The sequence below is a fragment of the Dichelobacter nodosus genome (assembly GCF_001263335.1).
GTDB classification, from domain to species: domain Bacteria; phylum Pseudomonadota; class Gammaproteobacteria; order Cardiobacteriales; family Cardiobacteriaceae; genus Dichelobacter; species Dichelobacter nodosus.
Genome location: NZ_LGVW01000024.1, coordinates 1 through 56966, shown reverse-complemented (window position 1 = coordinate 56966; position 56966 = coordinate 1). Strand labels below are relative to the sequence as shown.

Sequence of the window (56966 nt, the reverse complement as noted above, 5' to 3'; positions counted from 1 at the left end):
TCATCATAAAGAAGATGAAGATGGCGACATACGAAACTTAATCCGCCATCTCCGTCAGCAAAAATTAGTTTGAATTTACCAAAGCACAATTTCCCCGTCGCTTTGGCTCATTAAAACTTTATCCGCCCGTCTTTGCGCAAAAATGCCGCATTCCACCACGCCGGCAATCGTGTTAATACGCGCTTCCATCCGTTCGGCAGCCGTTAAATCTAAATAATGCACATCTAAAATCCAATGACCATTATCCGTCACCACGCCCTGCCGCCAGCGCGGTTCGGCGCCTAATTTCACAATTTCCCGCGCAACGTAACTTCTCGCCATCGGAATCACTTCAACGGCAACTGGAAAACGTCCTAATTGCGCCACTTTTTTTGATTCATCAATGATGCAAATAAATTCTTTTGCCGCCGACGCGATGATTTTTTCCCGTGTCAACGCCGCGCCGCCGCCTTTTATCATGATTTTGTCATCATTAATTTCATCGGCGCCGTCCACATAAATATCCGGCGGATCGCAGGCATTTAAATCGCGCACCCGAAATCCCGCCGCTTCCAATGCTTTGCTGGACGTTTCCGAAGCGGCAACAATATCGCGAAATTGTCTTTTTGCCTGTTTTAACGCCTCAATAAAACACAACACCGTTGAACCGCTGCCCACGCCCAACGTAATATTTTCAGGCACATGTTCTAATACGGCAGCAGCGACTTTTTCCTTGAGAAGCTGTTGATTCATTTATTTGCTCAATGCTAAAAAAATGTCATTTTAAACCATTGCTGGCAAAAATTTTTAAAAGCGTATAATGGTGAGCGTTTTGCACGAGATAAAGGTAAAAAAACGATGATTTCAGAATTACCACTGGCTTTTGGACTTCTGATGGCGGTTGTCGGCATTATTTTTTATACAGCCGGTATCGATCACCCTTTTTGGAAAAAATTTTATGCGATTATGCCGGCAATTGTGTTGTGCTGCTTTATTCCCGCGGGACTCAATACTGCCGGCGTTTTTGCCGATGGCGTCGGCAGCCAAATTTATCGTTTTGCCGCGACCTATTTATTGCCTGCCGCCTTGTTTTTAATGACATTATCCATGGATATTCCCAAATTATTGGGATTAGGTTGGAAAGTGCTTGCAATGTTTTTTGCAGCAAGCACTGCCATTATTCTCTCCGGTCCAATTTCATTATGGATTTATAAATGTGTAGCGCCCGAGCAATTTTTAGATGACCATTTATGGCGCAGTTTTTCTGCAGTAGCAGCGAGCTGGATCGGCGGTGCCGCCAATCAAGCCGCAATGAAAGAACTTTTTCAGATTGAAGACGGATTATTCGGCACCATGATTTTGGTCGATACCGTCAACGCCTCTCTTTGGTTGCTTGTGATTTTCATGCTTGCCAAACATGCCGAAAAAATTGATCGCTGGTTAAAAGCAGATACGCAAGCCATTGATCGCGTAATTAAAGCCGTTGAAAGTTATGAGCGAGAACACGCGCGCATTACCACTTTGCGCGATTTTATGATGATGTTCGGATTAACTTATGCCGTCAGCGGTATCGGTTTATTTTTAGGAAAATATCTTGCCCGATTTTTCGCTCACTACAATTGGGCAGGCACGTACAGTTTAGATAATCAATTTTTTTGGATGGTGATTTCGGTAACCGTCATCGGTTTCATTTTATCGTTAACCCCAATGCGCAAACTCGATAACGTGGGTTCGGCAAAAATCGGCACCGCTTTCATTTTTATTTTAATTGCCACTATCGGCATGCAAATTAATTTACGCGGACTAATGCAATACTGGCAATTATTATTAGTGGGATTACTGTGGATGTGTTTGCATATTATTTTTATTTTTATCGTGGCAAAAATCATCAAAGCGCCGTTATTTTATTTATGCGTTGCCTCAAATGCTAACACCGGCGGCGCATCTTCTGCGCCCATCGTTGCTACCGCTTTTCACCCTGCTTTAGCGCCAGTAGGCGTTTTATTAGGGATTTTGGGTTACGTTATCGGCACTGTTGGCGGTTATGTTTCTACATTATTGATGCGTTGGGCAGTTGGTTAATTCAAAAATAAACAACACGAAAAAGGCTGCCGTGGCAGCCTTTATTTTTCCGGATCAAAAGGATTGGCTTTATCGCGGTAAGAAATACGAATCGGCGTGCCGTGCAAATGAAAATATTGCCGAAAAAATCGACTCAAATATTGCGTATACGAAGCAGGAACGTTATCCGTGCGCGCGCCGTGAATAATCACATGCGGGGGATTTTTTCCGCCTTGATGCGCATATTGCAACTTAATTGCGCGTCCATTAACCAACGGCGGCTGATGGCGATGATAAGCCAGTTCCAAAGCTTGCGTCCATTGATTGGTTGAAATCTCCATCATCACGCTGCGATAAACCGTTTTAACCGCCGGCAATAACGCGCGGATATTGCTACCGTGCAACGCGGAAATATAAAATATTTCTGCATAATCAACGAAATTTAATTTACGTTCTAACTGTGCTTGTATTTTTTCCCGCGTTTCACCGTCTAAATGATCCCATTTATTAACAGCAATCACGAGCCCGCGCCCGCGTTTGATAATCTCGCCGAGCAAATGCGCATCTTGATCAGTAATGCCTGCTTGCGCATCGAGCACCAAAATCACCACATTGGCTTGTTCAATTGCTTCCAGCGCTTTAACGATGGAAAATTTTTCGATTTTATCGTCAACGCGCGCTTTGCGCCGAATGCCGGCAGTATCGATCAAAGTAAAAGCATCGCCTTCATTATCAACGTAAGGAATACGAATCGCATCGCGCGTTGTGCCAGCAACGGGGCTCGCAACCAAACGCTCTTCTCCCAATAAACGATTCAATAAAGTAGATTTTCCCGCATTTGGGCGCCCGAGCACTGCCAAATGGATAGATTCTTGCGCGGCGGTTTCATTTGCGTTTTCAATCGGCGCTGGCGGCAATAATGAAACAATCAAATCTTCTAATTGCTTAATGCCGCGGCGCTGTTCGGCAGCAATCGTTAGCACGGGTTGCATGCCCAAACGATAAAAATCTGCAACGGCAACATCAGGATCAACGCCATCAATTTTATTAACCGCCAACACGATTGGTTTCGTCACGCGGCGCAATTCCGCGGCAATTTGTTCATCATCAAGCGTTAAACCATCACGCGCATCTAAAACAAAAACAATCACATCAGCTTCTTCCATCGCTGTGCGCGCTTGTTCATCAACGCGAAAATCAATTTCTGCCGTTTCCGTATTCAACATTCCGCCCGTATCAATCAACATGCACGGAACACCGGCTAAAGTCGTGCGCGCATAAATGCGGTCGCGCGTCAGTCCCGCTTTATTGCTGACGATGGCTTGTCTGGAACGGGTTAAGGTATTAAATAAAGTAGATTTACCAACATTGGGTCGCCCAACTAAAGCAACCGTTGCGAGATGATCGATCAAAAGAACTCCCTATTGCGGTCGAAAAGCGACCAACTGTCCATTTTGCAACTGCCAAATCAGCAGTTGATCCAATACTAAAGGCGGCGCAAAACTGCCCACTTTTCCAATTTTTTTCTGCCCAATAAGCGCGCCGGAATCTGCATCGAGCCATATTAAATGACCTTCAAAATCCAGCGCTGCCACTCGTTTGGGAATCGCCAGCGGCGGAGAAAGTTTGCGTCCGCGCAAATGCTCATTTTTCCATATCATGGAACCATCGCCTTGCCGTAGTGCAACGATGCTGCCGTGCGGTGTCGTTACATAAATATCACTGGGGCTAATGGCAAAATCCTGATTACTATGCACCGTTTTGTTTTCCCACAACACGGCGCCGGTTTCCAAATTGAGCGCGTACATTTTATTTTGATAAACGCTACCAAATAAAATGTGGCGATTGGCTTTTGGTAGCGCATTTTGATCAAGTAAATTACCGATACGATGCCCCGAAAGTCCCATCGCGACACGATTTTGCGCTAACGGTAAACCGGTTTTAGCATCTAACACCGTGAAATAACCCAAATCGTTAACCATCATCACAACGCCGCCGCCCGCTAATACTGAAGCATCACCGCGCATTTGTATCATCGGCGTTTGCGTACTGTAACGCCATAAAATATCGCCATCTTCTGGCGACAGCGCCGTAACCGTGCTATCCGTTGTCACCGCTAGCAACAATCCATCGCTCACAACAGGACGCACCAGCGTCATCGCGCCCAATGGTTTTCGCCACAACATTTGCCCATCGCTTTGCGATAAAGCAATGATGTCGCCGTTTTCCGCGCCTACAAAAACCGCACCGCCCGCTGCCGTAACGCCGCTACTGATGCGATTTTTTAAAGCAACATGAAAAACTACTTCGCCGTTTTCCGCGCGCAATCGATAAAAATGCCCGTCGGCGCTGATGGCAAAAATATCATCGCCAACATGATCGGGCACTAAAACATACTGTTCTTTTGCACCACCGGCGCCCAATGATTTTTGCCAAACAATATCCGTAGTAACAGAAGATGCGATTTCCGGAAGCGGCACCGGTTTCGGTTCATTGGAATGACCATAAAACCAACTTGAACAGCCGCTCAAACAACAAAAACAAAAAAGCGGCAGCCAAAATCTCATGAATTTTTCTCCGTTGTCGGCGCTGTTAACGCCATTTTTGCTTTTAAAGCATTAATCCGCCGCTGCGTTAACGGCAACGGTTGCAGTTTCATGCTTTCTTCATAAGCTTTTAAAGCAGGTTCCAATTGATCACGCAATAAATAGATATCACCTTGAATTTGCGGAACAATTTTTGCATAAGCGCTGTTTTTTAACAAATCAAGCGTTGATAAGGCAGCATCGTAATCTTTTTGCTGCAATTGCACTTGAACCAGCGCCCACTGCGCATTTTGCGCCAATAAATCATCGCTGGAGGATTGCGCTTGTTGCAATAACGGATAGGCTTTATCAAATTGCTTGTTTTCTACATACAAACGCGCCAGCAAAACATTGGCTAAATCGCGTTGCACGCTTCTATTCTGGCTCATCGCGGCATAATGTTTTTCGGCAACAGTTAATTGTTTTTTATCAACCGCTTCCGTTAATTGCGACAATAAAAAAGATTGCTCTTGCCGTTGGCTGCGTTGATGAACTTTCCACCAATCCATGCCGCCAACCATTGCCAAACCAATGACAATGCCGGTTACGATCACTACACCGTGCCGCCGCAACCATTCTTTAACCAATTCCCCGGTTTCTTCTTCGCTGCGATCATTGATCGGAATATTTAATAAATGATTGATTATTGACATTTTTTATCCTTTTGCGCGGTTAAATAAGCGACTAGTTCATCAAAACCAAAACAATGCTGCGCACCGCTTTGAAGATCTTTGCAATTTACTTGCTGATTTTCGCGTTCTTGTTCGCCAAAAACGAGCACAAAATCCGCCCCCGATTTATCCGCTTTTTTAAACTGATTTTTCAAACTTTGGTAATCGTTATGCAACACGATGGCATCATCTGGAAACTGCTGCCTCAGCTTCGCCGCCCACTGCATTGCCATTGCTTGCTCGGCAAAACTGGCAATAACCATATAAATCAACGGACGGCGCGCCTGCCATATCGCATTTTGTTCCAACAACAATAAAATCCGATCGACGCCAAAAGCGAATCCTGCGGCAGGCGTTGCCGCACCGCCTAGTTGTTCAACCAAACCATCATAACGCCCTCCCGCGCACACCGCGCTTTGCGCGCCCAAAGCGTCTGTTGTCCATTCAAAAACGGTATGGCAATAATAATCCAAACCGCGCACCAAACGCGGATTTAAACGCCACGGAATATCCAGCGCATTTAATAAAGTTGTCACCTGTTCAAAATGTTGCTGGCTTTCGCTGCCTAAATAATCGAGTAACGCCGGCGCCGCGTCCAAACAGGCTTGAACTTGCGGATCTTTGCTGTCTAAAATCCGCAACGGATTCGTTTCCAAACGCCGCTGCGAATCTTCATCTAATTCCTGCCGATGATTTTGCAAATAAGCCACTAAATCTTTTTGAAAAAGCTGCCGTTCTTCTGGCAAACCAATGGTATTGAGTTCCAAACGAACAAGAGAAATTAATCCCAATTCTTGAAACAATTCATAAGCAAGTTGAATTAATTCAACATCTTGCGCGGCACTTTTTACGCCAAACGATTCCACGCTCACCTGACTGAATTGGCGATAACGCCCTTTTTGTGGACGTTCATAACGAAACATCGCCCCTTCAACATATAAACGTTGCACTTGTTGCGCGCGCCCTTGTTCAATAATCGCGCGCACGGCGCCTGCCGTTGCTTCTGGGCGCAAAGTAACGCTTTCTTCGCTGCGGTCTAAAAAAGTGTACATTTCCTTAGTCACAACATCAGTTTCCGAACCGATCGTGCGTTGAAAAAGCGCCGTTTTTTCTAACAAAGGCAAATCCGCTGGCAAATAACCAAATTGATGCAATTTGTGATGGATTTTATCCATCAATTGTTCGCGTAAATCAGATTCCGGCGGCAAAATATCGCGCATGCCGCGAATGGATTGAATATTGTGTTCACTCATTGCGCCGTTCCGATGCGAAAACGCCGTTGATTACCTTCAACGCGATATTTCTGCCAATCTGCCGGCTGCCCCGCAATCATTAAATTAGCTGATTGCGGACGCCCCAAAGAAACGGTATAAGTTTGTCCATCGCTCAATTCAATGGATTCACCAGATTTAAATGTTTTTGAATACAAAATTTTGCGATTGCTGTCGCGAACTTCAACCCAATTTTCGCCCGTTATTTCAATACGAATGGTTTTCGACGCGTCGGCAGTTGCCGTTGGTTGAGCTGTTGATGCATTTTCCGGCGCTAAAGCGTTATTTTGCTCTGGCGCGGACGACTCCGCGGGCGACTCTGTCGTTGTTGTTTCCGGCGTTGTGGGATTAATTAAAGCCGTATTTTCTTCGGGTTGCGGCGCCGGTGTTTCTAAAGAAGTGAGTTCCGGCAATTCTGGCGGCGGTAATGCCGTATTTGCTGCCGTTTCCGGCGGTTCTGTGCCAATTTGCACGACTAAATTTTCACCAGTAGCCGGCGCTGTTTTCGCATTCGGCGCAAAAGTCGCTTTAAATTGCGTAATCAACCATGAATTGGGATTCATAATTTGCACCGCTAAAGCCGCGGCAACTATTAAAATCGGTAAAATCGTCAACCACGCCGCAATATTGTTGCGTTTAAAAGAGCGCGTTTGCGATGCCGCATTAGCGCTACTGATACGCGGCTGGCTGGTATCCGGATAAAGACGGTTAAAAAGTTGCACGATTTCATCAGCATTTAAGCCCAACGCCCGCGCATAACTGTTTAAATAACCGCGCGTAAAGACAAAAGCGCCAATATTTTTGAAATCATTGGCTTCTAACAATTGAATAATCGTAGGATTTAAATTAGTTTGATCCGCCGCTTCCGTAATCGACCATTGTTTTTCTTCACGCGCCGCGCGCAATGCATCGCCAATAGTGTCATCGATTGAGGTTTTATTATCGTTAATGTCCGTCATCTTATATTCCTAAAGATTTTGCTTGAGGTGTATCGCCATAATTACCGCGCATGATACGCATCATTTCTTCTTCTAACACCCGATCATTTGTGCCCCGTGCTGCCAAAATAGCTAATCGAACGCTTTCAGGACTATAGCCAATATAGGTATGCATGACTTTTAAATAACCTAAAGCGGTGGCGTAATCATGTTGCGCAACGGCTAATTCGGATAAAGGCAACAATGCGCCGGCAGCTTTATTATCAAAAACTAATGCTTGACGATATTGCGCTTGTGCCGCGGCATCTTGTTGACGCTTCCGCTCGCAATCACCGGCGGCAATATAAGACAACGGCACGAATTCACGCCCTTTGCGCCGCATTTTGTCGTATAAATTTTGCCGATCGGCGTCGCGGTCAAATTTACATAAAAATGTCGCGTAATTCATAAAGCCCAAAGGATAATCAGGGTGCGAGGCGATTAATTTTTGATAAACCTGATTGCCCGCGGCAATATCGCGTTTTTCTTCATACAGCACTGCCAAAACGTTCCACGCTTCCGGCGGCTCGGAATCAATTTCAATGGCGCGCTTTAATTTGGGTTCGGCTAAATCATAACGTCCCAAACTGACGTAATGAGCGCCTAATTGCAAATAATCTTGATAAGCCTTATTAAAATCTGGTTTTACCGGTTCAACATTTGGCGTTGATTGCGTCGTCGACACGCAGCCCGATACAATCAAACACACAACGGCAACGCCGCCTAAAAAATGATTGTTTTTCATTAAAAAATCCTTGCTGATTCATGCTTTGCCATAATTAAATGATTGCGATGGGAAATCGTTTGCCGATCGGTTACATCGCAGCGGTTCATATTCATGCTTTAAATCCTTGAAACTGCCGCTCGCGTCGAATTCGATCGTTGACGCGCCCCACTAATTGTCCACACGCCGCATCGATATCGTCGCCTCGGGTTTTGCGAATGGTGGCAATATAACCGGCTTTTTGTAAAAACTGTTGAAAACGCACAATATCTTCCCAAGATGAACATTGGAAAGGACTATTGGGAAACTCATTAAAAGGAATTAAATTAATTTTTCCGGGCACATTACGCAATAAATCCGCTAATTGTTGGGCGTGCTCGAGCGTATCGTTAACGCCTTTTAGCATCACATATTCCCACGTAATGCCGCCGTGTTGCTTATTATTTTCTGCATACAAAGCACACGCCTCAATCAGCGCTTTTAAACCATAACGCTGATTAATCGGCACAATTTTATTGCGCAATTCATCATTTGGCGCGTGCAATGAAACGGCTAAACTCAAATCGGTGACCTCACGCAATTTATGGATCGCCGGCACCACGCCCGACGTGCTCAACGTTACGCGCCGTTTTGATAGACCAAATCCCCAATCGCTCATAAAAATTTCGGTGGCAGGCAAAACCTGATTAAAATTAATCAGCGGCTCGCCCATTCCCATTAAAACAACGTTCGTTATTAAACGACTATTACCGTTGCGTTCACAATGAACCAGTTCTTTAGCCAGCCAAACCTGCACCACAATCTCGCCGGTGGTTAAATTACGATTAAATCCCGCCCGCGCCGTAGAACAAAAAGGACACGCCAACGCGCAACCTGCTTGCGAAGAAATGCATAAAGTACCGCGATCATCTTCAGGAATAAAAACCGCTTCAATGCTATTTGTGCACGCATACTGAAATACCCATTTTCGCGTTCCATCGCGCGCGGTTTTATCGGCAATCACTTGCGGCAAAATCACGCATGCTTTTTCCGAAAGCATCGCGCGCAGTTTTTTGCTTAAATCCGTCATGCGTTCAAAATCATAAACGCGTTCGTGATAAAGCCATTTTAAAACTTGTTTCGCGCGAAACGGTTGCTCTCCCTGCGCCACAAACCAATCCGCCAAAGCTTTGGGGGTATAGTCAAAAAGATTTATTTTTTCAGTCATGTCTATTTTCATAAACTACATTATCGATAAAAACCACGCTGGAAACCGCGCCGCCTCCCTTCATCTCGTCATGATTGATTCTTTCAATATCACCAGTTATCACAATAGACACCAAACGCCCAGAAAAAAACGGCAATCATGTTAGCATAACCACATGGTCATCAAAACGTTTTTGCGCCGCTGCCAAACGCTCTGGCGTCCCCACATCTAACCAATCGCCTGCAAAATAAACGCCGCTGATCGTTGTTTTTGCTATCGTTTGCCGTAAAAGCGGCGCCAGTGGTAAAAATTGCGCAGACAATCCCGAAAATAACGCCGCTTGCATGATGGAAATACCAGCAAACGTATAACGCGCGCCCAATGAAACGCGTCCTTCGTTTAAATCAAAATCGCCGGTTTCTTTCCATTCTGGCGTTTCCACTAACACTAAATGCGCCAAAGTATTGGGATAATGAGCAATTAATACTTGATAATCAAGCGCACACCACACATCGGCATTGACCACCAAAAATGGCTCCTCGCCCAACAAAGGCAACGCATTAATAATGCCGCCTGCCGTTTCCAAACCGCGCGCGCCCTCTTCCGAATAAACAATATGCATCCCGTAACGCTGCCCGTCACCCAAAGCGGCAATAATTTTTTCGCCCAAATAAGCTACATTAATCACCACTTCTTTAATGCCCGCTTTGGCTAAACGCCGCAGCTGCCAAACGATTAATGGCTGCCCACCAACCGTCAATAATGGTTTGGGCAAATCACGGGTTAATGCCCCCATTCGACTACCGCGCCCCGCGGCTAGAATCATTGCTTTCATGATTAAACTGAATTAATTGTTCACGCACGCGGCGGTTATAACTTGTTAACGTTGCTGCCAAAATAGGCAAATCCGCGGCTAAAAAATTGACTTCATCGAGCGCTAATGCCCAAGTGCGCGCTAAATACGGCAAATAATCGCGTTTGCCGTCTCTTTTTGCCAAGCGCACAAACAATCCCAAGATTTTTAAATGCCGTTGCAACGCCGTAATATGGCAATCGTAGCGCCATTTTTGCGGATTTTGCTGCGGCGCAAAAAGCTTTTGAAACTGCATTTCCAAAGCGCTGGCTACCGAAACCGGATAATCTTGATACACATCACGCGTTAAAGAAACCAAATCGTAGCAAAGCGCGCCGCTTAACGCGTCTTGATAATCAATGATGGTAATAATACCTTTTTGAAACAATAAATTGCGGCTGTGGAAATCGCGGTGAATGGTCACTTGCGGTTGATCGATGAGTTTTTGCGCAATGAGGGCAAATTCGTTTTGCCATTTTTCCGGCTGTTCCTCGGGCATAAATTGCGGCACAAACCACAAATCAAAGCGCGATAATTCTTCACGAATCAAAGCATCATCATGCGGCGGCACTATTTTTTGCAACGGTTTGGTTTTTTCTTGCCATTGATGCAATAACGTTGCCAGTTTTTCTAACCAAAATTGCGGTTGACGGCTAACATTATGTTCTAAACAAACGCCATCATCGGAAGATAATAACCAACCGGCATTCATATCGTGGTGATAAATCGTTGGCACCGCGATCTCACAACGATGAAGTTGCGCGGTTAAATGAACAAATCGCGCAAAACAAGCGCGATCGGCGCTACTGTCCATCACAATAAAAGAACGCGGCGGTTCATTTTGAACACCGCGGTAATAACGCCGCATGCTGGCATCACCGCGCAACGGCTCGATTTTTACAGTGTCTGGGAAATAGTTGCGGACAAAAGTCAACAAAGGCAATTCAGAAGGCATTAGTCTTTTCTTTGGCTTAAGTTATTGATTAATTCAAACATTTTTTCAATATCATCATTAATTTCAACAACGTATTTGCCGTTGACGATAAAAGCCGGCACACCTTCTAAACCAGAACGTTCAAAAATTTGCTTGGCTCTTTTGAGTTTTTGTTCTACATCAAACGATGTCCACGCTTTTTCCACCGCATCTTCAGAAAATCCTTTAGCAATAAAATATTTTTTAATGCCTTTTTCGCTGCCGATTAAATCGCGTTGTTTGCCTTTATGAATGGCTGCAAAATAATCATCTGCTGCGTCCAATTTTAATGCTTGCATCACGTAAAACGCCCGCGCCGGCAAATCCCAAATCGGATTTCCAATTTGCGCGGGAATTTGTTCAAAAACCACGTTTTCGGGTTTACCGTCTTTCAACCATTTTTCAACTTCTGGTTGAATGTGATAACAATGTCCGCAGGCGAACCAGAAAAATTCCATCACCGTTGGCGCATCAACGGTTGCCACCGGTTCTTTTAATACGCGGTAATCTGTTCCTTCTGTAAATTTTAATTGCGCGCTGGCAGTAAAAGAAAGCAATAAAAGCCACGCGAATAATGAAAAACGTTTAAACATTTTCAACTCCTTGATTGTCTGTCAAAGCCGAAAATTATAATGATTTTAGCTTTTCATACCAGCATTTTTCTTGACCGTAACCCGCTGCTCATCGTGCTATAATCGCCGTTTTTTTGGAGGCAGGTCATGCAAATTATTCCTACTCATTACCCGGAAACACGAAAAAGAAGAAATCGCCGTCAAGAATTTTCTCGGCGACTCGTGCGTGAAAGTCATTTATCCGCGCATGATTTAGTATTACCCGTTTTCGTTGCCGAAGGAAAAGGCGTGCGCGAACCAATTCCTTCAATGCCCAATACGTTCCGTTTAAGCATTGATGAATTATTAAAATTGGTAGCAGAACTGCGCGATTTAGGCATTCCGGCAATTGCGCCCTTCCCCCACATTACTCAAGATAAAAAATCGTTAGATGCGGCTTATGCTTATGATGAAAACGGTTTGGCGCCGCGCGCGATTCGGGCGGTTAAAGAAGCGTTTCCGGATTTTGGTATTTTTATTGACGTTGCCCTCGATCCCTACACCAGCCACGGTCAAGATGGCGTTGTTGATGATAACGGCTACATTCTCAACGATCCCACCATCGAAATCTTAATTAAACAAGCTTTGCTTTATGCGCGCTGCGGTGCAGATTATGTTGCGCCGTCAGATATGATGGACGGTCGCATTAAAGCCATTCGCCAAGCTTTTGAAGAACATGGTTTTGTTAACACTGGCATCATGGCATATTCAGCTAAATATGCGAGCAGTTATTACGGTCCATTCCGCGATGCCATTGGCTCATCAGGAAACCTTGGTAAAGCCGATAAATATACTTATCAAATGGATCCCGCAAACACCAATGAAGCGCTGCACGAAGTTGCAATGGATATTGCCGAAGGCGCGGATTTTGTGATGGTAAAACCGGGCATGCCATATTTAGACGTTTTGCAACGCGTTAAAGAACAATTTGCATTCCCGACCGCGGTTTACCAAGTCAGCGGTGAATACGCAATGCAAGAAGCCGCTTTTGCGCACGGTTGGCTGGATCGCAATAAAATCATTTTAGAATCTTTACTGGCATTTAAACGCGCCGGCGCCGATATGATTTTCACTTATCACGCCGTTGCCGCCGCAAAATTATTGCAACAACAAAAATGACGTTTCGCTGCGCCGTTTTGGGTAATCCGATTGCTCATTCTCGCTCGCCACAAATTCATGCCGCATTTGCTCAAAAATACGGCATAAATTTGTGTTATGAGCGCATTTTAGTTACCGCCGACAATTTAGCGGCAACAATTGAAGCATTTTTTATCCAAGGCGGACGCGGTTTAAACATCACCGCGCCTCATAAAATCGCCGCCTACATGTTGGCAAACAAAGCCACGGCATACGCGCAGGCGGCGCAGGCGGCAAATACGTTGTGGTATGAAAATCACACGCTTTATGCCGACAATACCGATGGCGCCGGTTTTATTCATGCGCTTAAAAACGTGCATCATTATTCTTTTGCCGATAAACGCATTTTAATTTTGGGCGCCGGCGGTGCGGTGCGCGGTTTATTGTTGCCGTTATTGCAAGAACCGATTGCCGCGCTCGATATTCAAAACCGCACTTTGGCAAAAGCTCAAGCGCTGATTGAAACGCACCGAAAAACTCAAAATATTGCGCTTCACGCTTACGATTTTCATGCACCCAGCCCTCAAAAATACGATCTCATTATTAACGCCACCAGCACAACAGATTTACCGCTGCAAAATCATTGGATTGCCGATGCCGATCGTACTTTTTGCTACGAACTTGCTTACGGCGCGCCCAGTTCTTTTTTAGCGTGGGCAAACGCGCGTTGTCATTGTGCTGATGGCGAAAGTATGTTGCACAGCCAAGCGTGGCTGAGTTTTCAGCGTTTTTTTGCGCCAGAACTCGCCTCATTTCAATAATGCCGAGAAACAAATGACTTCTTTATTATCCACCGTTCAACAATTCATTGACCCCGAAATCAATTGCCCCGTTTTTGCCGACGCGCAAATTACCGGCGATCACAATCATCTTTTTATTGAAACCGGTTTCCCTTGTACTTTAGAACACAAACGTTGGCAAACCATGCTCGCCGCGCAATTTAACGTTGCCGCCGTCACGTTTACCCAAAATATTGCTACGCATTCCGTGCAAACCAATTTAAAACCACTGGCAAATGTCAAAAATATTTTGGCAGTGGCATCGGGCAAAGGCGGCGTGGGCAAATCAACTGTTGCTATTAATTTAGCCATCGCATTGCAACAACAAGGCGCGGCGGTGGGCATTCTTGATGCTGATATTTATGGGCCCAGCGTGGCAAAAATGCTCGGCGGCGCGCAGCGTCCCCAAACGCCTGACGGCAAAATGATTACGCCAATTATGCGTCATCAAATACAAAGTTTATCCATGGGCGATTTGCTCGATGAAGACAGCGCCGTGATTTGGCGCGGGCCGATGTTGACGCAAACGCTCGTTCAATTATTGCGCGAATGTCAGTGGCAGGATTTGGATTATTTAATCATCGATTTGCCGCCGGGCACGGGCGATGCACAATTAACGTTGGCGCAACAAATTCCCGTCTCCGGCGCGCTCATTGTCACCACGCCGCAAGATATTGCGTTGCTTGATGTCAAAAAAGCAAAAACAATGTTTGATAGAGTGCGCATTCCGGTTTTAGGTTTGGTGGAAAATATGAGCGTTTTTCATTGTCCGCATTGCCACGGCACAAGTTATATTTTTGGGCAAGATGGCGGCAAAAATTTAGCCAAACATTATGACTTGCCGCTACTTGCCGCTTTACCGCTCGCGGAAGAATTTTGCCAATTGGGCGATTTGGGCACACCGTTAACTGCCGCAAAACCGCAATCACCTTTAGCAAAACCTTATCAAACAATGGCTTATCACGTTGGCTATCGTTTGGCACAGCAGAAAAAAAACGATGCGGCTGTTTTCCCCAAAATTGTTTTGGAATAATTGCGCTTTTCGAGGAAAAGTCATATGAGCATTAAAAACGATAAATGGATTCGCCGCATGGCAGAACAACATAAAATGATTGAACCGTTTGCGCCGCATTTAGTATCGCGCTGCGATGAGCGTTCTATCATTTCTTACGGCACTTCGAGTTATGGTTATGACGTGCGCTGTGCCGATGAATTTAAAATTTTTACTAATATCAATTCTGCCATTGTTGATCCCAAACAATTTGATTCCAAAAGTTTTGTAGACGTGCAAAGCGACGTTTGCATTATTCCGCCAAACTCGTTTGCGCTGGCGCGAACGATTGAATATTTTCGTATTCCGCGCGACGTATTAACCATTTGTTTAGGAAAATCAACGTATGCGCGCTGCGGGATTATTGTGAATGTAACGCCGCTGGAGCCCGAATGGGAAGGTCACGTTACTTTAGAATTTTCTAATACTACGCCGCTGCCGGCGAAAATTTACGCTCATGAAGGCGTGGCGCAATTATTATTTTTGCAAGCTGATGACGTCTGCGAAACGTCTTATAAAGACCGCAAAGGAAAATATCAGGGGCAAACCGGCGTAACTTTGCCGCGCGCATAACCGTTTTTTTTCCGCTGTTTTAAATGTAATTTTTTTAGGAAAGTACAATGAAGACCAGAACAGAACGCGATACGATGGGCACGATTGAAGTATCAGAAAATGTTTATTGGGGCGCGCAAACGCAACGTAGTTTTGAAAATTTCAAAATCGGCAGCCCGATGCCCAAAGCCGTGATTGACGCTTTAGCTTTGGTGAAAAAAGCGGCGGCGATAACGAATTCTTCTTTAGGACGATTAGGTGCGCGCGAAAAAGATTTGATTATTCAAGCCGCTGACGATGTTTTAGCCGGTAAACTCGACGATCAATTTCCGCTGGTGATTTTCCAAACCGGCTCCGGCACGCAAACTAATATGAATATGAACGAAGTACTCGCCAACCGCGCAAACGAATACGCTGGACAACCGCGCGGCAGTTATCAACCCGTTCACCCCAATGATCACGTCAACCACGCGCAATCAACCAATGATAGTTTTCCCACGGCAATTCATTTAGCCGCCGCCCGCGCCATTAACAGCGATTTGATTCCGGCAATTCGTCAACTGCGCGATACTTTGGCAGCCAAAGCAGCAGCGTTTCAAGATATCGTTAAAATCGGGCGGACGCATTTACAAGACGCCACCCCGCTTACTTTAGGACAAGAATTTTCCGCGTTCGTGCAACAATTGGATAACGCTTTAGCGCGCTTGCATAACGCTTTGATTTATCTTTATGAATTACCATTAGGCGGCACAGCGGTCGGCACGGGATTAAACAGTCACCCTGATTATGCTCAAGGTGTGGCAGAAATTTTGGCGCAATTAACGCAATTGCCTTTTGTCAGCGCACCAAATAAGTTTGAAGCATTAGCCAGCCGCGATGCTTGCGTTTTTGCTTCTGGTAGTTTGAAAACATTGGCAGCGAGTTTAAATAAAATCGCTAACGATATTCGCTGGTTGGCGAGTGGACCGCGCTGCGGTTTGGGCGAAATTCGCATTCCCGAAAATGAACCCGGAAGTTCCATCATGCCTGGAAAAGTCAATCCCACTCAATGCGAAGCGCTCGCGATGGTTGTTTGTCAGGTTTACGGCAACGATACTTGCATCGCGATGGCTGGCGCATCAGGCAATTTTCAATTAAACGTTTATATGCCGGTGATTGCGAGCAATTTATTGCAATCTATTCAATTATTAGCCGCCGCTTGTCACAGTTTTGATGAACATTGTGCGCGCGGCATTGAACCGAATCGGGAAAAAATCGATTATTTTCTCCATCATTCGTTGATGTTGGTCACCGCATTAAATCGTCATTTGGGATACGAAAAAGCGGCAAAAATCGCAAAAACCGCGCATCAAAAACAACAATCCTTAAAAGAAACGGCGATTGAATTGGGTTTTTTAAGCGCGGAAGAATTTGATCAATACGTGCAACCTTCAGAAATGATCGCGCCGAAATAAGGAATTTTATGCATTCGGCAACCGCTTTTGCGCCAGCCAATATTGCGCTGGCAAAATATTGGGGCAAACGCGATGCGCAGCTTAATTTGCCAACTAACGGCAGTTTATCGATTTCGCTGGCTCATTTAGGCACAACAACAACCATCAGCGCCGGCGAACGCGATCAATTGTATTGCGATCATCGCTTGCTGCCGCCGGATACGGCTTTTGTGCAAAAAGTGTGGCATTTTATTGATTTTTGCCAACCCAAACGCCCGCCGCTCGTCATTCATACCCAAAATAATATCCCCACCGCTGCTGGTTTAGCGTCCAGCGCTTCGGGTTTTGCCGCGTTAACGTTGGCATTAAATGATTTTTTTCAGTGGTCATTATCACGGGAACAATTATCACAAATCGCGCGCCGCGGCAGCGGCAGCGCTTGCCGGTCGTTATGGCAGGGTTTTGTTTATTGGCAAAAAGGGGAAAAAGCTGACGGCAGCGATTGTTATGCCCGTCCGATTGCCAGCGATTGGCAAGATTTGCGCCTCGGCATTATTACGATTGACGCGGCGGCGAAAAAAATCTCTTCGCGGCAAGCTATGAATCATACCGCGGCGAGCAGTCCATTATTTTCAAGTTGGACGCAGGCTGCGGAAGCGGATTTAAAAGTGATTTATCAAGCCGTTCTTGATCGGGATTTTTTAACGCTTGCCCAAACCGCGGAAGCTAATGCGTTGATGATGCACGCCAGTTTACTGGCGGCGCGTCCGGCGATTTTTTATTGGCAACCGCAAACGCTGGCAATGCTGCAATGCATTTGGCAGGCGCGCGCGGAAGGGCTCGCCGTCTATGCCACGCTCGATGCCGGCGCCAATGTGAAATTGTTATACCGCGCGCAAGATGAAGCGGAAATTGCCTCAATGTTTCCGCAGGCGCAACTCATTAATCCTTTTCAGACGGTAACAAGTTCTGCCCGTCATACGGGTGAAGACGCGCAAAAACCCAGCTTGAAGTAAACGTGATGCAGCCGATGACGATAAAAGTTAAACGAAAAGCGAGATGTAAATCGTCCCCGATCCATTGGCTGCTGCGAAATCCTGTTAATACCGCGGCGCCTAACGTAATCCCCATACTGATGGAAAGCTGTTGATCAACGGCAAGCAAACTATTGCCGCTGCCGGTTTGATAAATACGTAAATCCGCCAGTGAAATCGTATTCATAGAGGTAAATTGCACGGAATTGCTCAATCCGATGCCAGCGAGTAAAGGCATTAACAACCACGGCGAGGTGTGCGGCTGCGGCAACGCTAAACTCATGATTAATATGCCGATTAATCGCGTGTTAATGATTAATAGACGACGATAACCAAAATAGCTGATTAAAGGCAGCGTCACCATTTTGCCAAACATTGCGGCAAAAGCGATCGGCATCAGCATCCAGCCGGCGGCGCTCGCGCTGTAACCAAAAACCACTTGCAATAATAAAGGTAACAAAAACGGCACCGAACTCATGCCCAAACGGCTCACTAAATTGCCGGAAAGTCCCACGCGGTAAGTGCGCACTTTAAATAAATTTGCCGCATAAAGCGCATCGGGATTGCCGCGCGCGTAATGCCAATATCCGTAAAAAGACACGATACCCAATAAAGCGGTTAATGATGAAAACAATTTTCCGGCGGGGTGCAAAACGGTTTCCATTGCCAAACTAATACCCAAAGCGCCGCCGGCAAACAGTAAAAATCCCACAATATCCAAACGCGGATTTGCCGCACCCGTAAAATCCGGCATCACGCGATGCGTGGCTAAAATTGCCAAAATACCAATCGGTAGATTAATTAAAAAAATCCAACTCCAATGCGCGTATTCCACTAAATAACCGCCTAAAAGTGGGCCAATAATGGGACCAATTAATGCCGGCATGACGATTAAATTCAGCATGGAAACGATTTGATTTCGCGGATAAGCACGCATCACAACCACGCGCGGCACCGGCGATAACATCGCTCCGCCCATGCCTTGAATCATGCGTCCTAAAACTAAAAAAGTTAAACTCGGTGCCGCCGCGCATAACACCGAACCGACAACAAATAACAACATTGCATTGGCAAAAACTTTCCGCGTTCCATAACGATCGCATAAATACCCCGACAGCGGCATTAGTAATGCCACCGTCAAAGCGTACGCAACAATGGCAGATTGCATACTTAAAGGCGATTCATGCAAACTGCGCGCGATGCTGGGCAATGCCGTGTTTAAAATCGTGGTATCGAGCATTTGCATGAAAATGGCAAGCGTGAGTAAACAAGGTAAATAGCGCGATGGTTGTTGAGTTGCCGGTTCCGTCATCATAATTTTTTAACACGCCTCATCTTTTTTTGCCACGGTTAATCCGGCAAACGTTTGTGCAACCGGCATCACTTCCAAACGATTGATATTGATATGCGCCGGCAATTCAATTAGCCATACGATAAGCTCTGCAATATCTTTGCCGGTAACGTTATCAAAACCGCGATAAAGCGCGTTGGCGCGGTCGTGGTCGCCGTAAAAACGCACGTGTGAAAATTCGGTGCCGCCGATAATGCCCGGCTCCAAACTGGTTACCCGAACCGCGGTGCCAATTAAATCGGCGCGCAAATTCATACTAAATTGGCTGACAAATGCTTTACTTGCGCCGTAAACATTGCTGCCGTAATAAGCATATTGACTGGCGGTGGAGGATAAATTGATGATTTGCCCGCGGTTTTTTGCCACCATTTGCGGCAATACTTTATGCGTCATGCGCACCAATCCTTGAATATTGGTTGCAATCATTTGTTCCCAATCAGCCAAACGGCTTTCATGAGCCGGCGCTTGTCCCAAAGCAAGTCCCGCGTTATTGACTAAAACATCAATTGCGCGCCAATCTTCGGGCAAACGTTCAAAAGCGGCATTTAACGCATCGGCATCAGCAATATCAAAAGGAAGCGGGAAAAAAGCATCTCCCAATTCTTTTTGCAACGCTTGCAAACGTTCGGTGCGCCGCGCGCAACCGATCACGCGATGCCCTTTAGCAACGCATAATTTCGCCGCTTCCCAACCAAATCCTGAACTGGCGCCGGTAATTAATACGATCATGACGATACTCCTTTATTGATTGATTTATTATGATTGAAGCGAAATTGTCGGCTGTTCATTGCGGGGTTGCAAGTAAAACAATAAAAACGCCGTTTAAAAAAACGGCGCTTCTTTTAAAAATGATGTTTGAAAAAATTATGTGCGATTGGGATACCATTTTTTGGTTAACGCATCGATGGTGCCGTCTCTTTTGAGTTGCAGCAGCGCATCATCAATTTTTTTCTTCAATGCTTGATCGCCTTTGCGCACGGCAATGGCATAACTTTCGGGTTCGGTTGAACGATCGATAACCGCTTTTAAATTATGCTGTTTGTAACGATCGGCGAAATTCAACATATAAGCATCATCACCAACGGCGGCATCAGCTTCGCCTTGAATCACTGCTTTAACCGCCAAAAAAATACTTTTTGCCGGAATAACGCTACCGGTGCCCTCTTTTTGAATTTCTTTTATTTTTTGTTCATGATTCGAGCCCGTCCACACGCTGACTTTTTTATTCGCTAAATCTTGTATGGTTTTGATCGAATCATCTTTGGTAATAAAAGCAAATGGATTGGCGCGGAAATAAGGTGTTGTAAAATCAAATATTTGTTGCCGTGCAGGCGTTACGCTGATGGTTGCCATCGCTAAATCCGCTTTTCCATTTTCCAAAGCGGTTAACGTATCGCCGAAATTTGCCACAAATTCTTCTTTCAAATCCAATTGCGCTTGTTCAGCGATTTTTCGGATTAATTCCGTTTCAAAGCCGGTGGGACTGCCTTTTTCGTCCATATAACTCACCGGCATTAATTCGGGATAGTTGCGAATAATGCGGTAAACATCAGCCGCGCAAAATAAAGACGCGCCACAAGCGATAGAACACAATGCCCCACGAAATAAAGTTTTTAAAAACGGCATAGAATCACTTCCTTAATAAAACCATTAAAATCAACGCATAAGCACTAAGAGCCCATGCGTTTGGGGCGCTATTATTCTCTCAAAAAACCTAAACTTCAAACAAAATTATGTTAATGAACAGGAAATAGATCAATCGCATTATTGTGCTAAGTGATCGCGCGTTTGTGAAAAAACAATATCCGGAAAACGTTCCTGCGTCAGCTGCAAATTCACGCGACTGGGCGCGATATAAACCAATTGCTCGTAATGATCGTGGGCTAAATTTGCCTGATTTTTATCGATAAATTGCTTTAACGCTTTATCATTGGGCGCCTCAATCCAGCGCGCCGTCGCCACCGCCACCGATTCGAATTGGCATTTCACGTTATATTCTGTTTCCAAACGTTGTTGCACCACTTCAAATTGCAAAACGCCGATGGCGCCCAAAATTAAATCGCTGCCAATTAATGGTTTAAAAAATTGCGTGGCACCCTCTTCGCATAATTGCGCGAGTCCTTTTAATAACGCTTTCATTTTTAACGGATCTTTTAACTGCACACGGCGGAATAATTCCGGCGCAAAATCGGGAATACCGGTAAATTGCAATGATTCGCCTTCGGTAAACGTATCGCCGATGCGAATCGTGCCGTGATTGTGAATACCGATAATATCGCCGGCAAATGCTTCCTGCGCGTGTTCGCGTTCTGCGGCTAAAAAAGTTAACGCATCAGGAATTTTCACTTCTCGCCCCAAACGCACTTGCCACAATTTCATGCCGGCACGAAATGTTCCCGAATTAACGCGCATAAACGCGATTCGGTCGCGGTGTTTTAAATCCATATTCGCTTGAATTTTAAACACAAATCCCGTTAATTTTTCTTCCTGCGGCGCGACTTCGCGCTCGGTGGTTCGATGCGGACGCGGCGGCGGCGCTAATTGCGCAAAATCCGTTAACATTTCTTCCACACCAAAATTACTGATCGCTGAACCAAAATAAACCGGCGTCAATTCGCCGCGCAAATATGCTTCATGATCAAAAGGATTGCCGACTTCACGCAAAAAATGAATTTCTTCGCGAAAATCGTCAATGATATCCGGCAATAAAGTATCCAAACGCGGATTATCCAATCCCACAACGGTTTCACCGTGATTAATGGAAGCGCCGCCTTTGCCGGTGGTATAAAAATAAACGGTATCACGCGCTAAATGATAAATTCCTTTGAGTGAGCGCCCCATGCCGATCGGCCATGTAACCGGCGCGCATTGAATATGTAATACGCGCTCGATTTCATCGAGAATTTCCATGGGTTCGCGCCCGTCGCGGTCGAGTTTATTAACAAATGTAAAAATTGGCGTAGTACGCAGGCGGCATACTTCCATTAATTTGATCGTGCGCTCTTCTACCCCTTTGGCGCAATCGATTACCATCAATGCCGAATCAACCGCGGTAAGCGTGCGATACGTATCTTCTGAGAAATCCTCGTGCCCCGGTGTATCCAATAAATTGATAACTTTGCCGTGATAAGGAAATTGCATGACGGAACTGGTAACCGAAATCCCGCGTTCCTGCTCCATTTTCATCCAGTCAGAAGTGGCGTGATGTGCGGCTTTTCGTCCTTTAACGGCGCCGGCTAATGCAATGGCACCGCCGAAAAGCAGTAATTTTTCAGTTAATGTTGTTTTTCCGGCGTCTGGGTGCGAAATAATGGCGAACGTGCGCCGGTCGCGCCAATCTTGAGAAAGTATGTCTGACATGATAATCCTAAAAACGATAAACCTAACTGCGCAAAAAACCGCAACTTATCAAGCCGTTTGCGCCAATAAGGCGGCGTATTCTAACGATTTACTGCGGTTCCAGCAAAGAAAAATACTTTTTCATCACCAATAAAGCCGTCCACAATTCTGTTTCAGGACGGGCAAATTGACTCATCCACTGTTGCGCGTTTTTAATGATTGCTTCGGCAGCTTCGGGATAACGTTCAAAAAATAATATTTGTTCTTCCAAATCGGCGAAATCATCGCGCAGTTGAACGTAATGCACGCCGGCTTGCAAACGCCCTTCCATCATCCACGTTTCATACCGCGGCGCCGGCATCAAACATAAAGAATTTGAAGCCATAATCCACTTTAAATTGGTAGCAACATCATTGCCTTCCAAACTCAAAATATAGCGATATTGTAATTGCCGTTTTACGCTCATAAATTCGCGGTGATAAGGTTTTGCTGCCGAACGCGCGTGAATGCAACCAACATCGCACAAAGGGTGTTGATGAAAATGTTCCAAAAAACGGATTCGGTGATTTTGATGCGCGGCACCGCGCCAAACGAGTTGCGATTTTTTCGCGCGAAACGGCAGCCGGTCGGGATAAAGATAAAAATGGCGAACGCTGTCGAGTTTGAGTAACACGGCGTTTTCATTATTTTTTGTAATGGGACGACTTTTGACGAATTGCGGCAATTCCGGAATCGTGGTGACATCGCCAAATTGCGCAGAAAAACGTTGTTCCAACGGAAAATAACGTAATAATGCTTTTAAATCATAATAATAAGAAGACGGTTTTTGCCGCGGAAAATGGCAAACGCGGGGCGCAGTTTCCGGCAAGAAAAACGGTTGCGACAGTGCATTGTAATAATGAACGCGGTTTTCAATGGCGGCGCGGAGTTCTGCCGGTGCGCGTTCAAAACGTTCCAGCTCTGCCGCCGCAGATTTTGCTAACCACGCTGGCGGCAATAAGCCTAAATGCGCGTGTTTTACATAAAATTTAATTTTATGCCATTGTCGATGACATTTTTCCCACATTTTTTCTTCCTTTTTTCAAGGTTTTTACCACAAAAAATCGCATTTTTTTTGCTATTTCTGACCGATAAAAAATACATTTTTTCTCTTTACAATGAACCGGATCCTGCTAGAATCAAAACACTTTTCATTCAAACCAATAAGGAAAAAAAATGAATTTTGAATCTCAACGAACCGTTCAATCGTTTGACCGCGATGGCGTGCTCGCGCGCAATAAAGTTTTGCGTCAAACCTATACTTTACTCGGCATGAACGTTTTATTCAGCGCTTTTTGTGCTTATATCGGCATGCTTTTAAAAGTCAACGTTCCGTTTATCGTTTCTTTGCTCGTTATTTTGGGTTTGCCGATGGCGATTTCTGCAAAACGCAACAGCGGCGTTGGCATTGTTTTATTGTTCGTATTAACTGGATTTTTGGGTTTTTACGTTTCTAATTTATTGAGTATGCTCATTGCGGTTGGAAGATCTGCAGTAGTCGTGAAAGCTTTAATCGGCACGGCGGTTATTTTCTTTTCTTTGTCAGCTTATGTGTTATTGAGCGGTAAAGATTTTTCTTTTTTAGGCGGATTTTTATTCGTCGGCATGTTAATCGTTCTTTTAGCTGCTTTGGGCTCAATGTTTTTCGGCATGACGTTACTCAATATTGTTTGCTCTGCGCTCTTTATTTTGATCTTTTCGGGTTATGTTTTATACGACACCAGCCGCATTATTAATGGCGGTGAAAGTAACTATATTATTGCCACATTAACCTTATTCATGGATATTTTTAATATCTTTTTGCATTTAATCAATCTGATTTCAAGCTTTAGTGGCGAATAATCGCTTTTTATTTTTCTAGTTTGGGCATTCATCATGAATGCCCCTTTTTTGTTGATGTCAACACACGATCCCCGCCGTTTCATCGTTTGCCCGTATTGCGACGAATTGCATCATTTTCTGCCGCCCAAAACCGGCGAAAAATTATTATGCACGCGCTGCGGCAGCGTGATGCTCGCTCATTGCTCCGATTTTCGAAAAGCGCTGATTTACGCGATCACGGCGCTGATTTTATTCGTGCTCGCGCATACCTTTCCTTTTATTACGCTCAATTTACAAGGCGAAATCACTACAATTTCCGTATTTTCCAGCGTGCAAGCTTTATTTGATAATGGATTGTTTTTCTTATCATTGATGATTACGCTTTTTATTATTGTGGCGCCGTTATCTTATTTATTGATCGTTATTTGGGTAATTTTGAGCTTTCGTTTTCGCGTTTTATCGCGTTTGGCGCGCCGATTTTTGCATTGGCTGCATCATTTGTCGCCGTGGAATATGTTGGAAGTGTATTTGGTGGGCGTGATGGTGACTTTAGTAAAAATTATGCAAATGGCAAGCGTTAAATTTGAAAATGGTTTTTGGGCGTTTTGCGTTTTAATGTTTTGCTCGATTATGGTCAACACGCAATTTGATTTGCGCGATGCAATTTTCGATAGATACGATGAAGATGAATAATACAGCACAATCCCAGCAACTCATTCACTGCTTAAGCTGCGGCAACGTTGCCCACGCTACGGAATCATTTTGCCCGCATTGCCACGCGCGCATTTCAAGCCGTAAACACAACAGCAAAGAACGCACTTGGGCTTATTTGATCACCGCGATTTTATTATTTTTTCCGGCAAATTTATTGCCGATCAGTTACACCAGTTATTTACTCGATGCGCCGCGCCCCGACACCATTTTGAGCTCGATTATTTTATTGTGGCATCACGGCTCATATTTAATTGCTGCCATTATTTTTCTTGCCAGCATCATGACGCCTTTTGCCAAAATCGCCGTTTTACTTTATTTATTAAGCCACGACAGCCCACGCCGCCCGCCGATCATACAAACCAAACTTTATCGTTGGATTCATTTTATTGGTCGTTGGTCGATGATTGACGTTTTCGTGGTGGCATTATTAGGCGCGTTGATTCACGGCAGACTCGCGCAAATTACGCCGGCAATTGGCGTTTTTGCGTTTGCTGGCGTGGTTGTTTTCACTATGTTTGCCACTGAATCGTTTGATATTCGTTTACTTTGGGATCATTATCGCCATTATGAACACTCCAATCGTTAAAAAAAACCGTTTTTCACTGCTTTGGCTTTTTCCGTTATTCGCGCTGGCGGTAGGACTTTATCTCGCCTACGACCGTTTAAGCGATATTGGCCCCGTAATTCGTTTAAAACGAACATCTGCCGAAGGTTTAATCGAAAATAAAACCAAAATCCGCTATAAATACCTCGATATTGGAACGATTACCGAAATATCATTATCCGCCGACCGCCAACACGTCATCGCCACCGCGCAAATGACGGCAAACGCAGCAGAATTGTTAAATGAAGACAGTCAATTTTGGTTGGTTGAACCGCAAGTTTCCGCCGCCGGTATTACGGGTTTAAATACGTTGGTTTCCGGCAGTTATATTGAAATAAATCCGGGGATTAGCGATGAAAAATCGCGCTTTTTTGAAATGTTGCCGGCGCCGCCGTTATTGAATACCGATGAATCCGGTTTACGCATTACTTTATCCGCAGAAAGCAGCAAAGGATTAAATATTGGTTCGCCTTTATATTATCGCGGCGTGAAAATCGGGCAAATTGAACAAATTCATTTCGGCGACCAATTCAGCCGGATTTATATCACCGCTTTTGTGCGCACGCCGTACGACGCGTTAATTCATAACGATACTAAATTTTGGAATGCCAGCGGTTTTGAATTGAGTTTTACCGCTGCCGGCGCGCAATTTAGTATGTATTCAATGGAAACTTTGGCTTTGGGCGGCATTGTTTTATCAACGCCCGATGCAACGTTACAAAATCATCAATCATTTGATAAAAATAAAGTTTTTAATCTCTATCCTTCCGAAAAAGCCAGTCTAGAATCCGATCATTTCGCGCGCACATATTTTGTGCTTTATTTTGAAGACAGCGTCCACGGTTTATTGCCGCACGCACCGGTGGAATTTAACGGCATGACGATTGGTGAAGTTTCTGAAATTCGTTTGCTTTATGATCAGGAACGCAAAAAAATCGTCACGCCGGTGGTAATTGCTTTGGAATGGTCGCGCATCGATCGCGCCGCCGCCGATCAAGAAATGATAAAAACGTTAGTGGCGCAGGGATTGCGCGCATCTTTAAAAACGGGCAATTTTTTAACCGGCAAAAAAATGATTCATTTAGCGCTTTATCCCGACAATATCGGCGAATTGACGCCCGATCGTTATAGTCGTCATCTAACTTTGCCCGTTCATAACGGTGGCATTCACAAAATTCCCGAACAAATAAGCGATATTGTTGCCGCGGTGAATCATATTCCATTTACGGCAATTGGCGCTAAAACGGAATCGTTATTAACGCATGTCGATCACGCCGCGGAATCAGCTGCCGGTATGCTTGCCCATAAAGAAATGCAACAGCTCGGAAAAACGCTGCAAACAACGTTACAAAGCGTAACAGCAACGAGCAAACAAGCGCAAAACAGTATGGTGAATTTAAATGAACAAATGCGGAATTTGAGCCGGCAATTGGAGGCGACTTTGTATGGTTTGAGCCCTGAATCTTCTTTGTATTACAGCACGCAGCAAACGGTGCAACAGATGCAAATTTTAATGCGCACCATCGATGGTGTCATGCAAAAAATCAAAGAAAAACCCAACGCGCTTTTGATGGGTGAATAAAGATGAAAAAGATACCATTTATTATTTTTTTATTATTATCAACGGGTTGTGCAACACAAAAAACGGATTATTTATTGCGACCGCTGCCGATTTCTGTTGCTGCTGCACCACAAACTAAAGAAATTACCGCGCTGCGCGATGTTGATTTGCCGGATTATTTAAATACGCTCAATTTTCAATATTTGCGCGCCAATAATCAGTTAGTTAAAAATCCTCACGCGCGCTGGGGACAAAATCTGCCGGAAAATGTGCGCAATGTTTTGTTACAAAATTTGGGTTATTTGAGTAAACAAACGATTCATGTTTATCCGCTGGCGCCTAATATTCGCCCAACGCGTTGGATTGATGTGCGTATTTACGACATGATTGCCGACGAAAAAAAACAACAATTTTATGTTCATGCCGTATGGCACATTGCGCGCGCCAAACAACCGCCAAAAACGTTTACGTTGATCAAACATTATCCGCTTAATGCGGTGACGCCGCAGGAATTAAGTCAACAATATCAACATGCTATTGATGACATAAGCCATGCGATAGCGCAATCTTTAAAATCATTTTTGCCATAAAAAAGCGGGCTTAAAACCCGCTTTCCATTCAAATCCTTTTGAATTATCAGTCATCCTAAATTAGAAATCGTGACGCAATCCTAAGTTAACGGTGTAACCGTCATCTGCTTTTTCATTATCGCCGTGGTCGATGTAGGTACCATCGATGTAGGTGAAGGTGCGTTTGCTGAAGTTATATTGATAACCTAAAGCGTAAGTGTAGGCAGTTTCACCAGCGTTATACTCATCAGAATCAGAAACAGCAAATCCAGCGCGGAATGTGTTTGGTCCTAAATAGTAAGCACCAGCGAGGTTGTATTTTTCGCCTAAAGAAGCAGCGTGTTCTGCGCCTAAACCAACGCGGAATTGATCATTTTCATAACCAATGTTGGCGCCGATAACTTCGGTGCTACCTTGATTTGTTTTAGCAATCCAATCACCATCTAAACTGCTGTAAGCAAGGCTCGCATATAAACCATTTTGTTCATACCATGCACCAGTTTGGAAACCAACAAAAGATTTTGAATCATCTTTCTTCAAATGAGTTGCTACTGTATGACTGCCATCTAAAATACCAGCGATGCCGAAGTGCAATCCAGACATATCAGGTGAATCATAGCGGATTTGTTTACTAATACGGCTACCGCCTCTAATAGCTGAATAGTTGGCATTTTCATCATCGAAGAAACCATTTTCAAAAATATCATTGTAAGTAGTTAAATCACCGTACAACGAATCGGTTTTACCTAAAGTTAAAGTACCGAAATCGCCTTTTAAACCAACATAGCCATAACGTGTCTCGCTAACACCAGCTTCGGAACCAAACTTAAATTCCATTTTATAAATGGCTTGTAAACCGTTACTTAAATCTTCAGTACCTTTAATACCAAATTTTGCGGTGCCGTAGTTTAAATCCCATTTATTATCTTCCTTATCATTTTTGCTATCGCTGAAAGCTGTTTCTGCAGAAAGAGCACCATAAAGAGTTGTTGTGTTTTCTGCTTGTGCGATACCTACAAAACTCGCGGCGACAGCCAGCGCGATCAATGATTTTTTCATTTTTTACTCCTAGCAAAAGCTAAATAATCTATCAATTTTGAACAGTTCCTAATCCGAGCGTGATCATACTTATTTTCTGGTAACGGCGCAACAAATTTGTTGCAAGAAACCAACAATTGCTATTTTGTCGTTTTTTTACAACATTAAAAGACTATTTTATTGATATATAAAAATAATCTAAAAATAAATCTTCATAAAAAAAGCGGGTAGTTAAACCCGCTTTTCATTCAAATCCTTTTGAATTATCAGTCATCCTAAATTAGAAATCGTGACGCAATCCTACGTTAATGAGGTAGCCATCATCAGCAACTTTGTTATCGGAATAATCGATATAAGTGCCATCGATGTAAGTAAAGGTGCGTTTGCTGAAGTTATATTGATAACCTAAAGCGTAAGTGTAAGCAGTTTCACCTTTGCCAACAGTTCCTTGGTTGCTGATAACGCGGTTAAAGTCATCAGAATCAGAAACAGCAAAACCAGCGCGGAATGTGTTTGGTCCCATGTAATAAGCGCCAGCGAGGTTATATTTTTCGCCTAAAGAAGCAGCGTGTTCTGCGCCTAAACCAACGCGGAATTGATCATTTTCATAACCAACATTAGCGCCGATAACTTCGGTAGAGCCTTTAGTGAAGCTGCTGCATTCTTTTTTAACTTTACCGTGATCTAAGCAATTTTGATAATCACCATCTAAATTGCTGTAAGCAACGCTTGCATATAAACCGTTTTGTTCATACCACAAACCAGTTTGGAAGCCAACGAAAGATTTTGAATCAGAAGTTTCTACAACATTATGACTGCCGTCTAAAATGCCTGCGATACCGAAGTGCATTCCAGACATATCAGGTGAATCATAGCGAATTTGTTTTGCAATACGGTTGTTTTTGGTCAAATTGCCATAATGAGCATTTTCATCAAAGAAACCGTTTTCAAAAATATCGTTATAAGTGGTTAAATCGCCGTAGAGCGCGTTAGATTTACCTAATGTTAAGGTACCAAAATCACCTTTTAAACCGATGTAAGCATAACGAGTGCTGTTAACACCTTCATTGGGATCAAAGCCGAATTCCATTTTATAGAAAGCTTGCAAACCATTGCTTAAATCTTCAGTACCTTTGATACCGAATTTTGCAGGGCTAGTATTTAAATCCCAAATGTTTTCGTCCCAAGTGTCTTTAACGTCTTTTACGAAATTCTTATCTTCTTTTTTGTCTTCTTTTTTAGTGATTTTATCAACGGTTTTTTGAGAATAACTACCTTCTTCGTGAGTCAAACCATCTTTCATTGAGGTTGATGCACCGATTGCGCCATAAAGGGTTGTGGTATTTTCTGCTTGCGCCAAGCCAACAAGACCGGCTGCAATGCCTAATACGATTAATGATTTTTTCATTTTTTACTCCTAGCAAAAGCTAACTGATAATCTGCGCGTCCGCGGATTGCCTAATCCACGGGCAATCATACTTATTTTTTGGTAACGGCGCAACAAATTTGTTGTAAGAAACCAACAAAAAACCGCTATCGCCGCACGTTCATTTGCATCGTAATGCTACATCATCACAATATCGTATTTATCTTGAGAATAAGCGCCATCACTTTGCAAACGGATCGGCATTTTCAGCAAAATTTGCAAATCAGAAAACGCCATAGATTCCTCCTCGCGAATAAACTCAATAAAATCCGGATTACCAATCACCGTCATACCTTTGGGCGCATATTCCCGCGCCTCACGCATCAAATCGCGAAACAATTCATAAACAATGGTTTCCGTAGTTTTCACATAACCGCGCCCGCTGCACCGCGGACACGTTTCACACATCACCTGCTTCAAACTTTCCCGCGTTCTTTTCCGCGTCATTTCAATAATGCCCAACGGCGAAATTGGACTGATCGTATATTTACTTTTATCGCCGGCAAGCGCATTTAATAACGCATCAACCACGCTTTGCTGATGCTCGGTTGACGTCATATCAATAAAATCAAGCATAATAATGCCGCCTAAATTACGAATGCGTAATTGCCGCGCGATCGACTTTGCCGCCTCTAAATTCGTTTTAAAAATCGTATCTTCTTGAGACGATTTCCCCACAAAACCGCCGGTATTAACATCAATCGTCGTCATCGCTTCCGTTTGATCGATCATCAAATAACCGCCGGATTTTAAATCCACGCGACGTTTTAACGCCCGCTCAATTTCTTCTTCCACGCCATAACGATCAAATAAAGTGCGATCGCCGTCATAAAGCGTAATCCTGTCTGCCATTTCAATTAAAAAATTGCCAGCAAACTGCGCCATCGCGCGATACGCCTCGGGATCATCAACAATAACTTGTTTGACTTGCGGCGAAATATAATCACGCAAAACCCTTTGATATAACGGCAAATCGCCGTAAATTAACGTGCTGGCATAGCTTTCGCGATACGTCGTTAAAATCGAATCCCAAACGCGGTGTAAATATTGCATATCCGCCCGCATCGCCCAAAAATCAGCGGTTTCAATCGCCGTGCGCACAATAAAACCGCCTTCTTGTCCGCGGTGAAATTCATGCATCATTTCGCGCAAATTCTGCCGCTGCGTTTCCGATACGATTTTGATCGAAACGCCGATATCATGCGATTTAGGTAAAAAAACGAGAAAACGTGAAGAAATTGAAATTTCTGTCGTCAAACGCGCGCCTTTTGTGCCGATCGGATCTTTTAAAACTTGCACCAATATCGACTCGCCTTCATGCAAAATTTCAGAAATTTTTTGTTCTTTGCCCACCATTTCCGTTGGCAAAGAAATATTTTTCATATGCAAAAAACCCGCGCGTTCCAAACCAATATCAATAAACGCCGCTTCCATGCCCGGCAAAACCCGTTGCACTTTGCCTTTATAAATATTGCCAACGATGCCGCGCCGGCGCTCGCGTTCGATTAAAACATCGTGCAATAAACCATCTTCCAAAAGCGCCACCCGCGTTTCATAAGGCGTGTGATTAACCAATATTTCGATATTAGGCGAAATGGGTTGTGCGAGCGTCATATTCATTAATTCCATGATGATATCTACCTTTTTAATCAATTTTAAAAGGCACAATAGTCAATTCCGCCAACACGGCAGCAAGCGCCGACATCGGCAAACCCATCACATTAAAAAAATCGCCGACGATGGTTTCAATCAACACGCAACCTGCCCCTTGAATACCATATCCGCCGGCTTTATCGAACGGTTCTCCCGTAGCGATGTAGTCAATCAACCATTTTGCTGGTGCCGCCACCATTTTAACCCGTGTTGTAACAACTTTTTGCATACAACGCGTTGGCGTACACACTGCAAAACCAGTAAAAACCTCATGCCAACTACCGGAAAGCTGCATTAACATTGCCAATGCTTCATCAGCATCTTTCGGTTTTCCAAAAATCCGCGGCGCTTGATAAACCACCGTATCCGCCGCCACGATAATGCGCTGCGGATAATCGCGCGCCACGCGTTTAGCTTTTTCTGTCGCTAAACGTAAAACCAAATCCGCTGCCGTTTCCTGTTTGCCAATTCTTTCTTCCACTGCCGGCGCCACAATCTCAAAACGATAACCCGCCCGACGCAATAAATCCGCACGCCGTGGTGAAGTGGACGCCAAAATAAAATCGATAGACTGATTCAGCGACGTTTGCTCGCCGCGTGCTTCGTTATTCGTCATACGTGTAACCAAAAAGTCACTGGACCATCGTTAATCAAATGCACGCGCATATCAGCGCCAAAACGTCCCGTTGCCGTATGCGGATAATGCGTGTGCACCGTTTGGCAAAAATAATCAAATAATGGTTCTGCTTCTTGCGGCGCCATCGCCGGATCAAAACTTGGACGATTACCTTTTTGCGTGTTAGCCGCCAAAGTAAATTGCGATACTAGCAATAATTCGCCGCCTATTTGTTGCACGTTTAAATTCATCTTGCCCAATTCATCTTCAAAAACGCGATAATTGAGCAACTTTTGCGCCAATTTTTCCGCTTGTTGCGCAGAATCCGCGCGTTCAATGCCCACAAAAACCAATAATCCGCGATCAATCGCGCCAATTTCTTTTCCCTCAACGCAAACGCTGGCGCGTTCAACTCGTTGTATTAAGCCAATCATGCTTGTTGTTCCTTGTTCAATTTTGACCGTAAAAATGAATAATAACCGCTAATTTTTAGTAAAAATGTAAAAATTTAGTTTAAAAACCCGATTTCAGCGATTAAAATCGCCGCTTTGATTCCCTCCAAAAACCTTATTGCCGCCGAGCATCTTACGATGAGGCTCGAGCGCGTCAAGAAAAAGGAATCACCAAAATTCACGATTTAAGGAGTTAAAAATGTCCCTTGTTGGTTGCCATATTTTGAGCATCGATCATTTTTCCCGACAAGATCTCGAAGAATTATTAATGACGGCAAAACTGCTCGAACCCGTCGCGCAACGCAAAGTGCGCTGCAACGTTTTAGACGGCTCCGTCATGGCAAACTTATTTTTTGAAGCCAGTACGCGCACCCGCATGAGTTTTCACACCGCTTTTGCGCGTTTGGGCGGCAGCGTGGTTGATACTACCGGCTTTACCTTTTCCTCAATTTCCAAAGGCGAATCTTTAAGCGATACCGCGCGCGTAATTGCTGGTTATGCTGACGTCATCGTCATGCGTCACCCCGATCAAGGATCGGTTGCCGAATTTGCCTCTAAAATCAACGTGCCCGTTATCAATGCCGGCGACGGCATCGGCGAGCACCCATCACAAGCGCTGCTCGACTATTACACCATCAATAACGAATTTGAACGTCTGAAAAAAAATATTGACGGCATGACCATTGCCATGGTTGGCGACTTAAAAAACGGGCGCACCATTCATTCACTGGCAAAACTGCTTTCATTGTTTGATAACATTCATTTCCGTTTCATCGCCCCCGAAACGCTGCGCGCGCCAGCAGAATTATTAGAACTGTTACGCAGCCGCGGTCACGACGTACAAGAATTTGACGATATCGCCAACGGTCTTCCGGGAACCGACATCATCTACGCCACCCGTATCCAACGCGAACGTATTAAAGACGGCGAATTAATGGAAGGATACAGCGAAAAATTCCGCATTAATGCCGCTGCCGTTGCGCGTTATGCCACACCGGAAACCATCATCATGCACCCGTTGCCGCGAGACAGCCGCGCCGGCGCTTTTGATTTGTCAACCGATTTAGATAATCACCCGCAACTTGCGATTTTCCGGCAAGCCGATAATGGCGTCACCGTGCGCATGGCGATTTTTGCCATGGTGTTAAATGTTCATCGCGGCATTGAAAGCTTCTTTTCGCCTCATCGCGGTTTCCGTCCTGATCGTTACGGTCAAGGCGATGCTGATTTTTATCAATTAAAATAAAAAATATCCGCCGTGATGCATAATTACGGCGGATCCGTTTCTCCGTTACACTGCCGTTTTTTGATGAGTACGCCCATGACAATTGAAACTTCTGCTTCTGGTTCCGTGATGATTTGCGGTGAACACGCCGTTGTTTACGGACAACCCGCCATTGTTGCCGCCATCGCGCAACGGATTCGCGTGCGTTTAACGCCACGCAATGACGACAAAATCACCATTCACAGCGCGCTTGGCGATTATGAAAGTACGGCAGGATTTTTAAAACCTTATCGACCGCTGGCGTTTGTGATCGCGTGTTTGGAGCGCTATCCGCACAGCGGCGGGCTAACTTTAGAAATCGACAGCGCCATTGATCCAACTTTAGGTTTGGGCAGCTCAGCTGCGGTTACTGTTGCCACATTAGCCGCTTTAGCGCGGCATACCGGTGAAGACGAACGCCGCGAAACGCTGCACACGCAAGCATTGACCATTGTGCGCAGTTTGCAAAGCCGCGGTAGTGGCGCGGATTTAGCGGCGAGTTTATGGGGCGGCATGATTGCTTACCGCAATTTACCGGAAGTAAGCGTTTCGGCGCTGCCGTTGCCGCCGGTTGATGTTGGATTACGTTACAGCGGTTATAAAACGCCGACCGATGTCGTTTTATATCAAATCGCTGAAAAAATGCGCGGCTCGCCGGATTTTTACGCGCAACTCTATCAAACGATGGGAGAAACTGCCGCGCACGCAATCGCCGCCGCCGAACATCATCATTGGCAAGATTTTTATGCCGCACTCGCGCATTATCAGCAGCATATGGAAGAATTGGGCGTTTGTGATGATACGCTTGCCGCAATGATTGCCGCCGCGCGCGCTCACCCCGATACTTTGGCAAGCAAAATCAGCGGCAGCGGTTTAGGCGATTGTATTATCAGTTTTGCTAAAACGTTGCCCGCCGATCATCAAAAAATCACGATTGATATGCAAGGCGTGCAATTCATTGCTGGATAACGGGCGCGCGGCAGTTGTTTTTAAATCAATTCTGGCGCGTTTGGCTCGTCATTCTCTGCCGTTTGATTGGCTTTCATTGCCGTTAATTCCTGCATAATTGCCGTACATAATTCGGCAGTGCCTATGCCTGCCGCGGCAGAAATGGAAAACACTTTCCCCTGCCAATTCAAAGCGCGCACAATTTCTTCCTGCTTTTGTTGCCATAATTCCGGCGGCAACGTATCCATTTTATTAAGCACTAACCACCGCGGAATTTGTGCAAAATCAGCATCATATTTAATCAGTTCCGCGCTGACTTGTTCAAAATCGGTAATCGGATTTTGCGAATCGCTCATTGGTGAACAATCCAATAAATGCAATAAAATGCGATTGCGCGCTAAATGCCGCAAAAATTGATGTCCTAATCCCATGCCGTCGGCAGCACCCGCGATCAATCCGGGAATATCTGCCATCACAAAACTTTGCAAAGCACCCACGCGCACCACGCCTAAATTCGGGTGTAACGTGGTAAACGGATAATCCGCAATTTTGGGTTTTGCTGAAGAAACTTGTGCGATTAAAGTCGATTTTCCGGCATTCGGCATGCCCAACAATCCCACATCAGCTAACAATTTTAATTCCAAACGAATCACGCGTTCCTCGCCCAAACCGCCAGCTTTACATTGTCGCGGCGCACGATTGACGGAACTTTTATAACGCGTATTACCGATGCCGTGAAAACCGCCTTTAGCAACCAATAATGTTTGCCCCACGGCGGTTAAATCGCCCATTAATTCATCAGTTTCTGCCACAAAAACCTGCGTTCCCAGCGGCACATCAATATATAAATCTTCGCCACTTCTGCCGCGCTTATTGCGTCCTTCGCCGGCTGCACCGTTTTCGGCTTCAAAATGTCGTGTATAACGAAAATCGGATAAGGTATTTAATCCATCGCTTGCCCGCAAATAAACGCTGCCGCCGTCGCCGCCGTCGCCGCCGTCAGGGCCGCCGAATTCAATATATTTTTCGCGCCGAAAACTCACAATGCCGTTTCCGCCCTTTCCGGCTTTTACGTTAATCACAACCTCATCAACAAAACGCATAAATCCTCTTTTTTTCTAACAAAAAAGCCTCGCAAAGCGAGGCTCGAATAAGATTCGCAACCATTACGACTGAATCTCTTCTACGCTAACAAATCGGCGTTTTTCTGCACCGCGAATGGAAAAAGATACTTTGCCCGTTGCTGTAGCAAATAATGTGTGATCTTTTCCCATGCCGACATTTTCACCAGCATGAAAAGGGGTGCCGCGTTGGCGAACTAAAATGCTGCCGGCAGAAACTAATTCGCCGCCAAAACGTTTAATACCCAAGCGTTTGGCTTTGGAATCGCGTCCGTTACGGCTGGATCCGCCTGCTTTCTTATGTGCCATGATTCGTTCTCCTTATTCTGTTTTGCCGTTAATCGTGTCAATAACGATTTCTGTATAATTTTGGCGATGCCCTTGTCGTTTCATTGAATGTTTACGGCGACGGAATTTAATAATCGTCACTTTTTTATGACGACCGTGATTGGCAATCGTTGCTTGTACGCTGCCGCCAGCAACATATGGCGCGCCAACGCTAACTTCTTCCCCTGCCGCAACCAATAAAACTTTATCAAAAGCGATCTTATCGCCGACTTCACCGGCTAAAGATTCTACGCGTAATCGTTGCCCAGGCTTCACTTTATATTGTTTACCGCCGGTTTCGATAACTGCAAACATAAATATTCTCCAATAAATTGCGCTCAAAGCGCCGAAAATAAAGAGGGAAAATTATACACACAATCAATGACAACTCAAGCATTATCCGCCGCTTGCGCTTCCAATTCCTGCAAACGCGCCAGTTTATCTGCCAATTTCCGCTCAAAACCGCGTTCATTGGGATAATAAAAACGAATATTCTCCATCTGATCAGGGAGATAACGCTGCCCGACGGCATAAGCAAAAGCTTCATCATGCGGATAACGGTAAGGCGTTTTTTCCTTACCATAAGCGGGTGTATTAGTTAAATGTTCGGGCACCGCCGCGGCGGGGTGATTTTTCACGTAATCCACAGCGCGATTAAATGCCAAATAAGCAGCGTTACTTTTCGGCGCCAACGCTAAATAGGTTACACACTGCGCAATTGCCAAATAACCTTCCGGCGCGCCCAAACGCTCAAAAGTTTGATACGTATTCAATGCTAAATTCAAAGCATTGGGATCGGCATTGCCAATATCTTCACTTGCCACGCACAACATACGCCGGCATAAAATCAACGGATCCACGCCGCCCTCCAGCATGCGCGCACACCAATATAACGCGCCGTCAACACTGCTACCGCGCAATGATTTATGAAACGCGGATAACTGTTCGTAAAATAAAGTGCCTTGTTTATCAATAGATTGTGGTCGATGCGCCAGCAATTTTTCTAAAGCACTTTGCGGTGACAATCCGCCATCAAGCAATAATGACCATTCCTCTAAATCATTCAATGCTTTACGCGCATCGCCGCCGGCAAAACGCGCAATCGTTTTGAGCTCGGCATCAGCGGATAAATCGTCTTTACCCAATGCGGATAAACCGCGGCGCAACGTTTTTTCGATATCTTCCGCGCTTAACGGTTTTAACGCCAACACGCGCACACGCGACAAAAGCGCCCGATTAAGATGAAACGCAGGATTTTCCGTGGTCGCGCCGATAAAAATCACGGCGCCATTTTCAATATCAGGCAATAAAGCATCTTGTTGCGCTTTATTAAAACGATGAATTTCATCGATAAATAACAAAGTTTGCCGCCCGTTTTGATGGAACAATTGCGCTTGAATACTGGCTTCGCGTACTTCTTTAACGCCAGAAAATACTGCCGATAAACGAATAAATTCCGCATCAAATAAATGCGCAAGCAATAAAGCCAGCGTGGTTTTGCCGCAACCCGGCGCGCCCCACAACACCATGGAAAAAGGTTGTTTGCGTTCAACGGCAACGGCAAGCGGCGTTCCCTGCCCCACGATATGTTGTTGTCCTACATATTCGGCTAAAGTCCGCGGGCGCAATCGTTGCGCCAAAGGTGTAGACGCAGCAAACAGGGAAGCTTGTTCCGTCATCATTAATGTTCGCCGCCGACCACATCAACGCCTTTTGGCGGTGTAAATTCAAATTTTTGCGCAGGAATATTTTGATTACGTTCTAATTGGTGAAACGCGAGCACGGTTTTGGCGCCGCGCCCCGCGTCGATCATCAGCGCGCTGATATCGCCGCCCTGCATCGCAATCCACACGGAATCATAAGCATTTTGCTCGGTTTTCGGCAGTAATTGATAAACCGTGCCCTGATTTTTAATGTACGGCATCAATTCCACCGGCGCTTTATTTTGCGCGATGATTTTGGTACGAAAAGCGCTCGCGAGTTTGGTTTCTCCTGATAAAACTTTCATCGCAATATCGCCGACTAATTCATCGCGTTTTCTCACACTAATTTGTTCTAAATCAATATCATATTGATAAACGATTTTGCCGTTACTGATGATTTTTTGCCGCTCGGGATATTGATAATCCCAAAAGAATTTCCCCGATTTTGCCAACCACATTTCGCCGCTGCTTTGGTTGTAACGCCCTTTATTGGCGACTAATTGCGTAAATGAGGCGTGTAAATCACGCGTTTCATCTAAATAACTGGCTAAATCACGGGCGCGCGTTTCGGCTTTTGGCGCCGGCGATTGCGTTTGCTCTGCCGTTTGAAACAATTGCGCTTGCGCCGTAAACGTTAATAACAATCCCATAAAAAACCATTTTTTATTCATAAATTTTCTCCTATTAATCATTGCGGTTGCCAACGAGAACTTTGCGCGTGCCGTTATTGGGAGATGAAACAATGCCCGCGCATTCCATCGTTTCAATCAAGCGCGCCGAACGGTTATAACCAATACTCAAACGCCGTTGCAACCACGAAATTGAGGCTTTTTGATTTTCAATGACTAATTGACAGGCTTCATCGTAAAGCGGATCTTGCTCGGGATCATCGGATTTTTCCAAAGCGCCCAACGCGCCTAATGCAGACGGCGGCACGGGGTGCGTCACGCTTTCTTCATATTCTGGCGCACCCTGCGTTTTTAAATAAGTCGTTAACGCGTCAACTTCGGCATCATCAATAAATGCGCCGTGAATCCGTTGCGGCGCGGCGCTGCCCGGCGGCACAAATAATCCATCGCCATAACCCAATAACGACTCTGCGCCTTGTTGTTCGATAATCGTGCGCGAATCAATTTTTGACGATACTTGAAACGCTAATCGCGTTGGCACGTTCGCTTTAATCAACCCCGTGATAACGTCTACAGACGGGCGTTGTGTCGCTAAAATCAAATGAATACCGGCAGCGCGCGCTTTTTGCGCAATCCGCGCGATCAGTTCCTCCACTTTTTTCCCTACCGCCATCATCATATCTGCTAATTCATCAATAATAATAACGATATACGGCAATGTTGAAATTTGCGGCGGTTGATGCGCGATGCCCAAACCGTCCGGTTCCCACAACGGATCATCGATGCGTTCGCCGCGCTCTTCCATGCTGCGAATAGCTTGGTTAAAACCGGCAATATTGCGCACGCGAAACGCTGCCATTAATTGATAACGTCGTTCCATTTCCGCAACCGCCCAGCGCAAAACGTTTTCCGCGTCGTTCATATCGGTTACCACGGGCGTCAGCAAATGCGGAATATCTTCATACATGCTCATTTCCAGCATTTTGGGGTCAACCAAAATCAAGCGTAATTCTTTCGGCGTAGCTTTGTATAACATACTGGCGAGCATTACGTTAATCGCTACCGATTTTCCGGAACCGGTTGTGCCAGCGACCAATAAATGCGGCATTTTTGCCAAATTCGCCACCACCGGATTGCCCGAAATATCGCTGCCCAAAACCAGCGTGAGCGGTGATTTTTGATTTTGATACGCCTCTGATTCCAAAATACTGCGCAAATGCACAATTTCGCGTTTGCGGTTGGGAATTTCCAAGCCGATATACGGTTTTCCGGGAATAACTTCCACCACGCGCACGCTTTGCACCGCTAAAGAACGGGCAATATCTTTATCCAAACTGGAAATTTGGCTCACTTTAATCCCCGCCGCCAGCGCTAATTCCAAACGCGTTACCACGGGTCCCACTTCAATATTGCGCACTTCAACGTCCAGCCGATAATTTTTTAACGATTCCTCCACTTTGCTTGCCATCGCATCGAGTTCTTCATCGCTGTAATCGGAAACGGACGGTGGCGGCGTTTTTAATAAATGTACAGACGGCAACACATAATGATCCGCCGCAGCAGATTGATAAATGGGCGATGGTTTGAGTTGCACTTTTAACGGTGATAACAACGGTTCCGAAAAATCGGCGGCGTCATCGTCATCATCATCTGAAAGATCATCGGCGAAAGATTTGGGCGTAATTGCTTCCGGCGCGCGCGGCAAAACGCTCGCTATCGTATCAGCGGGCGCCGCGGTAAATGAAATATGCGGTTCGGACGGTTTTTCTGCTTCATCGCTGCCGTCATCATCAGCCAAAAATGTTTCCAACGTTTTTTCGGGCGCCGGCGCGGCGCTTTTCAACGGCAACGGTTCATGATTATTTTTTGGACGCAAATTGAGATAAGGCTCTTGATGCATATGATTTTTTTTAAAAGCGTCCCAACTTAACGTTTCGGAAGACGGCGCCGTAGATGCGCGCGGTGCAGATGAATAGGTTTCTGGATTCCATAACGGCAACGGTTCATTTGCTGATTCTGATGAATGTTTTGCTGATATTTTTTCCGCGGCAGCAAAAGGATTTTTTAAAGGAGCAGATTCAGGATTCATTGGCGCTGACCAATTAAAATCTTCTTCGTCAGAAAAATCTTCATCATCGGAAAATGTTTCGGATTCGTCTTCCCATTGATGTTCTTCGCGGTCAAATGTTTTGCCGGTAAAAAGACGCAATAATCGGTAACCAATCCAATCGCAAACGCCCAACCAATGCACGTCAGCCAATAAAACCAGTCCAATCATCAATACCACGGTATATAACGCCATAATCATCGGCACTGCGCAAAATTTGAGCAATTCAATGCTTAATTTTTGCCCGATAATGCCGCCGCCGGTCACCGCCCACGCATTAATCGGCACGGGAATATGAAAAGAAAAGATGCCACATAATGCAATCACGCTGACCAAAATGCCCAGCGCTTTCCAAATAATCAATTCGGAATAATGAATATTACGGGTGAAACTTTGCCAAGCGACCAACAATAATCCCAGCGGAAAACCATAGGCAGCATAACCAAAAAACGAAATAAAAATATCGGAAATATAAGCGCCTGCGCTGCCAAACCAATGTTGCGGTTTGGGATAAGCGCCGGAAGTCGTCCACGCCGGATCGGAAGCGTGATAACCGATGAGAAGAAAAAATAAAATTAAAGCGACGATTAACGATAATACAAACCACAAATCATTAAAGCCGCGACGAAAGCTGGTAACCCAACTCGGCGTAGTATTCATCTGAAAATCCTTACTGCTTACGGAATAATGCGACTATCAGCGCAAAATCATTGAAAAAATGAAGATGCGCAATTGTAAATAATTTGCCAAAGGCTTGCATCTGCTACAAACGTTTGGCAATCACAAAAGCGCGTTTGGGCGGCGGCGCAGAAGGCGCGCGCTGCAAAAAATCAGCCAAAGAAAAACTATTCACCCAACGCGTGCGGCGTTGTTCATTTATCGTGGTTTCTACCGCCTCGCTGCACAATTCAATCCGAAAATTTAAACGTTCCAACCAGCGGCACAACGCGGCAATACTCGGCAAAAACCATACATTATGCATGCCCACATATTCCTGTTTCGGCATATAAACCGTTTGCGCATCGCCATCGACGACCAAAGTTTCAATCACCAAATCGCCGCCGCACACAACGGCATTTCGCAATTGCGCCAAAAACGCCAGCGGATCGCGGCGATGATATAAAACGCCCATCGCCAGCACGCAATCAAATCCTTCCAGCGACAAATCGTCCAACGTTGTTGGCAAATAAACCGCGCGGTTTTGCTGGAAAAATTTTTGCAACGCTAAAAATTGCGCAAAATAAAGCCACGACGGATCAACGCCGACCGCACATTGCGCGCCGCTGCCCAAAAAACGGTATAAAAAATAACCGTTGCCCGTACCCACATCTAATACTTTTTTTCCTGATACCGAAAAACCAGCATCGAGCAAACGTTGATATTTAAAATCGCTGCGCCATTCGCAATCTAACGACACGCCGCATAAAGAAAAAGGACCTTTACGCCACGGCATCAAAGCTTTAAGCAAGGTTTCAATTGCTATTTCATCGCCGGCACCTTCTGCCGTAACCACGGCTTGATTAAGATGCACTGCACGCGGCTCAATGAGAGGCAATTGCGCAATTGCCGTTAACCAATCTTCAAAAGATTTGTGCCGGCGATCGTATGCCGCGGTGAAAACGCGTTGCGCGGTTTCATCGTAAACCGATAATGCGGGCAATAAAGTGACGGCGCGGTGCCATTTGCGTAATGCAGCATTCATTTTATCGCCACCCACGCTTTAAACATCATGCCTTGAAAATACGGTAAAACGCGCCGAAAACCCGCCGCCTGCAAACGCACCCGCTCTGCCGTTTCCGTTTCAATTTTCATCACATTTTCTAAAGCTTCACGTTTTTGCGCGATCGCAAGCGCTGAATAACCTTGCGAGGCTTTAAAAGCTTCATGCCACGTGCGCAATAAATCATCTTCGGGTTGGGTTTTTTCTGCCAATAACAAAATACCGCCTTCGGTTAACGCCTGATAAATTTTTGCAATTAACGCATCACGCGCGGGCGGCGGAATAAATTGCAATACAAAATTCATCACGATCACGCGGCTGGATTTGAGCGGCAAATGAATAATATCGGCTTCCAAAACTTCAATATGATGTAACGCCGCGCCCTCAACATACGCCCGAAATCGTTGCACCATCGCCGGCGATGAATCCACCGCGGTAATGTGCGCCGTTTTGGGAATAAAACGGCTTAACGATAACGTCGCGCCGCCCAAAGAACAGCCCAAATCGTAAATATGATCGCCCTCTTGAACGTACGTGCCGGCAATCACGCCCAACATATGCAATAAACTGGCATACGCGGGAATCGAGCGGTGAATCATATCGGGAAAGACCGCGGCAGTGCGTTCATCAAAACGAAAATCGACCACGTTTTGTGGTCGATTAAAAATATCATCACGGAAAAATTCATTCATAACATCAAATAACGTTTAATAAAAATGCGGATTACAAAACCGTTTGCGCGGAACGGTCAGCATGATAAGAAGAACGCACCATTGCGCCCGAAGCAACGTGTAAAAAGCCCATTTTTTTGCCTTCTTGCGCTAAAAAATCGAATTCTTCGGGCGTGTAATAACGTTTTACCGGCAAATGATGCACGGAAGGTTGGAGATATTGCCCAACGGTTAACATATCTACATCGTGGCTGCGTAAATCCTGCATCACTTGCAAAATTTCCTCAATTTCTTCACCTAATCCCACCATTAACCCTGATTTTGTGATGATTTTTTTCGGGCAGGCTTTTTTATAATCACGCAGCAAATGCAAAGAACGTTCATAATTCGCCCCCGGACGCACAACATCATAAAACCGCGGAATCGTCTCCAAATTATGGTTAAACACATCTGGCGGCGTTGCAGATAAAATCTGCACGGCGAGCTCCGCGCGTCCACGAAAATCCGGCGTTAAGATTTCAATCGTCATTTTCGGCGATACGCGGCGAATTTCACGAATACACGCGGCAAAATGTGCGGCGCCGCCGTCGCGCAAATCATCGCGGTCAACAGAAGTAATCACCACGTGCGCGAGCCCCAAATTGTAAACGGTTTGCGCTAAATTTCGCGGTTCAAATGGATTGAGCGGGCGCGGGCGACCGTGCGCAACATCGCAAAAAGGACAGCGCCGCGTGCAAATATCGCCCATAATCATGAAAGAAGCGGTACCAAAACGGAAACATTCGCCTAAATTCGGGCAACTCGCTTCTTCGCAAACGCTATGCAATTTTTGCTCGCGCATCATCGCTTTCATGCGCATGACTTCGGGACCCGTCGGCATTTTTGCTCGAATCCAGCTGGGTTTTTTCAAGCGTTCTTGTTCAAAATGTTCGGCATCAGCGGCAACATGGCGCACTTTTTCTGCGCCTTTGCGTTTAACGCCCATTGCGTTTTGTTTTTGACCTTTAACGATAATTGGCTCTGCCATAATTTTTGCCTCTGGATAATGTTTTCGGATTCCGCGTTAATCGCGCGCGTAAAAATAATTACGGCAACAGAAAATAACGCGGTGCGAATAATTTCTCGGCATTTTAACGAGGTTTGGGCGAATTGTCGCGGCGGTTTTTTTCGCTGACCAAAGAAATTAACGACGCTTGCTCGCCAGCGGTTAATAAACGATGCCGTCCCGCGCTTAAAGAAGGTGGTAATGAAATCGTGCCGTAACGAATGCGTTTTAAACGGCTGACTTTGCAGCCCACCGCTTCCCACAAACGCCGCACTTCGCGGTTACGTCCTTCTTTTAAAGTCACGGAAAAATAACGGTTAAATTGCGTATCGTCTTCATGCAAAGTTTTCAGCGGACAAATTTCCGTAAACCGCGCCAAGCCGTCATCTAACGGAATGCCTTGCCGTAACGCGGTTAACATTTCTTCGGTTACCTCGCCGGCAACGCGCACCCAATATTCGCGTTCAATTTCTGCGCTGGGGTGCATTAATTGATTGGCTAACGCGCCGTCATTGGTAAAAAGCAACAAACCGGAAGTATTTAAATCAAGACGACCGATTGCCACCCACCGCCCGTGGCTGATTTTTGGCAAATGTTGAAAAACGCTGACGCGTCCTTCGGGATCTTTGCGCGTACAAATTTCGCCGGCGGGTTTGTGATACATCAATATCATGTGGGGATTTTTATGTTCAACGGCAATGCGTAACGGTTTACCGTCGAGCGATAGACGTTCGTTGCCGCTGATTTTTTGTCCCAATTCGGCAACGCGCCCGTCAACTTTTAACCGCCCTTCTTTAATCCACGTTTCAATTTGCCGGCGCGAACCCACGCCGCGCGCCGCTAAATATTTTTGAATGCGTTGTGCATCATCATTTTTTTTGTTCATTGTCGTCTCCTGCGACGATAAATTGTTCAATCGCGCTCAACGGTGGCAGTTCTGCCAACGTTTGCACACCAAAATCATCTAAAAATGCGCGGGTGGTAGCTAATAAATCCGGACGCCCCACCACTTCTTTTTGTCCTGCCACCACAATCCACCCCAAATCAAAAAGTTGCTGATAAATCCGCGTATTCGTGGTTACGCCGCGCACGCGGTCAATTTCGGCGCGCGTCACCGGCTGATGATAAACAATGTAAGCCAAAGTTTCCCAAAAAGCGCGCGAATACGTTACCGGTTGCATGTGATTGAGCGCGCAAATATCGGAAAAATAATCCGGTCGAACTTGTAAACGCCAACCGCTGGCAATTTCTACCACGGAAATAGCAGAAGATTCATAGCGTTTCATCAGTTCATTTAACGCCGCCACGACTGCCGTTTTATCCGCATTTAATGCTTGAGCGATATCGTTAACCGATAAACCGGAATTACGGGTAAATAATAAAGCTTCAATGCGATTAGTTAATGTATTCATGCGCGTTTCCGTAATTGTACGGCTGCAAAAGCGCATTCTTGTTGCCATTCCAAAAATTGCCGGCGATCCAATTCCAAAAGCGCCAATAAACTCACCACTAAACCGCCCGTTCCTTCTTCATTTTGGTAAAACTGGCGCAAATCGTGCCAACCGTTTTCCTGTTCTAAACGCGATTGCATCAGCGCGATACGCGGCGCCAGCGGTAACTGCTCGCGCGAAATTTCATGAGCTTGTTGCACTTTTTGCCGATAACGTAATTGCGCCGCGGCTTGCAATAATAAAGTTAAATCGCCGCGTGGACGTTGGCGCGGCTGCTCGGGAATATATTCGTAAGCAGATACGGCAATTCCCGAATCAATGCGCGGTAATTCTGATAATTTTTCTGCCGCATCAACGAGTTGCGCATAAGCCAGTAACCGTTCGCTCAAATCAAAAGCCATATCCTCTTCTTCCGGCTCATCTTCTCGCTCTAAAACGGGCAACAAAAGACGCGATTTCATCTCCGAAAGCGTTGCCGCCATAAGTAAATATTCGCTGGCTAAAGTAATATCAAGTGTTTGCATCATGCGAATGTAGACTAAATATTGCTCGGTAATTTCGCTGATCGGAATTGCTAAAATATCCATTTTGGCTTTGCGAACAAGGTATAACAATAAATCTAACGGACCTTCAAAAATTTCTAATAAAACGCGCAACGCATCGGGCGGAATGTATAAATCTTGGGGCAAGGTTTCCAGCGGCGCCCCAAAAAGCAAAATTTGTTCAGACATTAACTCTCCCAGTCATCGGCGCGGTATTATACGGCGCACTGATTAAGTGCGTGATAGATTTTATTGAAAGCTGCCAAGATGAGGAAAAATAACGACATATTGATCGCGTTTGTGCAGCCTTGTTTATTATATCTACAGGTTTTAAAATGGCGACTTTCGCTAATATAGGAGGAGCATAATGTTTACAAAAGCAATGAACATCGCTGATTTTGATAATGAATTAGCCCAAGCAATCGCTGATGAAGCCACTCGTCAGGAAGATCATATTGAATTGATCGCTTCTGAAAACTATTGCAGTCCGCGCGTCATGGAAGCACAAGGCAGTTGTTTAACCAATAAATATGCCGAAGGTTATCCGCGGAAACGTTATTATGGTGGCTGTGAATACGTTGATATCGTTGAAGAATTAGCAATTGCGCGCGTTAAAATGTTATTTGCTGCTGATTATGCCAACGTACAACCCCACAGCGGTTCTCAAGCCAATGCTGCCGTATTTTTAGCTTTATTAGAACCAGGTGATACCGTTTTAGGTATGGATTTGGATCACGGCGGACATTTAACCCACGGTTCAAAAGTCAGCTTTTCTGGAAAAACTTATAATTCCATCGGCTACGGCATTGATGATAAAGGCTTAATTGATTATGACGCTGTGGCGCAATTAGCCGAAAAACATCGTCCTAAAATGATTATTGCCGGCTTTTCTGCTTATTCACAAGTTCTTGATTTCCAACGATTCCGCGAAATTGCCGACAGCGTTGGCGCTTATTTAATGGTCGATATGGCGCACGTTGCTGGATTAGTAGCAGCAGGTTTATATCCCAATCCTGTTCCTTTCGCTGATGTGGTCACTTCAACCACGCATAAAACATTGCGCGGCCCGCGCGGCGGCATCATTTTAGCCAAAGCCAATCCCACCATTGAAAAGAAATTAAATTCTGCCATTTTCCCAGGATCTCAAGGTGGCCCGTTAATGCATGTGATTGCGGCAAAAGCCGTTGCGTTTAAAGAAGCGCTGGAACCGTCTTTCCAAAAATATCAAGAACAAGTTGTGGAAAACGCGAAAACCATGGCAAAAGTATTTATCGCGCGCGGTTACGATATCGTCTCCGGCGGCACGCAAAACCACTTAATGCTGGTGAGTTTGATCAATAAAGGATTAACCGGTAAAGCGGCAAACGATGCATTATCTCGCGCTCATATTACGGTAAACAAAAACTCCGTGCCCAACGATCCGCAATCGCCTTTCGTCACCAGCGGAATCCGCATTGGTACACCGGCAATTACCACACGCGGTTTTGGCGTTAATGAAGTGAAAAAAGTTGCCAACTGGATTTGCGACGTTTTAGATGACATTGACAATGAAGAAGTCATTCTTAACGTGCGCAATAAAGTAGCGGAATTGTGCGCTGAATTTCCAGTTTATGGTCAATAATTAAGAGAAACGACGATGTTTTGTCCATTTTGCCATGCAAAAGAGACGAAAGTTATTGATTCTCGCTTGATCGCCGACGGTAGTAAAATCCGCCGTCGGCGCGAATGTTTGAATGAACACTGCCGCGCTCGTTTTACAACGTATGAAATCGCTGAAGATTCCACGCCAACCGTGATTAAAAATGACGGCACCCGCGAAACTTTCAATGCCGATAAATTGCGCCACGGATTGCTGCGCGCCGTTGAAAAACGTCCGGTTTCCGATCAAGAAATCACGCAACTGATCAATCAAATTGAAGCGCGGCTGCGCGACAGCGGCGCGCGCGAAATTCCCTCAAAGCGCATTGGGCGCTGGGTTTTAGACGGATTAAAAGATTTAGATCACGTCGCTTACATTCGCTTTGCCTCGGTTTATTTGAGCTTTGAAGATGTAGCGGCTTTTCAAAAAACCATCGATGAACTCGCCGACGAACAATCCTCCTGATTCCGATCTCTTTTATATGCACCGCGCTTTGGAACTGGCGCGTAACAGTATTTTTTCTGCGGCACCCAATCCGCGCGTTGGCTGTGTTATCGTTAAAAATCATACGATTATCGGCGAAGGCTGGCATCAACGCGCCGGCGAAGCGCACGCGGAAATTAATGCGTTAAATGCTGCGGGAACGCAAGCGCGCGATGCCACCGTTTACGTTACTTTAGAACCTTGTGCTCATTTTGGACGCACGCCGCCGTGCACCCACGCTTTAATTGCCGCCGGCGTCAAACGCGTAGTTATTGCCTGTTCCGATCCCAATCCTTTGGTTGCTGGCAAAGGAATTGCGGCATTACGAGCGGCAGGAATAAGCGTTGAACAAGGTATTTGTGCGCAAGAAGCATTGCAATTAAATCGCCCTTTTTTTCACCGCATGCGTTGGGGACGACCTTGGGTTACCTTAAAAATTGCTGCCAGTATGGACGGACGCACGGCGCTGGCAAACGGCGAAAGTCAGTGGATTACGGGCGAATTAGCAAGAAAAGATGTACATTTTCATCGTCTTGCCGCTGATGCGGTGCTCGCGGGAACGGGGAGCGTTATTGGCGATAATGCGCGTTTAACGGCGCGTTTTCCAACGGATCTGCCGGCAAATCCGCCGCTGCGCGTGGTGATCGATAGTCAATTAAAAACACCGGCAAATGCTGCGTTGTTTTGCGATCCGTCGCCTATTTTAATGGTGACAACTCAACCACCGCCGCAATCTTTCCCCCAAATGGTGGAATATTTATCGCTGCCGGCAACCGAACAGGGAAAAGTGCCGCTTTCTGCATTGCTTGATGAATTGGGGCGTCGGCAAATCAATCATCTTTTTGTGGAAGCAGGCATGCAACTTGCCGGCGCTTTTTTAACCGAGCAATTAGTTGATGAAATTTTATTGTATTTAGCGCCAACTTTTTTGGGTGATTCGGCGCGTCCACTGGTTGCGCTGCCGCCGCTTGCGCACTTATCTGATAGAATGCGCTTCTCAATTGCTGACGCGCATCTCATCGGCGACGATTGGCGATTGAGTTTGCTCGTTAACCCTTAAATCAGGAAAAACATATGTTTACGGGAATTATCCAATCCGTCGGCACGATTACTGCCATCGCGGCGCACGGCAATGATCTTTCTTTAGAGATTTGCGCTGAACAATTTGATTTAAGTCATAGTCATCTCGGCGATAGCATTGCAGTTAACGGCGTTTGTTTAACCGTGATCGATTTTATTTCAAAAGGATTTCGGGTGGACGTTTCCGCAGAAACGTTGCGTTTAACCACGATTGCGCGTTGGCGCGTCGATACGCGCGTTAATTTAGAGCCCGCAGCAACGCTCAACACTCAATTGGGCGGACATTTAGTCAGCGGTCACGTAGATGGCATTGCCGTATTAAAAGAACGCGTTACCGAAGGACGCAGCCAACGTTTACAGTTTTCCGTTCCCACGGCGCTGACCAAATATATTGCCCGTAAAGGTTCCATTACGGTTGACGGCGTGAGTTTGACCATCAACGATATCCAAGGCGATCAGTTTAGCGTGATGATTGTGCCGCACACGCAAAAAAACACGATTATCGATGATTATCACATCGGGCAAGCGGTTCATATTGAAGTGGATTTGCTCGCGCGTTATTTGGAGCGTTTGCTCAAAAGTACGGATTCTGAAACCGGAACGCTGACGCTCGAACGCCTGCAATCATTGGGATTTTAAAAGGAATAATCGATGACGATTCATAGTACTGAAGAAATTATTGCCGATTTACGCGCCGGAAAAATGGTCATTATTATGGACGACGAAGATCGCGAAAATGAAGGCGATTTGATGATTTTGGCAGAACATATTACGCCGGAAGCAATTAATTTCATGACGAAATATGGACGCGGTTTGATTTGTTTAACGATTAATCAAGCGCGCAATGACCGCTTAAAATTATGGCCGCAGGCGATGAATAACGGTTCTCAATTTGCAACAAATTTCACCGTTTCCATTGAAGCGGCTGAAGGCGTCACCACTGGCATTTCGGCGTACGATCGCGCCACTACAATTAAAAAAGCCGTTGCTAAAGAAGCGCTTCCCGAAGATTTGGTACAACCGGGGCACGTTTTTCCTATTGTGGCGCGCGAAGGCGGCGTTTTGGTGCGCGCGGGACACACGGAAGCAGGCTGTGATTTTGCGCGTTTGGCGGGTTTTGAACCGGCGGCGGTGATTGTTGAAATTTTAAAAGATGATGGCACGATGGCGCGTCGTCCGGATTTAGAAGCGATTGCTGAAGAACATGGTTTAAAAATCGGCACAATCGCGGATTTAATCGCTTATCGTTTGGCACGCGAGCAAATCGTGGTGCAAATTTCAACCTGTGAATTGCCTACGCGTTACGGCACGTTTACGCTCACCGCGTACCAATCTATTTTGGATAAAACTTTGCATTATGCTTTGGTGAAAGGAAAAATTTCGCCACAAAAGGCTACTTTTGTGCGCGTGCACGTGCAAAATCCGTTTAGCGATTTATTTGGTGCGCCGCTTTCCGAACGTAATTTTACTTTGGATGATGCATTATCGCGTTTGGCGCAAGAAGAGGAAGGCATTGTGGTGGTTTTAGATGAGGGAGAAAAACAAAACCACATTATCAATCGTATGCATGCATTTGCGCACCAAAATCCACCGCCCAAACCGCAGCAGGAAGATGATTTGCGAACTTATGGCATTGGCGCGCAAATTCTCATCGATCAAGGCGTGCGCCGCATGCGTTTATTATCCACGCCTTATAAATTTACAGGATTATCCGGTTATCAATTAGAAGTCAGCGAATTTTTAACGGAATTAAAGTAAGATACCCGCCCTTTTCCGCACCGCTTTTTAGTGGTGTTTTCATTTTGTAAGAAGGATTTTTATGAATCAAGAAGTTAATCGCATTGAAGGCGATTTTGTCGTTGACGAATCCGCGCGTTTTGCGCTGATTTGCGCTCGTTTTAATGATTTGATTGTCCATAAATTAGAAACCGCCGCTATTGATACCCTATGCCGGCACGGCGTTAAAGGAAAACATATTGATGTTTATTATGTGCCTGGTGCGCACGAATTGCCGCTTGCCGCGCAACGTGCCGCAATGTTGGGAAAATATGATGCAATTATTGCTTTGGGCGCAGTGATTGAAGGCAGTACCGCGCATTTTGATGTGGTCGTCAACGAGCAAGCCAAAGGTTTGGCGCAAGTGGCATTGAAATATGATCTTCCTGTGATTACTGGCGTTTTAACGACGCATAATATTGAGCAAGCCATCGAACGCGCCGGTACTAAAGCAGGCAATAAAGGCGCCGATGCCGCGCGCGCTGCCATAGAAATGGTAAGTTTATTAAAACGGATGGGGTCATGAGCACCGCAAATTTAAGACGTCAAGCAATTGAGCAACGCAGCCAAGCGCGCCGGCAATTGTTGCAGGGTTTATATCAATGGCAAATTATTGGCGATGATGCAGAAATAGTTAAAGAAAATCAGATGATTGATGCGCGCGCCGGCGAAATCGATCATGATTATTTTGACGCGGCGTGGGCTTACATTACGACGAATACGGAGCAACTCGATTGTTGTGCAGCAGATTTTATACGGCGTAATATGGCGACGCTTGATCCCGTTGAGCATGCGATTTTGTGGATTGGGATTTATGAATTAACACAACGCATTGATATTCATCAAAATGTTATCATCAATGAAGCGGTAGAATTGGCAAAACAATTTGGCAGCGATGATGGTTATAAATTTGTTAATGGTGTACTCGATCAATGCGCTAAACGCCACCGCGCACGATGATGATTTGTCGCGATTTTTTGCTTAATCATTGCGGGCAATAATGAAAAAATCGCCGCGCGGTAAAATGTAATTTTATATTTAAAAACAATAGATTAACTTTATATTTTTACCTAAGTTTAAATATAGAAAAAGAGAACAATCTGTTATAATTTAGGCTCTATTGACAAAAAAGTAAGAAAAATGAGTGATAAAACCCAATTTTTAGATGAAATTGATAAACGTATTCTCGAAATCTTGAGCCAGGACGGTCGAATCAATAATTTAGCTTTAGCACAAAAAGTCAATCTTTCTCCAACGCCGTGCGCGCGACGCGTAAAACGCTTGGAAGAACAAGGCGTTATAGATGGTTATATGGCGTGTTTGAATCATCAAGCTTTGGGTTTTCCATTTAGCGCATTTGTCGCCGTCACCATGGATCAACATACGCCCGACCGATACGCCGATTTTGAGCGCACCGTTGAAGGTTTTCCTGAAGTGGTTCGTATGAGCGTAGTGACCGGACGCAGCGAGGATTATTTGTTGCAAGTTGTGGTGAAAAATATGGCGGAATATGAGTCTTTTTTATTGGGACGTTTGAATCGTATTCCCGGCGTTGCCAATGTGCATTCGAGTTTTGAGATGCGCCGCATTATTGATCGTCAGCCCAAACCTTAGATTTTCGCTTTTAAATAAATGATGAACTGATGACCGCGTATAATAGCGGCATTATTTTGTAATCAATGTGAGGAATAAAAACGTGAAAAGCCTTGGCGAATTTATTATTGAAAAACAAGCCGAATATCCGCAGGCAAAAGGTTCTTTATCGGGTATTTTGTCAGCCGTGCGGCGGGCGGCAAAAATTATAAACCGCGATATTAACCGCGCCGGCGTAGTGAGCGATCTCGTTTTGGGCAGTATGGGACGAGAAAACGTGCAAGGCGAAACGCAAATGAAGTTGGACGTTTTTGCGCATGAAGCGATGAAAGCAGCGTTTTATTCTCGCGATGATATTGCGGGTTTTGCTTCCGAAGAAGAAGAAGAATTTACCGCTTTTGATACCGAACGCGGTCATAATGCCAAATATATTATTTTGATGGATCCGTTAGACGGTTCCTCTAATATTGATGTTAACGTTTCTGTAGGCAGTATTTTTTCGATTTATCATCGTGTTACGCCTATTGGTACGCCGGTAACGTTGGAAGATTTTTTACAACCCGGTCATAAACAAATCGCCGCCGGTTATATTATTTACGGTTCTTCAACGATGCTGGTTTTTACCACCGGAAATGGCGTAAACGGCTTTACCTATGATCCTTCACTCGGCACTTTTTTGTTATCACACGAAAATATAAAAATCCCCAAAGACGGCGCAATTTATTCCATCAATGAAGGCGGTTATTTGAAATTCCCGCAAGGCATTAAAAAATATATTAAATATTGTCAGGAAGACGCGCCGGAAGAGCATCGTCCTTATAAATCGCGTTACATCGGTTCATTGGTTGCTGATTTTCACCGTAATATGCTCAAAGGCGGCGTTTATATGTATCCGCAAGCCAGTAATTATCCCAATGGCAAATTGCGGCTTTCTTATGAATGCAATCCGATGGCTTTTATTGCCGAACAAGCCGGCGGCGTGGCAACAACGGGTCACGAGCGCATTTTAGATATTCAGCCGCAAGCGTTGCATCAACGGACGCCGTTTATCGTCGGATCAGAGCATATGGTGAATAAAATTAAAGATTTTATTGCGCAATATCCTGATAATTAATATTATTTTTCGTGCGGAACGGTTCAGTTCCGCAATCACATTTCAGCATACTTAAAAAAGATATATGACTTTAGAAAATCTTAAAAATCTCATCATCAACAGTTTGGAAGAATTAAAAGCGGTAAACATACAAGTCATTGATTTAAGCGATAAAACAGATTTCGCGGATTATATGATTATTGCCAGCGGTACTTCCGATCGCCATTTGCACGCGCTGGCAGATAGAGTCGTGGAGCATTGTAAAGAACACGGCATGGATTCCATCGCTGTTGAAGGCGAAGACAGCCGCGATTGGGTTTTAGTTGATTTGGGCGATATTATCGTGCATTTGATGCGACCCGAAACGCGGCAGTTGTACGCTTTGGAAAAATTGTGGTCACTGCCGGCAATTCATTAATTTATCAATTAAAAGAGCACGTTATGAGTGATTTTTCGCGCATTCAATTGCTCGCTGATAGCCAAGTTATTGAAGAGCACCGTTTCCCGCTATTTGAATACGTTGGTTTATATCAACGCTGTTATAGTCCAGAACATAAAATGTATTACAGCGTTATTGTAGTTGCTTTGGAAGATACGGTTGGCGTCAGCGATGAAAAACTATTAAATCTCGTTGCCGCTTCAGGTTATGTTGATGACGATAGCGATATTACTTTCCGCATCAATCAAGCATCGGGGTATTTTTATACTTATTTTAATTTTCTCCCCGATGCCCCAAAAGATGACGATCACGCGTGATCATCATTGTTTTCACGGCGTAAATAATCTTTTAAAACAAAAATTTGCGCCGTCATAAATAGCATTGTTAACAACAATAATCCCCAAAATTTAAAAGCAACGTAAACATCATTAGAAAAACGAAGCGCGACGAAGCTATTCAGTCCCGCTTCAAATAAAAAGAACCCTACCCACGCAAAATTGAGTTTGCGCCACAAAAGTTCCGGCATATCAAAAACGCTGTGTAACATGGCTTTGGTGAGGTTTTTTTGTCCGAAAAATTGCGAACCCAGAAAAACGATTGCAATTAAAATATTTAAAATCGTGGGTTTGAGTTTGATAAATAAATCGTTGTGGAAAATTAAGGTAATGCTGCCCAACAATAAAATCACGGCTAAAGTCAGCCAGTGGCGTTTTTCAATGGGTTTTTGGCGCCATTTAAAATAAATAATTTGTAATACGCTAACCAGCATTAAAACGGCAGTGGCGATATACATCGCTTGCGCACTGCCCAATAATCGCGCGCCGACATAAGCCGCAATAAAAGCGACAACCGGCAAAAAATCTTGCATAAAAACTCCTATTTTGCAGATAACCGCGTTACCGCGGCAAAAACACTCGCACCTACCCAATCCGCGCCAGCTTGTTTTAAACAACGCGCCGCTTCAGATAACGTTGCGCCGCTCGTCATCACGTCATCAACTAACAAAATGCGTCCGGAAATATTTTGTTTGGCAACGAATGCGCCAGAAATATTTTTTTGCCGTTGTTGGGTTGTTGTTAATGTAGACTGCGGCACACGGTGGCGTTTTTCTAAAACCGTTTTTAAAATCGGCAAGTGATGACGCTGCCCCAGCGCTGCCGCTAAAAAATGCGTTTGATTGAAGCCGCGTTGCCAATAACGCCAGCGCGACATCGGCATGGGAATAATGGCGTCAATTTGCCACGGCGGAAGATGCGTTGCCATCATTTCGCCCATGTAAGTCAACGCCGTGCGATTTGCCGCATATTTTGCTTGTAAAACCAGCGTGCGCGCCGGCGCATTATAACGGTAGACTGCGGTAAACGCATCGAATGCCGGAGAATGACGGGCGCACCGTTGACAAAAACGATGATTTTGCGCAACACGAGCGGCGCAAGTTTGACAATGCGGCGTAACAATCGGCTGCCACAGGCTTTGGCAGTCCACACACAACCAGTCGCTGCATATTTTTCGACATAAAAGGCAGTGTCTAGGAAAAAAATCTGTTCGAATGACGGATAAAATATAATTTATGTTCATACAATGAATTATAAAATAAGTGCGATTTCCGTGCGCTAAAGACTAGACAAAAATAAAAAAACTGCGTATCATTTGCCGCCTCAATTGCGGAGGGATGGCAGAGCGGTTGATTGCACCGGTCTTGAAAACCGGCAAGGGTTCACGCCCTTCCAGAGTTCGAATCTCTGTCCCTCCGCCAAGGATACTTAGAAGCAGCTTTTATAAGCTGCTTTTTTTATTGCCATTTTTAGAGTTCGGTTGCTAAAAACACTTTATTTCTCATAAGATTAATAAAATTTAACGGCGTTATATTCTTCGATTGTCGTCAATAAGATTTTTTAGTCGTTTATAGTTATTTAGGAAAAAGTGGGGGTATCTTTGGGGGTACTTTTGCAGGTACTTAAAATGCGCTTTCAAAAAGTACCTACAAAATGAGCGCAAATCATGCCCTGTTAAGGAGTTTGAGCGATGGCTGGTAAACTAACAACAGTGCTTTTCTGCAAAACAGCACCCAAAGGAAAGAACTTTGACGGTGAGGGTTTACATCTATACGTTACTGAAAAGGGTAAATACTGGCGGGCAAAATACTAAATAATCTGTGAACCAAATTTAATCTGATTTTTATTTTGATTAAATTTTATTTTTTAATTAGTTATCAAAATATTACGGAGTTTCCAGATGATTTTGAGAGTGCACAAGTTAGGAAAGAAACTGTTTC

The 56966-nt window shown here is 45.0% G+C and carries 61 protein-coding genes and 1 tRNA gene (1 of these 62 running past the window's edge); 27 read left to right on the top strand and 35 right to left on the bottom strand.

The window, feature by feature from the left end; genetic code table 11:
• Positions 1-73 carry the 3' portion of an FAD assembly factor SdhE gene (locus tag AKG33_RS04255; RefSeq protein ID WP_012030858.1) on the top strand. Its footprint begins 164 nt before the window's first position, so only the last 73 of its 237 coding nucleotides appear in the window; its start codon lies off the left edge, out of view; the stop codon is at positions 71-73.
• 2 nt (positions 74-75) lie between these two features.
• On the opposite strand, the gene rpiA is transcribed toward AKG33_RS04255, so the two are convergent.
• Positions 76-732 carry a ribose-5-phosphate isomerase RpiA gene (rpiA, locus tag AKG33_RS04250; RefSeq protein ID WP_012030857.1) on the bottom strand — a complete coding sequence of 219 codons (657 nt, stop codon included), beginning with the start codon at positions 730-732 and terminating at the stop codon, positions 76-78.
• 105 nt (positions 733-837) lie between these two features.
• On the opposite strand from rpiA, the gene AKG33_RS04245 reads away from it, so the two are divergent.
• The gene (locus AKG33_RS04245) at positions 838-2061 is read left to right on the top strand and encodes a DUF819 family protein (protein ID WP_012030856.1); all 1224 of its coding nucleotides are present in this window, start codon (positions 838-840) and stop codon (positions 2059-2061) included.
• 41 nt (positions 2062-2102) lie between these two features.
• Here the strand turns inward: AKG33_RS04245 and der are convergent, their stop codons facing one another.
• The 10 genes from der to AKG33_RS04195 form a co-directional block, all read right to left on the bottom strand.
• On the bottom strand, positions 2103-3452 hold the full coding sequence (gene der, locus AKG33_RS04240; protein WP_012030855.1) for a ribosome biogenesis GTPase Der: 1350 nt from the start codon (positions 3450-3452) through the stop codon (positions 2103-2105).
• A 9-nt stretch (positions 3453-3461) separates the two neighbouring features.
• The gene (bamB, locus tag AKG33_RS04235; RefSeq protein ID WP_012030854.1) at positions 3462-4607 is read right to left on the bottom strand and encodes an outer membrane protein assembly factor BamB; all 1146 of its coding nucleotides are present in this window, start codon (positions 4605-4607) and stop codon (positions 3462-3464) included.
• On the bottom strand, positions 4604-5278 hold the full coding sequence (locus AKG33_RS04230; RefSeq protein ID WP_012030853.1) for a YfgM family protein: 675 nt from the start codon (positions 5276-5278) through the stop codon (positions 4604-4606). The genes bamB and AKG33_RS04230 overlap by 4 nt, the downstream gene beginning before the upstream one ends.
• Complete coding sequence (gene hisS, locus AKG33_RS04225; protein WP_012030852.1) at positions 5269-6549, bottom strand: histidine--tRNA ligase; 1281 nt, start codon at positions 6547-6549, stop codon at positions 5269-5271. The genes AKG33_RS04230 and hisS overlap by 10 nt, the downstream gene beginning before the upstream one ends.
• Positions 6546-7526, bottom strand: a complete 981-nt coding sequence (locus AKG33_RS04220) for a RodZ domain-containing protein (protein WP_012030851.1) — start codon at positions 7524-7526, stop codon at positions 6546-6548. The genes hisS and AKG33_RS04220 overlap by 4 nt, the downstream gene beginning before the upstream one ends.
• Before the next feature lies 1 nt (position 7527).
• Entirely contained in the window at positions 7528-8289 is a 762-nt protein-coding gene (locus AKG33_RS04215; protein ID WP_012030850.1) for a hypothetical protein, read from the bottom strand.
• Between the two features lie 91 nt (positions 8290-8380).
• Positions 8381-9475, bottom strand: coding sequence for a bifunctional tRNA (adenosine(37)-C2)-methyltransferase TrmG/ribosomal RNA large subunit methyltransferase RlmN (locus AKG33_RS04210; RefSeq protein ID WP_012030849.1), 1095 nt, complete (start codon positions 9473-9475; stop codon positions 8381-8383).
• A 136-nt stretch (positions 9476-9611) separates the two neighbouring features.
• A complete protein-coding gene (gene murU, locus AKG33_RS04205) occupies positions 9612-10289 on the bottom strand; it encodes an N-acetylmuramate alpha-1-phosphate uridylyltransferase MurU (protein WP_012030848.1) in 678 nt (225 codons plus the stop codon).
• On the bottom strand, positions 10255-11262 hold the full coding sequence (locus AKG33_RS04200) for an aminoglycoside phosphotransferase family protein (protein ID WP_012030847.1): 1008 nt from the start codon (positions 11260-11262) through the stop codon (positions 10255-10257). Before AKG33_RS04200 ends, murU begins: the two co-directional genes overlap by 35 nt.
• A complete protein-coding gene (locus tag AKG33_RS04195) occupies positions 11262-11873 on the bottom strand; it encodes a thiol:disulfide interchange protein DsbA/DsbL (RefSeq protein WP_012030846.1) in 612 nt (203 codons plus the stop codon). Before AKG33_RS04195 ends, AKG33_RS04200 begins: the two co-directional genes overlap by 1 nt.
• A 126-nt stretch (positions 11874-11999) precedes the next feature.
• Between AKG33_RS04195 and hemB the strand changes: the two genes are divergently transcribed.
• From hemB to mvaD, 6 genes are read left to right on the top strand one after another with little or no spacing between them, the layout of a single operon-like run.
• On the top strand, positions 12000-13010 hold the full coding sequence (gene hemB, locus AKG33_RS04190) for a porphobilinogen synthase (RefSeq protein WP_012030845.1): 1011 nt from the start codon (positions 12000-12002) through the stop codon (positions 13008-13010).
• On the top strand, positions 13007-13789 hold the full coding sequence (gene aroE / locus AKG33_RS04185; RefSeq protein ID WP_050707985.1) for a shikimate dehydrogenase: 783 nt from the start codon (positions 13007-13009) through the stop codon (positions 13787-13789). Before hemB ends, aroE begins: the two co-directional genes overlap by 4 nt.
• Before the next feature lie 13 nt (positions 13790-13802).
• Complete coding sequence (locus tag AKG33_RS04180; protein ID WP_012030843.1) at positions 13803-14840, top strand: Mrp/NBP35 family ATP-binding protein; 1038 nt, start codon at positions 13803-13805, stop codon at positions 14838-14840.
• A gap of 24 nt (positions 14841-14864) precedes the next feature.
• Positions 14865-15431, top strand: coding sequence for a dCTP deaminase (gene dcd / locus AKG33_RS04175; RefSeq protein WP_012030842.1), 567 nt, complete (start codon positions 14865-14867; stop codon positions 15429-15431).
• A 47-nt stretch (positions 15432-15478) separates the two neighbouring features.
• On the top strand, positions 15479-16864 hold the full coding sequence (fumC, locus tag AKG33_RS04170; RefSeq protein WP_012030841.1) for a class II fumarate hydratase: 1386 nt from the start codon (positions 15479-15481) through the stop codon (positions 16862-16864).
• Between the two features lie 8 nt (positions 16865-16872).
• A complete protein-coding gene (gene mvaD, locus AKG33_RS04165; RefSeq protein WP_012030840.1) occupies positions 16873-17859 on the top strand; it encodes a diphosphomevalonate decarboxylase in 987 nt (328 codons plus the stop codon).
• Here mvaD and AKG33_RS04160 read toward each other — a convergent pair.
• The 5 genes from AKG33_RS04160 to lpsA all read right to left on the bottom strand — a co-directional run bounded on the left by AKG33_RS04160 (position 17786) and on the right by lpsA (position 23633).
• Positions 17786-19189: an MFS transporter gene (locus tag AKG33_RS04160; RefSeq protein WP_012030839.1), complete on the bottom strand. Its 1404-nt coding sequence runs from the start codon at positions 19187-19189 to the stop codon at positions 17786-17788. The genes mvaD and AKG33_RS04160 overlap by 74 nt on opposite strands.
• 9 nt (positions 19190-19198) lie before the next feature.
• Entirely contained in the window at positions 19199-19957 is a 759-nt protein-coding gene (locus AKG33_RS04155) for an SDR family NAD(P)-dependent oxidoreductase (RefSeq protein WP_012030838.1), read from the bottom strand.
• Between the two features lie 135 nt (positions 19958-20092).
• Positions 20093-20854 (bottom strand): transporter substrate-binding domain-containing protein, encoded by a 762-nt coding sequence (locus AKG33_RS04150; RefSeq protein ID WP_050707984.1) that lies wholly within the window; start codon positions 20852-20854, stop codon positions 20093-20095.
• 138 nt (positions 20855-20992) lie between these two features.
• Positions 20993-22588, bottom strand: a complete 1596-nt coding sequence (locus tag AKG33_RS04145) for a peptide chain release factor 3 (protein WP_012030836.1) — start codon at positions 22586-22588, stop codon at positions 20993-20995.
• A gap of 88 nt (positions 22589-22676) precedes the next feature.
• Positions 22677-23633: an O-glucosyltransferase LpsA gene (gene lpsA, locus AKG33_RS04140; protein ID WP_012030835.1), complete on the bottom strand. Its 957-nt coding sequence runs from the start codon at positions 23631-23633 to the stop codon at positions 22677-22679.
• 149 nt (positions 23634-23782) lie between these two features.
• On the opposite strand from lpsA, the gene AKG33_RS04135 reads away from it, so the two are divergent.
• Genes AKG33_RS04135 through AKG33_RS04115 form a run of 5 tightly spaced genes read left to right on the top strand, consistent with a single transcriptional unit; the run spans position 23783 to position 27896 of the window.
• Complete coding sequence (locus AKG33_RS04135) at positions 23783-24448, top strand: Bax inhibitor-1/YccA family protein (protein WP_012030834.1); 666 nt, start codon at positions 23783-23785, stop codon at positions 24446-24448.
• A 33-nt stretch (positions 24449-24481) separates the two neighbouring features.
• The gene (locus AKG33_RS04130; RefSeq protein ID WP_228369824.1) at positions 24482-25120 is read left to right on the top strand and encodes a paraquat-inducible protein A; all 639 of its coding nucleotides are present in this window, start codon (positions 24482-24484) and stop codon (positions 25118-25120) included.
• Positions 25113-25727, top strand: a complete 615-nt coding sequence (locus tag AKG33_RS04125) for a paraquat-inducible protein A (RefSeq protein ID WP_228369823.1) — start codon at positions 25113-25115, stop codon at positions 25725-25727. The genes AKG33_RS04130 and AKG33_RS04125 overlap by 8 nt, the downstream gene beginning before the upstream one ends.
• Entirely contained in the window at positions 25708-27327 is a 1620-nt protein-coding gene (locus AKG33_RS04120; protein WP_012030833.1) for a PqiB family protein, read from the top strand. Before AKG33_RS04125 ends, AKG33_RS04120 begins: the two co-directional genes overlap by 20 nt.
• A gap of 2 nt (positions 27328-27329) precedes the next feature.
• Positions 27330-27896: a PqiC family protein gene (locus AKG33_RS04115; protein WP_012030832.1), complete on the top strand. Its 567-nt coding sequence runs from the start codon at positions 27330-27332 to the stop codon at positions 27894-27896.
• Between the two features lie 60 nt (positions 27897-27956).
• Here the strand turns inward: AKG33_RS04115 and AKG33_RS04110 are convergent, their stop codons facing one another.
• The 5 genes from AKG33_RS04110 to dtd form a co-directional block, all read right to left on the bottom strand.
• A complete protein-coding gene (locus AKG33_RS04110; protein WP_050707983.1) occupies positions 27957-28934 on the bottom strand; it encodes a porin in 978 nt (325 codons plus the stop codon).
• A 259-nt stretch (positions 28935-29193) separates the two neighbouring features.
• The gene (locus AKG33_RS04105; RefSeq protein WP_050707982.1) at positions 29194-30321 is read right to left on the bottom strand and encodes a porin; all 1128 of its coding nucleotides are present in this window, start codon (positions 30319-30321) and stop codon (positions 29194-29196) included.
• A 156-nt stretch (positions 30322-30477) separates the two neighbouring features.
• Positions 30478-31968 (bottom strand): ribonuclease G, encoded by a 1491-nt coding sequence (gene rng / locus AKG33_RS04100; protein ID WP_082203968.1) that lies wholly within the window; start codon positions 31966-31968, stop codon positions 30478-30480.
• A gap of 16 nt (positions 31969-31984) precedes the next feature.
• The gene (locus AKG33_RS04095; protein WP_012030828.1) at positions 31985-32608 is read right to left on the bottom strand and encodes a Maf family protein; all 624 of its coding nucleotides are present in this window, start codon (positions 32606-32608) and stop codon (positions 31985-31987) included.
• Positions 32605-33042 carry a D-aminoacyl-tRNA deacylase gene (dtd, locus tag AKG33_RS04090; RefSeq protein ID WP_012030827.1) on the bottom strand — a complete coding sequence of 146 codons (438 nt, stop codon included), beginning with the start codon at positions 33040-33042 and terminating at the stop codon, positions 32605-32607. Before dtd ends, AKG33_RS04095 begins: the two co-directional genes overlap by 4 nt.
• 217 nt (positions 33043-33259) lie before the next feature.
• On the opposite strand from dtd, the gene pyrB reads away from it, so the two are divergent.
• Together pyrB and AKG33_RS04080 are read left to right on the top strand one after the other, a co-directional pair.
• A complete protein-coding gene (pyrB, locus tag AKG33_RS04085) occupies positions 33260-34306 on the top strand; it encodes an aspartate carbamoyltransferase (RefSeq protein ID WP_012030826.1) in 1047 nt (348 codons plus the stop codon).
• A gap of 15 nt (positions 34307-34321) precedes the next feature.
• Positions 34322-35293 carry a mevalonate kinase family protein gene (locus tag AKG33_RS04080; RefSeq protein ID WP_228369830.1) on the top strand — a complete coding sequence of 324 codons (972 nt, stop codon included), beginning with the start codon at positions 34322-34324 and terminating at the stop codon, positions 35291-35293.
• 20 nt (positions 35294-35313) lie between these two features.
• Here AKG33_RS04080 and cgtA read toward each other — a convergent pair whose 3' ends face one another.
• The 12 genes from cgtA to AKG33_RS04020 all read right to left on the bottom strand — a co-directional run bounded on the left by cgtA (position 35314) and on the right by AKG33_RS04020 (position 46777).
• Positions 35314-36375, bottom strand: coding sequence for an Obg family GTPase CgtA (gene cgtA, locus AKG33_RS04075; protein ID WP_012030824.1), 1062 nt, complete (start codon positions 36373-36375; stop codon positions 35314-35316).
• A 63-nt stretch (positions 36376-36438) separates the two neighbouring features.
• On the bottom strand, positions 36439-36702 hold the full coding sequence (rpmA, locus tag AKG33_RS04070; RefSeq protein WP_012030823.1) for a 50S ribosomal protein L27: 264 nt from the start codon (positions 36700-36702) through the stop codon (positions 36439-36441).
• Between the two features lie 12 nt (positions 36703-36714).
• Positions 36715-37035 carry a 50S ribosomal protein L21 gene (gene rplU, locus AKG33_RS04065; RefSeq protein ID WP_012030822.1) on the bottom strand — a complete coding sequence of 107 codons (321 nt, stop codon included), beginning with the start codon at positions 37033-37035 and terminating at the stop codon, positions 36715-36717.
• A gap of 74 nt (positions 37036-37109) precedes the next feature.
• Positions 37110-38399 (bottom strand): replication-associated recombination protein A, encoded by a 1290-nt coding sequence (locus AKG33_RS04060; protein WP_012030821.1) that lies wholly within the window; start codon positions 38397-38399, stop codon positions 37110-37112.
• A gap of 2 nt (positions 38400-38401) precedes the next feature.
• The gene (locus AKG33_RS04055; RefSeq protein WP_012030820.1) at positions 38402-39094 is read right to left on the bottom strand and encodes a LolA family protein; all 693 of its coding nucleotides are present in this window, start codon (positions 39092-39094) and stop codon (positions 38402-38404) included.
• A 13-nt stretch (positions 39095-39107) separates the two neighbouring features.
• On the bottom strand, positions 39108-41819 hold the full coding sequence (locus tag AKG33_RS07570; protein ID WP_012030819.1) for a DNA translocase FtsK: 2712 nt from the start codon (positions 41817-41819) through the stop codon (positions 39108-39110).
• A 103-nt stretch (positions 41820-41922) separates the two neighbouring features.
• Positions 41923-42861, bottom strand: coding sequence for a tRNA 5-methoxyuridine(34)/uridine 5-oxyacetic acid(34) synthase CmoB (gene cmoB, locus AKG33_RS04045; protein ID WP_012030818.1), 939 nt, complete (start codon positions 42859-42861; stop codon positions 41923-41925).
• Positions 42858-43571, bottom strand: coding sequence for a carboxy-S-adenosyl-L-methionine synthase CmoA (gene cmoA / locus AKG33_RS04040; RefSeq protein WP_012030817.1), 714 nt, complete (start codon positions 43569-43571; stop codon positions 42858-42860). Before cmoA ends, cmoB begins: the two co-directional genes overlap by 4 nt.
• Positions 43572-43602: 31 nt before the next feature.
• Positions 43603-44577 (bottom strand): lipoyl synthase, encoded by a 975-nt coding sequence (gene lipA / locus AKG33_RS04035; RefSeq protein WP_012030816.1) that lies wholly within the window; start codon positions 44575-44577, stop codon positions 43603-43605.
• A 103-nt stretch (positions 44578-44680) separates the two neighbouring features.
• Positions 44681-45481, bottom strand: coding sequence for a pseudouridine synthase (locus AKG33_RS04030; protein ID WP_012030815.1), 801 nt, complete (start codon positions 45479-45481; stop codon positions 44681-44683).
• Positions 45465-46007, bottom strand: a complete 543-nt coding sequence (gene scpB, locus AKG33_RS04025; RefSeq protein ID WP_012030814.1) for an SMC-Scp complex subunit ScpB — start codon at positions 46005-46007, stop codon at positions 45465-45467. Before scpB ends, AKG33_RS04030 begins: the two co-directional genes overlap by 17 nt.
• Positions 46004-46777 carry a segregation and condensation protein A gene (locus AKG33_RS04020; RefSeq protein ID WP_012030813.1) on the bottom strand — a complete coding sequence of 258 codons (774 nt, stop codon included), beginning with the start codon at positions 46775-46777 and terminating at the stop codon, positions 46004-46006. Before AKG33_RS04020 ends, scpB begins: the two co-directional genes overlap by 4 nt.
• Before the next feature lie 178 nt (positions 46778-46955).
• Between AKG33_RS04020 and glyA the strand changes: the two genes are divergently transcribed.
• From glyA to AKG33_RS03965, 11 genes are all read left to right on the top strand, one after another.
• Entirely contained in the window at positions 46956-48209 is a 1254-nt protein-coding gene (glyA, locus tag AKG33_RS04015; RefSeq protein ID WP_012030812.1) for a serine hydroxymethyltransferase, read from the top strand.
• A gap of 15 nt (positions 48210-48224) precedes the next feature.
• The gene (gene nrdR, locus AKG33_RS04010) at positions 48225-48692 is read left to right on the top strand and encodes a transcriptional regulator NrdR (protein WP_012030811.1); all 468 of its coding nucleotides are present in this window, start codon (positions 48225-48227) and stop codon (positions 48690-48692) included.
• Positions 48664-49770: a bifunctional diaminohydroxyphosphoribosylaminopyrimidine deaminase/5-amino-6-(5-phosphoribosylamino)uracil reductase RibD gene (gene ribD / locus AKG33_RS04005; RefSeq protein WP_012030810.1), complete on the top strand. Its 1107-nt coding sequence runs from the start codon at positions 48664-48666 to the stop codon at positions 49768-49770. Before nrdR ends, ribD begins: the two co-directional genes overlap by 29 nt.
• 14 nt (positions 49771-49784) lie before the next feature.
• Entirely contained in the window at positions 49785-50429 is a 645-nt protein-coding gene (locus AKG33_RS04000) for a riboflavin synthase (protein ID WP_012030809.1), read from the top strand.
• Positions 50430-50441: 12 nt separating this feature from the next.
• Positions 50442-51548: a bifunctional 3,4-dihydroxy-2-butanone-4-phosphate synthase/GTP cyclohydrolase II gene (gene ribBA, locus AKG33_RS03995; protein ID WP_012030808.1), complete on the top strand. Its 1107-nt coding sequence runs from the start codon at positions 50442-50444 to the stop codon at positions 51546-51548.
• Positions 51549-51609: 61 nt separating this feature from the next.
• Positions 51610-52092 (top strand): 6,7-dimethyl-8-ribityllumazine synthase, encoded by a 483-nt coding sequence (gene ribH / locus AKG33_RS03990; RefSeq protein ID WP_012030807.1) that lies wholly within the window; start codon positions 51610-51612, stop codon positions 52090-52092.
• Positions 52089-52526, top strand: coding sequence for a transcription antitermination factor NusB (gene nusB / locus AKG33_RS03985; RefSeq protein WP_012030806.1), 438 nt, complete (start codon positions 52089-52091; stop codon positions 52524-52526). The genes ribH and nusB overlap by 4 nt, the downstream gene beginning before the upstream one ends.
• Before the next feature lie 180 nt (positions 52527-52706).
• Entirely contained in the window at positions 52707-53180 is a 474-nt protein-coding gene (locus tag AKG33_RS03980; RefSeq protein WP_012030805.1) for an Lrp/AsnC family transcriptional regulator, read from the top strand.
• An 82-nt stretch (positions 53181-53262) separates the two neighbouring features.
• Positions 53263-54273, top strand: a complete 1011-nt coding sequence (gene fbp, locus AKG33_RS03975) for a class 1 fructose-bisphosphatase (protein WP_012030804.1) — start codon at positions 53263-53265, stop codon at positions 54271-54273.
• 64 nt (positions 54274-54337) lie between these two features.
• Positions 54338-54670 (top strand): ribosome silencing factor, encoded by a 333-nt coding sequence (rsfS, locus tag AKG33_RS03970; protein ID WP_012030803.1) that lies wholly within the window; start codon positions 54338-54340, stop codon positions 54668-54670.
• 23 nt (positions 54671-54693) lie between these two features.
• Complete coding sequence (locus AKG33_RS03965) at positions 54694-55008, top strand: hypothetical protein (RefSeq protein WP_012030802.1); 315 nt, start codon at positions 54694-54696, stop codon at positions 55006-55008.
• Here AKG33_RS03965 and AKG33_RS03960 read toward each other — a convergent pair.
• Both AKG33_RS03960 and AKG33_RS03955 read right to left on the bottom strand, forming a co-directional pair.
• Entirely contained in the window at positions 54999-55559 is a 561-nt protein-coding gene (locus tag AKG33_RS03960) for an inner membrane-spanning protein YciB (RefSeq protein WP_012030801.1), read from the bottom strand. The genes AKG33_RS03965 and AKG33_RS03960 overlap by 10 nt on opposite strands.
• Positions 55560-55567: 8 nt before the next feature.
• A complete protein-coding gene (locus AKG33_RS03955; protein WP_012030800.1) occupies positions 55568-56269 on the bottom strand; it encodes a ComF family protein in 702 nt (233 codons plus the stop codon).
• 88 nt (positions 56270-56357) lie between these two features.
• Between AKG33_RS03955 and AKG33_RS03950 the strand changes: the two genes are divergently transcribed.
• Positions 56358-56447: transfer RNA gene (locus tag AKG33_RS03950), tRNA-Ser, on the top strand.
• The last annotated feature ends 519 nt before the right edge of the window (positions 56448-56966 follow it).

Bases quoted from the DNA above. Each gene is read 5' to 3' on its own strand.
- rpiA (WP_012030857.1), bottom strand. From the start codon at position 732: ATGAATCAACAGCTTCTCAAGGAAAAAGTCGCTGCTGCCGTATTAGAA.
- AKG33_RS04245 (WP_012030856.1), top strand. From the start codon at position 838: ATGATTTCAGAATTACCACTGGCTTTTGGACTTCTGATGGCGGTTGTC.
- bamB (WP_012030854.1), bottom strand. From the start codon at position 4,607: ATGAGATTTTGGCTGCCGCTTTTTTGTTTTTGTTGTTTGAGCGGCTGT.
- AKG33_RS04230 (WP_012030853.1), bottom strand. From the start codon at position 5,278: ATGTCAATAATCAATCATTTATTAAATATTCCGATCAATGATCGCAGC.
- hisS (WP_012030852.1), bottom strand. From the start codon at position 6,549: ATGAGTGAACACAATATTCAATCCATTCGCGGCATGCGCGATATTTTG.
- AKG33_RS04220 (WP_012030851.1), bottom strand. From the start codon at position 7,526: ATGACGGACATTAACGATAATAAAACCTCAATCGATGACACTATTGGC.
- AKG33_RS04215 (WP_012030850.1), bottom strand. From the start codon at position 8,289: ATGAAAAACAATCATTTTTTAGGCGGCGTTGCCGTTGTGTGTTTGATT.
- AKG33_RS04210 (WP_012030849.1), bottom strand. From the start codon at position 9,475: ATGACTGAAAAAATAAATCTTTTTGACTATACCCCCAAAGCTTTGGCG.
- murU (WP_012030848.1), bottom strand. From the start codon at position 10,289: ATGAAAGCAATGATTCTAGCCGCGGGGCGCGGTAGTCGAATGGGGGCA.
- AKG33_RS04200 (WP_012030847.1), bottom strand. From the start codon at position 11,262: ATGCCTTCTGAATTGCCTTTGTTGACTTTTGTCCGCAACTATTTCCCA.
- AKG33_RS04195 (WP_012030846.1), bottom strand. From the start codon at position 11,873: ATGTTTAAACGTTTTTCATTATTCGCGTGGCTTTTATTGCTTTCTTTT.
- hemB (WP_012030845.1), top strand. From the start codon at position 12,000: ATGCAAATTATTCCTACTCATTACCCGGAAACACGAAAAAGAAGAAAT.
- aroE (WP_050707985.1), top strand. From the start codon at position 13,007: ATGACGTTTCGCTGCGCCGTTTTGGGTAATCCGATTGCTCATTCTCGC.
- AKG33_RS04180 (WP_012030843.1), top strand. From the start codon at position 13,803: ATGACTTCTTTATTATCCACCGTTCAACAATTCATTGACCCCGAAATC.
- dcd (WP_012030842.1), top strand. From the start codon at position 14,865: ATGAGCATTAAAAACGATAAATGGATTCGCCGCATGGCAGAACAACAT.
- fumC (WP_012030841.1), top strand. From the start codon at position 15,479: ATGAAGACCAGAACAGAACGCGATACGATGGGCACGATTGAAGTATCA.
- mvaD (WP_012030840.1), top strand. From the start codon at position 16,873: ATGCATTCGGCAACCGCTTTTGCGCCAGCCAATATTGCGCTGGCAAAA.
- AKG33_RS04160 (WP_012030839.1), bottom strand. From the start codon at position 19,189: ATGACGGAACCGGCAACTCAACAACCATCGCGCTATTTACCTTGTTTA.
- AKG33_RS04155 (WP_012030838.1), bottom strand. From the start codon at position 19,957: ATGATCGTATTAATTACCGGCGCCAGTTCAGGATTTGGTTGGGAAGCG.
- AKG33_RS04150 (WP_050707984.1), bottom strand. From the start codon at position 20,854: ATGCCGTTTTTAAAAACTTTATTTCGTGGGGCATTGTGTTCTATCGCT.
- AKG33_RS04145 (WP_012030836.1), bottom strand. From the start codon at position 22,588: ATGTCAGACATACTTTCTCAAGATTGGCGCGACCGGCGCACGTTCGCC.
- lpsA (WP_012030835.1), bottom strand. From the start codon at position 23,633: ATGTGGGAAAAATGTCATCGACAATGGCATAAAATTAAATTTTATGTA.
- AKG33_RS04135 (WP_012030834.1), top strand. From the start codon at position 23,783: ATGAATTTTGAATCTCAACGAACCGTTCAATCGTTTGACCGCGATGGC.
- AKG33_RS04130 (WP_228369824.1), top strand. From the start codon at position 24,482: ATGAATGCCCCTTTTTTGTTGATGTCAACACACGATCCCCGCCGTTTC.
- AKG33_RS04125 (WP_228369823.1), top strand. From the start codon at position 25,113: ATGAATAATACAGCACAATCCCAGCAACTCATTCACTGCTTAAGCTGC.
- AKG33_RS04120 (WP_012030833.1), top strand. From the start codon at position 25,708: ATGAACACTCCAATCGTTAAAAAAAACCGTTTTTCACTGCTTTGGCTT.
- AKG33_RS04115 (WP_012030832.1), top strand. From the start codon at position 27,330: ATGAAAAAGATACCATTTATTATTTTTTTATTATTATCAACGGGTTGT.
- AKG33_RS04110 (WP_050707983.1), bottom strand. From the start codon at position 28,934: ATGAAAAAATCATTGATCGCGCTGGCTGTCGCCGCGAGTTTTGTAGGT.
- AKG33_RS04105 (WP_050707982.1), bottom strand. From the start codon at position 30,321: ATGAAAAAATCATTAATCGTATTAGGCATTGCAGCCGGTCTTGTTGGC.
- rng (WP_082203968.1), bottom strand. From the start codon at position 31,968: ATGGAATTAATGAATATGACGCTCGCACAACCCATTTCGCCTAATATC.
- AKG33_RS04095 (WP_012030828.1), bottom strand. From the start codon at position 32,608: ATGACGAATAACGAAGCACGCGGCGAGCAAACGTCGCTGAATCAGTCT.
- dtd (WP_012030827.1), bottom strand. From the start codon at position 33,042: ATGATTGGCTTAATACAACGAGTTGAACGCGCCAGCGTTTGCGTTGAG.
- pyrB (WP_012030826.1), top strand. From the start codon at position 33,260: ATGTCCCTTGTTGGTTGCCATATTTTGAGCATCGATCATTTTTCCCGA.
- AKG33_RS04080 (WP_228369830.1), top strand. From the start codon at position 34,322: ATGCATAATTACGGCGGATCCGTTTCTCCGTTACACTGCCGTTTTTTG.
- cgtA (WP_012030824.1), bottom strand. From the start codon at position 36,375: ATGCGTTTTGTTGATGAGGTTGTGATTAACGTAAAAGCCGGAAAGGGC.
- rpmA (WP_012030823.1), bottom strand. From the start codon at position 36,702: ATGGCACATAAGAAAGCAGGCGGATCCAGCCGTAACGGACGCGATTCC.
- rplU (WP_012030822.1), bottom strand. From the start codon at position 37,035: ATGTTTGCAGTTATCGAAACCGGCGGTAAACAATATAAAGTGAAGCCT.
- AKG33_RS04060 (WP_012030821.1), bottom strand. From the start codon at position 38,399: ATGACGGAACAAGCTTCCCTGTTTGCTGCGTCTACACCTTTGGCGCAA.
- AKG33_RS04055 (WP_012030820.1), bottom strand. From the start codon at position 39,094: ATGAATAAAAAATGGTTTTTTATGGGATTGTTATTAACGTTTACGGCG.
- AKG33_RS07570 (WP_012030819.1), bottom strand. From the start codon at position 41,819: ATGAATACTACGCCGAGTTGGGTTACCAGCTTTCGTCGCGGCTTTAAT.
- cmoB (WP_012030818.1), bottom strand. From the start codon at position 42,861: ATGAATGCTGCATTACGCAAATGGCACCGCGCCGTCACTTTATTGCCC.
- cmoA (WP_012030817.1), bottom strand. From the start codon at position 43,571: ATGAATGAATTTTTCCGTGATGATATTTTTAATCGACCACAAAACGTG.
- lipA (WP_012030816.1), bottom strand. From the start codon at position 44,577: ATGGCAGAGCCAATTATCGTTAAAGGTCAAAAACAAAACGCAATGGGC.
- AKG33_RS04030 (WP_012030815.1), bottom strand. From the start codon at position 45,481: ATGAACAAAAAAAATGATGATGCACAACGCATTCAAAAATATTTAGCG.
- scpB (WP_012030814.1), bottom strand. From the start codon at position 46,007: ATGAATACATTAACTAATCGCATTGAAGCTTTATTATTTACCCGTAAT.
- AKG33_RS04020 (WP_012030813.1), bottom strand. From the start codon at position 46,777: ATGTCTGAACAAATTTTGCTTTTTGGGGCGCCGCTGGAAACCTTGCCC.
- glyA (WP_012030812.1), top strand. From the start codon at position 46,956: ATGTTTACAAAAGCAATGAACATCGCTGATTTTGATAATGAATTAGCC.
- nrdR (WP_012030811.1), top strand. From the start codon at position 48,225: ATGTTTTGTCCATTTTGCCATGCAAAAGAGACGAAAGTTATTGATTCT.
- ribD (WP_012030810.1), top strand. From the start codon at position 48,664: ATGAACTCGCCGACGAACAATCCTCCTGATTCCGATCTCTTTTATATG.
- AKG33_RS04000 (WP_012030809.1), top strand. From the start codon at position 49,785: ATGTTTACGGGAATTATCCAATCCGTCGGCACGATTACTGCCATCGCG.
- ribBA (WP_012030808.1), top strand. From the start codon at position 50,442: ATGACGATTCATAGTACTGAAGAAATTATTGCCGATTTACGCGCCGGA.
- ribH (WP_012030807.1), top strand. From the start codon at position 51,610: ATGAATCAAGAAGTTAATCGCATTGAAGGCGATTTTGTCGTTGACGAA.
- nusB (WP_012030806.1), top strand. From the start codon at position 52,089: ATGAGCACCGCAAATTTAAGACGTCAAGCAATTGAGCAACGCAGCCAA.
- AKG33_RS03980 (WP_012030805.1), top strand. From the start codon at position 52,707: ATGAGTGATAAAACCCAATTTTTAGATGAAATTGATAAACGTATTCTC.
- rsfS (WP_012030803.1), top strand. From the start codon at position 54,338: ATGACTTTAGAAAATCTTAAAAATCTCATCATCAACAGTTTGGAAGAA.
- AKG33_RS03965 (WP_012030802.1), top strand. From the start codon at position 54,694: ATGAGTGATTTTTCGCGCATTCAATTGCTCGCTGATAGCCAAGTTATT.
- AKG33_RS03960 (WP_012030801.1), bottom strand. From the start codon at position 55,559: ATGCAAGATTTTTTGCCGGTTGTCGCTTTTATTGCGGCTTATGTCGGC.
- AKG33_RS03955 (WP_012030800.1), bottom strand. From the start codon at position 56,269: ATGAACATAAATTATATTTTATCCGTCATTCGAACAGATTTTTTTCCT.